At 64.2% G+C, this 57,671-nt stretch carries 57 protein-coding genes (1 of these 57 running past the window's edge); 19 read left to right on the top strand and 38 right to left on the bottom strand.

Translation table 11 applies throughout. From position 1 onward, the window contains the following. The 6 genes from ACLMAL_RS33240 to ACLMAL_RS33215 all read right to left on the bottom strand — a co-directional run. A protein-coding gene (locus ACLMAL_RS33240; RefSeq protein ID WP_412002682.1) for a terpene synthase family protein crosses the window boundary here: on the bottom strand, positions 1–925 show its 5' portion. Its footprint begins 32 nt before the window's first position; 925 of the gene's 957 nt are visible here — the first part of the coding sequence; its start codon is at positions 923–925; its stop codon lies beyond the left edge, outside the window. Positions 926–983: 58 nt separating this feature from the next. Continuing rightward, the gene (locus ACLMAL_RS33235) at positions 984–2,309 is read right to left on the bottom strand and encodes a cytochrome P450 (protein WP_412002681.1); all 1,326 of its coding nucleotides are present in this window, start codon (positions 2,307–2,309) and stop codon (positions 984–986) included. A 24-nt stretch (positions 2,310–2,333) separates the two neighbouring features. Next, positions 2,334–3,278, bottom strand: coding sequence for a polyprenyl synthetase family protein (locus tag ACLMAL_RS33230; protein ID WP_412002680.1), 945 nt, complete (start codon positions 3,276–3,278; stop codon positions 2,334–2,336). Positions 3,279–3,590: 312 nt separating this feature from the next. After that, on the bottom strand, positions 3,591–3,866 hold the full coding sequence (locus ACLMAL_RS33225; RefSeq protein ID WP_412002691.1) for a transposase: 276 nt from the start codon (positions 3,864–3,866) through the stop codon (positions 3,591–3,593). 221 nt (positions 3,867–4,087) lie between these two features. Further along, positions 4,088–4,822 (bottom strand): 3-keto-5-aminohexanoate cleavage protein, encoded by a 735-nt coding sequence (locus ACLMAL_RS33220; RefSeq protein WP_412002690.1) that lies wholly within the window; start codon positions 4,820–4,822, stop codon positions 4,088–4,090. A gap of 163 nt (positions 4,823–4,985) precedes the next feature. Continuing rightward, positions 4,986–6,296 (bottom strand): MFS transporter, encoded by a 1,311-nt coding sequence (locus tag ACLMAL_RS33215; RefSeq protein ID WP_412002679.1) that lies wholly within the window; start codon positions 6,294–6,296, stop codon positions 4,986–4,988. 492 nt (positions 6,297–6,788) lie between these two features. Here ACLMAL_RS33215 and ACLMAL_RS33210 point away from each other — a divergent pair, with 492 nt between their 5' ends. The 6 genes from ACLMAL_RS33210 to ACLMAL_RS33185 all read left to right on the top strand — a co-directional run bounded on the left by ACLMAL_RS33210 (position 6,789) and on the right by ACLMAL_RS33185 (position 13,582). Then, positions 6,789–7,436: a GntR family transcriptional regulator gene (locus ACLMAL_RS33210; protein WP_412002678.1), complete on the top strand. Its 648-nt coding sequence runs from the start codon at positions 6,789–6,791 to the stop codon at positions 7,434–7,436. Positions 7,437–7,509: 73 nt separating this feature from the next. Then, positions 7,510–8,901, top strand: coding sequence for an aminotransferase class III-fold pyridoxal phosphate-dependent enzyme (locus ACLMAL_RS33205; RefSeq protein ID WP_412002677.1), 1,392 nt, complete (start codon positions 7,510–7,512; stop codon positions 8,899–8,901). Between the two features lie 27 nt (positions 8,902–8,928). Further along, positions 8,929–9,828 (top strand): NAD(P)-dependent oxidoreductase, encoded by a 900-nt coding sequence (locus ACLMAL_RS33200; protein ID WP_412002676.1) that lies wholly within the window; start codon positions 8,929–8,931, stop codon positions 9,826–9,828. 167 nt (positions 9,829–9,995) lie between these two features. Further along, the gene (locus ACLMAL_RS33195) at positions 9,996–11,363 is read left to right on the top strand and encodes an NAD(P)H-dependent oxidoreductase (RefSeq protein ID WP_412002675.1); all 1,368 of its coding nucleotides are present in this window, start codon (positions 9,996–9,998) and stop codon (positions 11,361–11,363) included. A 60-nt stretch (positions 11,364–11,423) separates the two neighbouring features. Beyond that, entirely contained in the window at positions 11,424–12,305 is an 882-nt protein-coding gene (locus tag ACLMAL_RS33190) for a class II fructose-bisphosphate aldolase (protein WP_412002674.1), read from the top strand. After that, positions 12,302–13,582, top strand: a complete 1,281-nt coding sequence (locus ACLMAL_RS33185) for a four-carbon acid sugar kinase family protein (protein WP_412002673.1) — start codon at positions 12,302–12,304, stop codon at positions 13,580–13,582. Before ACLMAL_RS33190 ends, ACLMAL_RS33185 begins: the two co-directional genes overlap by 4 nt. Positions 13,583–14,489: 907 nt before the next feature. Here the strand turns inward: ACLMAL_RS33185 and ACLMAL_RS33180 are convergent. The 8 genes from ACLMAL_RS33180 to ACLMAL_RS33145 all read right to left on the bottom strand — a co-directional run bounded on the left by ACLMAL_RS33180 (position 14,490) and on the right by ACLMAL_RS33145 (position 21,490). Further along, positions 14,490–15,164 carry a GntR family transcriptional regulator gene (locus ACLMAL_RS33180; protein ID WP_412002672.1) on the bottom strand — a complete coding sequence of 225 codons (675 nt, stop codon included), beginning with the start codon at positions 15,162–15,164 and terminating at the stop codon, positions 14,490–14,492. Between the two features lie 184 nt (positions 15,165–15,348). Next, positions 15,349–15,474, bottom strand: coding sequence for an amino acid permease C-terminal domain-containing protein (locus ACLMAL_RS33175; RefSeq protein ID WP_412002689.1), 126 nt, complete (start codon positions 15,472–15,474; stop codon positions 15,349–15,351). Between the two features lie 57 nt (positions 15,475–15,531). Next, entirely contained in the window at positions 15,532–16,584 is a 1,053-nt protein-coding gene (locus tag ACLMAL_RS33170) for a proline racemase family protein (protein ID WP_412002671.1), read from the bottom strand. A 1-nt stretch (position 16,585) separates the two neighbouring features. Beyond that, a complete protein-coding gene (locus tag ACLMAL_RS33165; RefSeq protein ID WP_328412083.1) occupies positions 16,586–17,308 on the bottom strand; it encodes an ABC transporter ATP-binding protein in 723 nt (240 codons plus the stop codon). Positions 17,309–17,310: 2 nt separating this feature from the next. After that, positions 17,311–18,138, bottom strand: a complete 828-nt coding sequence (locus ACLMAL_RS33160) for an ABC transporter ATP-binding protein (RefSeq protein WP_412002688.1) — start codon at positions 18,136–18,138, stop codon at positions 17,311–17,313. Between the two features lie 65 nt (positions 18,139–18,203). Then, positions 18,204–19,328 carry a branched-chain amino acid ABC transporter permease gene (locus ACLMAL_RS33155; RefSeq protein WP_412002670.1) on the bottom strand — a complete coding sequence of 375 codons (1,125 nt, stop codon included), beginning with the start codon at positions 19,326–19,328 and terminating at the stop codon, positions 18,204–18,206. Beyond that, entirely contained in the window at positions 19,328–20,239 is a 912-nt protein-coding gene (locus ACLMAL_RS33150) for a branched-chain amino acid ABC transporter permease (protein WP_412002669.1), read from the bottom strand. Before ACLMAL_RS33150 ends, ACLMAL_RS33155 begins: the two co-directional genes overlap by 1 nt. A gap of 96 nt (positions 20,240–20,335) precedes the next feature. Then, positions 20,336–21,490, bottom strand: coding sequence for a branched-chain amino acid ABC transporter substrate-binding protein (locus tag ACLMAL_RS33145; protein WP_412002668.1), 1,155 nt, complete (start codon positions 21,488–21,490; stop codon positions 20,336–20,338). Positions 21,491–21,739: 249 nt separating this feature from the next. On the opposite strand from ACLMAL_RS33145, the gene ACLMAL_RS33140 reads away from it, so the two are divergent. The 10 genes from ACLMAL_RS33140 (at position 21,740) to ACLMAL_RS33095 (ending at position 30,929) form a co-directional block, all read left to right on the top strand. Further along, positions 21,740–22,648 (top strand): dihydrodipicolinate synthase family protein, encoded by a 909-nt coding sequence (locus ACLMAL_RS33140; protein ID WP_328412073.1) that lies wholly within the window; start codon positions 21,740–21,742, stop codon positions 22,646–22,648. A gap of 144 nt (positions 22,649–22,792) precedes the next feature. Further along, positions 22,793–23,779 carry an ornithine cyclodeaminase family protein gene (locus ACLMAL_RS33135; protein WP_412002667.1) on the top strand — a complete coding sequence of 329 codons (987 nt, stop codon included), beginning with the start codon at positions 22,793–22,795 and terminating at the stop codon, positions 23,777–23,779. Positions 23,780–23,809: 30 nt separating this feature from the next. After that, on the top strand, positions 23,810–25,255 hold the full coding sequence (locus ACLMAL_RS33130) for an aldehyde dehydrogenase (NADP(+)) (protein ID WP_412002666.1): 1,446 nt from the start codon (positions 23,810–23,812) through the stop codon (positions 25,253–25,255). 60 nt (positions 25,256–25,315) lie between these two features. Further along, positions 25,316–26,308 carry a proline racemase family protein gene (locus ACLMAL_RS33125; protein WP_412002665.1) on the top strand — a complete coding sequence of 331 codons (993 nt, stop codon included), beginning with the start codon at positions 25,316–25,318 and terminating at the stop codon, positions 26,306–26,308. 32 nt (positions 26,309–26,340) lie between these two features. Then, positions 26,341–27,519 carry an NAD(P)/FAD-dependent oxidoreductase gene (locus ACLMAL_RS33120; RefSeq protein WP_412002664.1) on the top strand — a complete coding sequence of 393 codons (1,179 nt, stop codon included), beginning with the start codon at positions 26,341–26,343 and terminating at the stop codon, positions 27,517–27,519. Further along, positions 27,516–27,869 carry a (2Fe-2S)-binding protein gene (locus ACLMAL_RS33115; protein ID WP_412002663.1) on the top strand — a complete coding sequence of 118 codons (354 nt, stop codon included), beginning with the start codon at positions 27,516–27,518 and terminating at the stop codon, positions 27,867–27,869. Before ACLMAL_RS33120 ends, ACLMAL_RS33115 begins: the two co-directional genes overlap by 4 nt. Continuing rightward, complete coding sequence (locus ACLMAL_RS33110) at positions 27,866–29,377, top strand: FAD-dependent oxidoreductase (RefSeq protein ID WP_412002662.1); 1,512 nt, start codon at positions 27,866–27,868, stop codon at positions 29,375–29,377. The genes ACLMAL_RS33115 and ACLMAL_RS33110 overlap by 4 nt, the downstream gene beginning before the upstream one ends. A gap of 139 nt (positions 29,378–29,516) precedes the next feature. Then, positions 29,517–30,179 (top strand): GntR family transcriptional regulator, encoded by a 663-nt coding sequence (locus ACLMAL_RS33105; RefSeq protein WP_412002661.1) that lies wholly within the window; start codon positions 29,517–29,519, stop codon positions 30,177–30,179. Positions 30,180–30,285: 106 nt separating this feature from the next. After that, complete coding sequence (locus tag ACLMAL_RS33100; protein ID WP_412002660.1) at positions 30,286–30,483, top strand: hypothetical protein; 198 nt, start codon at positions 30,286–30,288, stop codon at positions 30,481–30,483. A gap of 95 nt (positions 30,484–30,578) precedes the next feature. Continuing rightward, positions 30,579–30,929 carry a hypothetical protein gene (locus tag ACLMAL_RS33095; RefSeq protein ID WP_412002659.1) on the top strand — a complete coding sequence of 117 codons (351 nt, stop codon included), beginning with the start codon at positions 30,579–30,581 and terminating at the stop codon, positions 30,927–30,929. 400 nt (positions 30,930–31,329) lie between these two features. On the opposite strand, the gene ACLMAL_RS33090 is transcribed toward ACLMAL_RS33095, so the two are convergent. From ACLMAL_RS33090 to ACLMAL_RS33000, 19 genes are all read right to left on the bottom strand, one after another. Further along, positions 31,330–32,250, bottom strand: coding sequence for a helix-turn-helix domain-containing protein (locus ACLMAL_RS33090; RefSeq protein ID WP_412002658.1), 921 nt, complete (start codon positions 32,248–32,250; stop codon positions 31,330–31,332). A 324-nt stretch (positions 32,251–32,574) separates the two neighbouring features. Next, entirely contained in the window at positions 32,575–33,489 is a 915-nt protein-coding gene (locus ACLMAL_RS33085; protein WP_412002657.1) for a hypothetical protein, read from the bottom strand. 560 nt (positions 33,490–34,049) lie between these two features. After that, positions 34,050–34,760 carry a hypothetical protein gene (locus tag ACLMAL_RS33080; protein ID WP_412002687.1) on the bottom strand — a complete coding sequence of 237 codons (711 nt, stop codon included), beginning with the start codon at positions 34,758–34,760 and terminating at the stop codon, positions 34,050–34,052. A 164-nt stretch (positions 34,761–34,924) separates the two neighbouring features. After that, positions 34,925–35,242: a DUF202 domain-containing protein gene (locus ACLMAL_RS33075; RefSeq protein ID WP_412002656.1), complete on the bottom strand. Its 318-nt coding sequence runs from the start codon at positions 35,240–35,242 to the stop codon at positions 34,925–34,927. Further along, positions 35,239–35,592, bottom strand: a complete 354-nt coding sequence (locus tag ACLMAL_RS33070; RefSeq protein WP_412002655.1) for a YidH family protein — start codon at positions 35,590–35,592, stop codon at positions 35,239–35,241. The genes ACLMAL_RS33075 and ACLMAL_RS33070 overlap by 4 nt, the downstream gene beginning before the upstream one ends. An 81-nt stretch (positions 35,593–35,673) precedes the next feature. Then, positions 35,674–37,245, bottom strand: coding sequence for an aldehyde dehydrogenase family protein (locus ACLMAL_RS33065; protein WP_412002654.1), 1,572 nt, complete (start codon positions 37,243–37,245; stop codon positions 35,674–35,676). 42 nt (positions 37,246–37,287) lie between these two features. Beyond that, positions 37,288–38,394 (bottom strand): NDMA-dependent alcohol dehydrogenase, encoded by a 1,107-nt coding sequence (locus ACLMAL_RS33060; RefSeq protein WP_412002653.1) that lies wholly within the window; start codon positions 38,392–38,394, stop codon positions 37,288–37,290. A 43-nt stretch (positions 38,395–38,437) separates the two neighbouring features. Beyond that, positions 38,438–38,797 (bottom strand): sterol carrier protein, encoded by a 360-nt coding sequence (locus tag ACLMAL_RS33055; protein ID WP_412002686.1) that lies wholly within the window; start codon positions 38,795–38,797, stop codon positions 38,438–38,440. A gap of 305 nt (positions 38,798–39,102) precedes the next feature. Beyond that, on the bottom strand, positions 39,103–40,347 hold the full coding sequence (locus tag ACLMAL_RS33050) for a PucR family transcriptional regulator (RefSeq protein WP_412002652.1): 1,245 nt from the start codon (positions 40,345–40,347) through the stop codon (positions 39,103–39,105). Positions 40,348–40,425: 78 nt separating this feature from the next. After that, entirely contained in the window at positions 40,426–41,748 is a 1,323-nt protein-coding gene (locus tag ACLMAL_RS33045; RefSeq protein WP_412002651.1) for an MFS transporter, read from the bottom strand. 192 nt (positions 41,749–41,940) lie between these two features. Beyond that, positions 41,941–42,891, bottom strand: coding sequence for a TauD/TfdA dioxygenase family protein (locus ACLMAL_RS33040; RefSeq protein WP_412002650.1), 951 nt, complete (start codon positions 42,889–42,891; stop codon positions 41,941–41,943). After that, positions 42,888–43,520, bottom strand: coding sequence for a TetR/AcrR family transcriptional regulator (locus ACLMAL_RS33035; protein ID WP_412002685.1), 633 nt, complete (start codon positions 43,518–43,520; stop codon positions 42,888–42,890). The genes ACLMAL_RS33040 and ACLMAL_RS33035 overlap by 4 nt, the downstream gene beginning before the upstream one ends. Positions 43,521–43,881: 361 nt before the next feature. After that, complete coding sequence (locus ACLMAL_RS33030; RefSeq protein WP_412002649.1) at positions 43,882–44,346, bottom strand: MaoC/PaaZ C-terminal domain-containing protein; 465 nt, start codon at positions 44,344–44,346, stop codon at positions 43,882–43,884. After that, positions 44,343–45,101, bottom strand: a complete 759-nt coding sequence (locus tag ACLMAL_RS33025) for an SDR family NAD(P)-dependent oxidoreductase (protein ID WP_412002648.1) — start codon at positions 45,099–45,101, stop codon at positions 44,343–44,345. Before ACLMAL_RS33025 ends, ACLMAL_RS33030 begins: the two co-directional genes overlap by 4 nt. Positions 45,102–45,151: 50 nt before the next feature. Further along, positions 45,152–46,297 (bottom strand): acyl-CoA dehydrogenase family protein, encoded by a 1,146-nt coding sequence (locus tag ACLMAL_RS33020; protein WP_412002647.1) that lies wholly within the window; start codon positions 46,295–46,297, stop codon positions 45,152–45,154. Between the two features lie 8 nt (positions 46,298–46,305). After that, positions 46,306–47,082: an enoyl-CoA hydratase-related protein gene (locus tag ACLMAL_RS33015; RefSeq protein WP_412002646.1), complete on the bottom strand. Its 777-nt coding sequence runs from the start codon at positions 47,080–47,082 to the stop codon at positions 46,306–46,308. Next, complete coding sequence (locus tag ACLMAL_RS33010; protein WP_412002645.1) at positions 47,079–48,749, bottom strand: long-chain-fatty-acid--CoA ligase; 1,671 nt, start codon at positions 48,747–48,749, stop codon at positions 47,079–47,081. The genes ACLMAL_RS33015 and ACLMAL_RS33010 overlap by 4 nt, the downstream gene beginning before the upstream one ends. Positions 48,750–48,758: 9 nt before the next feature. Then, positions 48,759–49,934 (bottom strand): thiolase family protein, encoded by a 1,176-nt coding sequence (locus tag ACLMAL_RS33005; RefSeq protein ID WP_412002644.1) that lies wholly within the window; start codon positions 49,932–49,934, stop codon positions 48,759–48,761. After that, on the bottom strand, positions 49,931–50,776 hold the full coding sequence (locus ACLMAL_RS33000) for a CoA transferase (RefSeq protein WP_412002643.1): 846 nt from the start codon (positions 50,774–50,776) through the stop codon (positions 49,931–49,933). Before ACLMAL_RS33000 ends, ACLMAL_RS33005 begins: the two co-directional genes overlap by 4 nt. A 104-nt stretch (positions 50,777–50,880) precedes the next feature. On the opposite strand from ACLMAL_RS33000, the gene ACLMAL_RS32995 reads away from it, so the two are divergent. After that, the gene (locus ACLMAL_RS32995) at positions 50,881–51,498 is read left to right on the top strand and encodes a TetR/AcrR family transcriptional regulator (RefSeq protein ID WP_412002642.1); all 618 of its coding nucleotides are present in this window, start codon (positions 50,881–50,883) and stop codon (positions 51,496–51,498) included. A gap of 192 nt (positions 51,499–51,690) precedes the next feature. Here the strand turns inward: ACLMAL_RS32995 and mftF are convergent, their stop codons facing one another. The 4 genes from mftF to mftA all read right to left on the bottom strand — a co-directional run bounded on the left by mftF (position 51,691) and on the right by mftA (position 54,737). Continuing rightward, positions 51,691–53,076, bottom strand: coding sequence for a mycofactocin biosynthesis glycosyltransferase MftF (gene mftF, locus ACLMAL_RS32990; protein ID WP_412002641.1), 1,386 nt, complete (start codon positions 53,074–53,076; stop codon positions 51,691–51,693). Between the two features lie 77 nt (positions 53,077–53,153). Beyond that, positions 53,154–54,329, bottom strand: coding sequence for a mycofactocin radical SAM maturase (gene mftC / locus ACLMAL_RS32985; protein ID WP_412002640.1), 1,176 nt, complete (start codon positions 54,327–54,329; stop codon positions 53,154–53,156). Continuing rightward, complete coding sequence (gene mftB, locus ACLMAL_RS32980) at positions 54,329–54,637, bottom strand: mycofactocin biosynthesis chaperone MftB (RefSeq protein ID WP_412002639.1); 309 nt, start codon at positions 54,635–54,637, stop codon at positions 54,329–54,331. The genes mftC and mftB overlap by 1 nt, the downstream gene beginning before the upstream one ends. Beyond that, positions 54,627–54,737, bottom strand: coding sequence for a mycofactocin precursor MftA (mftA, locus tag ACLMAL_RS32975; RefSeq protein WP_412002638.1), 111 nt, complete (start codon positions 54,735–54,737; stop codon positions 54,627–54,629). The genes mftB and mftA overlap by 11 nt, the downstream gene beginning before the upstream one ends. A gap of 78 nt (positions 54,738–54,815) precedes the next feature. On the opposite strand from mftA, the gene mftR reads away from it, so the two are divergent. After that, entirely contained in the window at positions 54,816–55,427 is a 612-nt protein-coding gene (gene mftR, locus ACLMAL_RS32970; RefSeq protein WP_412002637.1) for a mycofactocin system transcriptional regulator, read from the top strand. Positions 55,428–56,164: 737 nt separating this feature from the next. Here mftR and ACLMAL_RS32965 read toward each other — a convergent pair. After that, positions 56,165–56,473: a hypothetical protein gene (locus tag ACLMAL_RS32965; protein WP_412002636.1), complete on the bottom strand. Its 309-nt coding sequence runs from the start codon at positions 56,471–56,473 to the stop codon at positions 56,165–56,167. 324 nt (positions 56,474–56,797) lie between these two features. On the opposite strand from ACLMAL_RS32965, the gene ACLMAL_RS32960 reads away from it, so the two are divergent. Then, complete coding sequence (locus ACLMAL_RS32960) at positions 56,798–57,406, top strand: hypothetical protein (RefSeq protein ID WP_412002635.1); 609 nt, start codon at positions 56,798–56,800, stop codon at positions 57,404–57,406. The last annotated feature ends 265 nt before the right edge of the window (positions 57,407–57,671 follow it).

Raw genomic sequence — 57,671 nt, 5'->3', positions numbered from 1 at the left:
TATACCGTCCAGATCCGGTGGTCCAGTGCATATAGCCGGCGGTAAAGTCCGCGAGTCCCTGGATGAATGCCCTGACTTCGGGGAGACGGCCGAGCGGCGTTTCTGCGATGTCCGCGGTGAGGCTGTCGAAGCGAAGGTTCTCGGCCGCGAACATGTCCATGCAGATCGACATGGCTGCACGCAGTGAGCAGTTTCGTGTTCTGGCCACCAGGACAATGAGGTTTTCCAGTTGGTCGCCGCCGATTCCCAGATCTTTGTACAGGGACAAGAAATCCTGCGAAATGATCGTGCGGCGAACCTCGGAGTCGATAATCGCGACCAAGGCCGGCTCCTCGATGACCTGGGTCAAGTCTATGCCGCGGGAAACCTCGACGAACATGTGGTCGATCCGCTGCCCCAAGGAATAGAACCGCAGATCGGTGTAGGTCTGAATATCGGTGAATTCCCCGTGCTCCGCGAGGTAGTCGTCGACGTCGCGGCATCCCTGAACATAACGGACACATTCTTCAGCGAGTCGTTTCAGTACACCGGGACCGGTGTAGGTCAGCATGTTGCGCCAGGAACCGGCTAGCAGCGGCGTCCACCGCTGGTCGGTACTCCCGGCGAAGCCGGACCCGAAGTCGTCAGCAAGATCGGCTATGCGCCGTCGCCGGAGCCGCACATCGCCGTAACCTGTTCGGTTGTCATCGAATTCATCGTCGAACTCGATGATGGTCGCGGCGAGGGTCGTGATATCCCACAATCGCTGCCAATCCTCCACCGGCCAGGCCGCCGCGCCGAGGAACGCGTAATCAGCCGAAACGACCTTTCGTTTCGCGGCATCGGTCTCAAACGGACCAGCAGCCAGGTACCAGTCGGTCCAGCGGGCACGAAGCTCAGGATAATGCGATGAAATCCGTAAAGGATAGGGACTGGGCAATGCCATGTCTCGTGGCACATCGTGTGGCCGATACATTGTGTGCAGGGACCGCATAATTCTCCTGTTACCCTTCGCTTCGCACGGAAGTACGGCCGCGACGCCGAACCGTCACGAATAGTTCATCGGGCTGCGGGATTGCCGCGAATTTTTCCCGGACCGGGTGGCCGGGTGCAGGCAGCACCTCCCATGAGGAGAAAATGGCCGCAAGGGTGAGAGTCATTTCCACCCAGGAGAATCCCTCACCCAGGCAGCGATGTCTGCCCAGGCCGAACGGCAAGAAGGCTTTGCGACGGTTGCCGTCGTCGGACAGCCAGCGATCAGGATCGAATCGATCCGGATCAGAAAAATAGCGGTCGTCGCGATGCAGGGCATACAGACTGTAGGCGAGCTCGACACCGGCAGGAATCTCGACCGTGCCCAGCGTGACCGGGACAATCGGTCGTCTGGTCAGGAGCATGACTGGGTACAGGCGAGTGATCTCATTGATTATGGAATCGAGATAGGGCATTTTCGGAGCGCCCTCCCCGTCCACCCTGTCAATTCCGTCCAGCTCCACGCACAGCCGTTGCTGGACTTCGGTGTTGCTCGCGAGGTGGTGAACGGCCCAACTCAGCATGGTGGCGGTCGTTTCGGTGCCAGCCACCATGATATTGAGGGCCTCGTCCAGCACCTGGCGGTCGCTCATCGCGGCTCCGGTGTCGGCGTCACGCGCCGCCATCAGCAATGACAACAGATCCCCATTGTCGACCTCGTGCACCCGGTATTCCCGAACGACATGTTCGATGACATTTCGCAGGCCGGCGCAGGCGGAATCGAATCGTCGATTGATTGGTAATGGCCAACGATCCAGGGCTTGGGGTAACAGCGCGCGGGGCACGGTGTTGGCCATGATGACCGGAAGGCACCGGTGCGCCGCCTCGATCGCCGGACGCCCCAGCGGCGAGGAAAACATCGTCTCCGCGATGATCGTCAATGTCAGGGCCCGCATCGCCCGATCCGCGGCAATGATCTGACCCGGTCGCCACGACTCGGTCAGTTCCTTCACACACCGCTGCATCGTGTCCGTATACATCGCGATACGAGCACGATGAAAAGCAGGCTGAATCATTCTGCGCTGCTGACGATGCAGTTCACCGTCGGAGACGGACAGACCGTCACCGAAGAGCCTCCTGCTTCGCTCAAAGAAACGTCCCCTTTCGAAGCTGGACGCCTGGCCGGCCAAGACCTCCTGCACCAACTCCGCCTCGGTCAGAAAGAACACTGGCCAGTTGGCGAGATCGACCCGCACGATATCGCCTACCGAGCTCAGCGACCTGAAAAACTGCGTCGGCCGACGCGCCAATACCGGCAGATGCCCGACCACCGGGAGTCGACCGGGTGCGACGGGCACGTCGGGAAGTAGGTATCGCACAGCTCATCTCCACGATGTGACGAGATCGACCAGCGTCACCAGGTCCTCGGCGCGCGCTGGATCCGGCTGCGCCGCAGCGAGCGACGCACGGGCCGCGTCGCAGCACTGCGCAAGCTGTTCCTCGGCCCACCGGCGCCCACCCGCCAGCTCGATCAGTGCTGCGAGTTCATCGAATTCGTATGGCTCCAGCTCGGTGCCCGACGAATACCTGTGCGCGAATTCGCGCCCTGCAGGGCTATCCGATTGCAGCGCGGCGGCGGCCGGCAACGATTTCTTTCGTCGCACCAAATCCGAGTACACCGGCTTCCCGGTCACCTCGGGATCTCCCCAGATGCCGAGCAGATCGTCGGCGAGCTGATACGCCAGCCCCAGCTGTCTGCCGAACTGGTTCAGCCGCCGCATCCGATCAGCCGTGGCCCCGACCATCAGCGCCCCCAGTTCGCAAGCCGCGCCCAGCAGAGTTCCAGTCTTGTTCGAGGCCATGCGAAGGCACGCGGACACGTCCACGTCGGCCATGCTCTCGAACACGAGGTCCGCGCACTGCCCCTCACACAGCACGCGGAGGGCGCGGGTCAGTACCGCTGTCGCAGCCAGGTCACGCTGGGCAAGCAGGTCGATCGCCACGGCGAGCAGCGCATCTCCCGCCACGACCGCCGGCGCAGTCCCGAACTCAACCCATGCTGTCGGCCGGTGTCGACGCAGTCGATCTCCATCCATGACGTCGTCGTGCAGCAGTGTGAAGTCGTGTATCAACTCCATTGCGACCGCCGCCTTTACCACGTCGTGGTTGGCGTCGACATCCGCAGCCCGTGCCACCGCCCTGGCGCTGGCCAGCACCAAGGCCGGGCGGACTGCTTTGCCTGTGTCGAGGTCCGGTCTGCCTTCGGCGTCCCACCAACCGACGTGGTAGCCGACCACGTGTTTCAGCTCGGCAGGAAGAGTCTCCACGGCCGCTCGATACGCGGGCTCGACCCAGGAACGCACCTCAGCCAGGAATCGCGAATCAGGTTCGCGGGTCGGCCGTATCGTGCCCGGCCCGGCTCGACCCGACGACCGGACGTCGCAGGGCATTTGAGCCGAAACGCACAGGGGTCTGATGTCCATCAAAGCGCCTTCGAACAAGTAACCCAACTCTCAAACCGGACGATATTTCCGTTTTCGAGAGCTCGCGCACCATGCACTCCCAATGTTGGGAATGGCCACGCTCTGACCCGCAGGATCAAGGTCGGTCCGCTGAAAGGGCTGCGGAACACCCGCATGTCAACCATGGGCCGATCCCGGTGCCGTCGAGGATCTTGCTACCAGTCGCGTCGTACCTAGCTCCTCTTCGAGTTGTCGATCCGGCGCAGCGCGTCGTAGCCGCACGGACTCGACCGTCGGGACCACCCGCACCTCACCGCGGTCGACCAGGGCCTGCCGCCTCCACCGGCGCAGGGTGGCTTCGGTGACCCCAAGATCGCCGGCGACGACCGCCACACGGCGACCCTCGTCGACACTCAGAGCGACAGCACGCTCTCGGAAGCGCGGTGAGTACATCTGGTACGCGGAGGCAGACGTAGCTCTGGCAGCGCGGCGTCGTCGACGCGCAGATTGTGAAATGTTCATGAGAGTCAATGTGCTCGGCCTCGGGCATGGCCCGGACAGTATGCCCGGACGAGAACAAATTGGGCAGGCGACAAAATCGCGAACGCTATTGCCTTACAACTGATCCGGTTGCGCTAGCTAGGCCGGTACTCGGATGCGATTTACATTTGGATCTACGACTTCGTTTCGTGATCCAGCTCAGCCATTGCCACCCGGATCAGCTGTTCGTTATCCTGTGCTGGCGATCCATCCGGTAGACAGAGCGTGTCTTCAAGGCCGATGCGAGTGTCCAGCCCCCACTGCGCCGCCAGGTGCAACGCTGGCCAAGCGGATCGGTCTTCTCCATGCAGTAGTACTGGCATGTGGGGTAGTACTGCACGCACCGCTTGTATGAGTTCCACTGCAGCGGCTTCGATCTGATCTACCTCAGCGATATCGGGAATTTCCACGAGTACGCGGAGGCAGCGAGACCGATGCGGCGAGACCAGCCACTTGGCAAGGCCGTCTGTGTGCCAGATGCCGGCTTCCACGTCGACTCCGCGTTCCAGCAACCGCTCTGCGACCTCATCTGCACCCGCTTCATGCCAATTGACCGAGGCGAAATCAGGCATGGTTGTCCAGGAATCAATGGCCGCCAATCGATCAGCGAGTACAGGAGCACTCCAGGCACCCGTCGTGATTCCGACCGGAACCAACGGGCACGCCGCACGGGTCGCGGCCACGTACCTATCAACATCGGCGCCAGCGAGACTATCGTGACCGTCGTCGGATTTCGGATGCAGATGTATGGCACGAGCTCCGGCTTCAACCGCGCTCCGCGCCTCGGCGGCAACGCTTTCCGGTGCCGCCACCAGTCGCGGATGATCTACCGGCAGTCGGGGCCCGTTGATACAGGCTTTGAGCAATATGTCGTCAACACCAACCTGCTCTCGTTCGTTATGCTGGTCGCCGAGAGTGGTTCTCGCAATGTCCATGTCGGCCTTTCTCGTGCCATCACTCGAGGTACAGCACTGCTATATTCGTCGTCGATTACCGCGCTGAGGTGTGGAAGCCCGTCGCAACTGACCTCAGCTAGCGGACAGTGCCTGTTCGGACGTCGATGGAGTGCACCTCCTCGGTGGGTGTCGATGCGCGCAATGCGCGATCCGGAGTGCTCAGCGCCACGGCGCCGCTGATGACACCGAACGCGGAGAACAGCGCGGCTACACCAGCCCATCCGACGGATTGATCGAGGGCGGTCGCAGTCAGTGGGACCAGACCCGCGATGAGTGCCGTGAGCTGATAGCCCAGCGATGCCCCCGACGTCCGTGTGCGGGTCGGGAACAGCTCGGCGAACCATGCTCCTTGCACACCGGCCAGCGCGGCGTGACTGAAGACGAGGCCCATCGCTACGGCTGCGACTACGGCAACGCTCGAGCCGCTCGTGGCCAGCAGCATTGCGGGGAAGCCGAACGCGGCGGTGAAAGCGCACGCCCAGAGGTACACGGTGCGTCGACCGTAGATGTCGGACATATGGCCGAACAACGGGTGCGCGAACAGGGAGATGGCTGCGCCGATGCAGATTGCCAGAAGGCCAACGCCACTGGTGTCGGACGCACCGCTGAGGAAGGCGAGAAGGAAGGTGGTGGTGATATAGAAGCCCCCGGTTTCCGCGATACGCAGTCCGATAACACGAAGTATCAACGACCAGTTGTTCTTGATGACCTCGAGGACGGGGCTGTGGGAGATGTCATCGTGCTCGCGGATGTTTTCGAACTCCGGTGTCTCAGTGATTTTCATGCGCAGCACTAATCCGATGATGAGAAGTATCGCGACACTGAGGAATGGCAACCGCCAGGACCATTCGGTGTGGACGGGCTTGACAATCAGGAACGCGGCGTTGGCGAGTAGCAGACCGAGGGGAACACCGGCCTGGGGAATCGCGGACCAGAAGCCGCGGGAACCGGGGCGGGCGTGTTCGAAGGTCACCATCACCGAGGTGCCCCACTCGGCCCCATCACCGAGGCCTTGTAGCAACCGGCAGCCGACGAGTAATGCTGGAGCAAGGAAGCCGACCTGACTGTAGGTCGGTAGGCATCCGACAGCGATGGTGGCCAGGGCCATCAGAATGAAGGCGCCGACCAGTACCGGCTTGCGGCCGTACCGGTCGCCGAGGTGCCCCGCAATGATCCCACCTATAGGCCGCATCGCGAATCCAGCCGCCAAGGCGCCGAAGCTGGCCAACAGCGCGGTCGCCCTGTTCTCGTTGGGGAAAAAGATGTCGCTGAATACAGTGGCGGCACCGATGCCGTAGACGAGGACCGAGTAGTTCTCGATCGTTGCCCCCGCCGCACACCCGGCGGCGATAGTAGCCAGCGCTGGCCGTTTTGGATCGGTGTTCATGTCATCTCTCGTTCTGCTGCGGTTCGTGCGGTGTCGGTGCCGCTCGAGTGTGACGACGGTCTCATACACACACCACGCTGTCAATAATCATTAATAATTTTCTATATTCGGTTGCGAGTCCGCAGGCTCATCCGTGCTTGCGCCGGTCGCGATCGCCCACACGTCAGCTAGTGGCGACGTCGACGAACTCTGCAACGCGCGACCGCCCGCTACCGGCGATGGATATGAATCCGCTGTTAGAGGCAGGGATCTAACCCCCCAGACCCGAGGTTCGGTTGGCGAAGCATCCTCGTGGCGGATGACGCAAGCAGGCAGACCGGACGGCTCGACCGTCCAGTGGACGTAACTACATCTCACGCATTGGTAGATCTAAAATAAATAATGATTGACGAAAATTCGTGTGGCCGTTACGGTCGGGTCATCAACAGTATGGGAGGAGCACGCATGACCACTGAGTACGACAAGTCGCGGCTGGCAGCCTTTCCTCGGGCATTGGACGCCTTGGCCGCTGACCACATCCGCGCGCGGATTCTCGACGGCCGACTCGAACCGGGCGCACACCTCGTTGAGGCCGACATCGCCGAAGAACTCGGTGTCAGTGCGGGCACGGTACGGGCAGCTCTGCGGCTCCTGCGCAACGAGGGTCTCGTCGAGCACCGCCGCAACCGCGGTATCTACGTCGAAACGATGACGGTCGAGGATGCATGGGAGATTTACAGTCTGCGTAACACACTGGAGGGGATGGCGGCGCGACTGGCCGCGCAACGGATCGACATCAAAGGTCGCTCGAAGCTGGAGCGTGCGCTGCACACCATGCAGGAGGCGGCGCAGCATGCGGACACTAGGACGCTGGCCAACGCCGATGTGCAACTGCACGAGCTAATCGTCGAACTGGCGGGGCACAGTCGCCTGCAGGCAGCTCATCGTGTGATTCACGCCCAGACTGTCCTGTTCATGGCGATGACGAAAGACTTCCACGGCGACACCGGCTCGTTGCTCAACGCCCACGAGCAGCTCGTCGATGCGATCTCCCGCGGCGACGCTGACCGGGCGGAGGAACTGGCCCGTAGCCACAGCACCGAAGACGGCGAGCGCCTGCGAAATAAATTGTCGCTCAACCACAGTTTGAAGGCGATCTAATACGCCTTCGCATGGCGGGTTGCCCACCCGGCTGGGTAACCCGAACCGCTCACCACACCTCTCGGAGGATGCTTTGACAACCACATCGACAGAGCCAGCGTCGGGATCGCAATGGCGCCACTTCACTTCAGCTGGCGCTCATCGGGACACCGTCACGATCACCAGTGCCGCTGGTTGCTACTTCTGGGACACGACCGGCAAACGCTATCTTGATGCGCTGGCGGGCCTTCACTCCGTGAACATTGGATACGGACCCTGGCCCGAAATCGAAGCTGCTGCTAGCAAGCAACTCGCGACACTTCCCTTCTTCCCCAATTGGTTTGGGTTTGCCAATGATGTCGCCGAGCAGCTGGCTGAACGGCTCATCGGTCTCAGTCCGTTCGATGACGGTGCAGCGTTCTTCGTGCAGAGCGGTTCGGAAGCTGTCGAGTCGGCTATGAAGCTTGCCTTGCAATACCACAAGATCCGCGGCGATGTTCAGCGCAACCTGTTCGTGTCTCGAACAGGTGCGTATCACGGTGTGACCATGGGCGCCCTGACGTTGAACGGAAGTGACGTCTTCCGGGCGCCGTTCGAACCGCTGCCGAACCGGATTCGCAAGGCCGCACCGACGTATCCCTACCGCTGTCAGTGGTGCGCACCAGTGGGGCATTGCAATCTGTCCTGCGGTGACGACGTCGAAACTGCGATCCTCGATGCGGGTCCAGAGAACGTCGCCGCGGTGGTGATCGAGCCATTGCAGAACTCCGGCGGTGCTCTCGTCCCGCCGGACGGTTACCCGCAGCGCGTTCGGGAAATCTGTGACCGCTACGGCGTGCTGCTGGTGCTCGACGAGACAATCTGCGGGTTCGGGCGCGTGGGAGAGTGGTTCGGGTCGATTCGATTTGGCTTTCAGCCCGACATCATCACGATGGCGAAAGGCTTGACATCGTCTTACGCTCCGATGGGTGCGATGATCGCTTCATCCGGTGTTGCCGAGCCATTTTTTTCCAAGGATTCAAGGACTTTCATGCACGGGTCCACCTTCGGTGGCCACCCGGTCTCCTCAGCTATCGCGATGGCCAATCTCGACATCATCGAGCATCAGGGCATGTTGGCCGGAGTGCGGCAGAAGTCAGTGAAACTGCGTGCGATGTGCGAAGACTTGGCATCTCATCATCCGATGGTCGCCGAAGTCCGTGGCGATGGTTTCTTCATCGCTCTCGAACTGGTCAAAGACCGTGAACGACGGCTGGCCTTCACCCCCGAAGAGCGGTCCCAGCTGATCTCGAAAGTCCTTATGCCAGGGGCTCGTAGACGCGGTCTGCAGATGAAGTTCGACGATCGCCTGGAATTGGCCGCGCTGTTCACTCCTCCGCTGATCGCTGCCGAGGACGAGTTCGACATCATGGTCAGCACCTTGAAGTCCGTACTCGACGAGGCCTGGACCGAGGTACACGCCGGTCGAGTGTCGGGCTCCTGCTAACCGCCGACAACAGGAAGCGAGTAATCGATGACGAATAGAGCTCGAGTCGCATTCATCGGCCTCGGCGTAATGGGGGCGCCCATGGCTGCTCGCCTGTTGGCCGCCGGCCATCCGCTAACGGTCAACACCCGCACTCGGGAACGCGCGGCAATGCTGCTCGACAGCGGTGCGGTATGGGCGGATTCGGCATCCGACGCCGTGGCGGGTGCCGACGTGGTGATCACCATGCTGCCCGACACTCCAGACGTCGAGACAGTGGGCAAGAGCGTGATCGAATCTGCCAAGCCCGACGCTTACTGGATCGACATGAGCACGATCTCGCCGACGGCGTGGACCAGACTCGTCGTCGACGGTGCCGCGCGTGGGTTGCACCTGATCGACGCTCCCGTGAGCGGTGGCGAGAAAGGTGCCATTTTCGGCGAACTGTCCATCATGGTCGGGGCCACCCGGGACGACTTCGACGCCGTCCGCGCGATACTGTCGAATCTCGGTCGGCCTCTGCTGATTGGTGAGCCGGGCGCGGGGCAGGTCACCAAGATGTGCAATCAGATCATCACCGCCGGAACGATCGGACTGGTGGCAGAGGCTTTGACCGTCGCACAGGTCAACGGTGTCGATCCCCGTCGGGTACGTGAGGCGCTGCTGGGCGGCTTCGCCGCCAGCAAGATCCTCGACGTACACGGAGCGCGGATGCTCGACGCCGACTTCGAACCCGGGTTCCAGTCAACATTACATCGCAAGGATGTCGGCATCGCGCTCGATCAGGCCGCCCAGGTCGATATCGATGTGCCGTACACGACCGTATCCGCCAGGCTGCTCGACGGTGTCGTCGCACGGGGCGACGGCGTGCGCGATTCCATCGTCCTATTTCGCCATTACGGCAAAGTACCCGAGTCCGCGTCGTCCCCTGAGGACGTCAGGCCGTGAACCGACAATCGGCTGCGGGTGCGCTTGCCGTCGTGGCACCCATCGCCCACCGCAGACAACGCGAGGGCGCCAGCACAAATCTCGTCATCTGTACGAATCGCGCTGCGCCTGAACTTGTTCCGTCAACTCAGTAATCCCGCACTCACGACAATCCCTTGGAGCCGAACGTGAATCTGTACAGTCTCCTCGAGGCCCGCACTGCTAAGTCCGGTCCGATCCGCATCGGTGTGATCGGTGCAGGCAAGTTCGCCTCGATGTTCTTGACCCAGGCGCCACAGGTGCCCGGGCTCCACGTCGTCGGCGTTGCCGATCTCGACGTGGAGCGAGCACGAACCGCGCTGCATCGATGCGGATGGCCCGCTGAACGCTACGCGGCCCGCTCGTTCGACGAAGCCCTTCGATCGGGCGGCACCCATCTGACCGACGACGCCGAGGCACTGATCGCGGTGCCGGGCCTCGAAGTCATCGTCGAGGTCACCGGTAACCCCATCGCTGGCTCGTATCACGCAGAGAAGGCGATCGATGCCGGACGCCACGTCGTCATGGTCAATGTCGAAGCCGACTGCATGGTCGGGCCCGTGCTCGCTGAGAAGGCGCGCCGCAATGGGGTCGTGTACAGCATGGCTTACGGCGACCAACCTGCCCTCATCAACGAACTCGTCGATTGGTGTCGCACGGTCGGATTCGACATCGTCGCCGCGGGCAAGGGCACCAAGTATCTGCCCGAATACAACCAATCCACCCCCGACACCGTATGGAATTTCTACGGCTTCACAGAAGAGCAGCTCGCCACCGGTGACTTCAATCCGAAGATGTTCAATTCGTTCCTCGACGGCACCAAATCAGCGATCGAGATGGCTGCTGTCGCCAATGCCACCGGGCTACGTCCGCAAGACGAGGGACTGTTATTCCCGCCGGTCGACGTCGACGACCTCGCAACGACGCTGCGCCCGAAAGCCTTGGGCGGCACGCTTACTCGTAGTGGCACCGTTGAGGTGATCTCCAGCCTCAACCGCGACGGCGGCCCTTTGAACCGCGATCTGCGTTGGGGTGTTTACGTCACGTTTGAGGCACGCACCGACTACGCAGTGCAGTGCTTTGCCGAGTATGGCATGCGCACCGATCCCACGGGCCGCTTCGGCTCGCTCTACCGCCCCTATCACATGATCGGCCTGGAACTCGGAGTCAGTGTTGCCTCGGCAGTGCTGCGCAACGAGGCAACGGGTGTCGCGAAGGACTTCCATGGCGATGTGACGACAGTTACCAAGCGTGCACTGAAGGCCGGTGAGATCCTCGACGGCGAAGGCGGTTACATGGCATTCGGCAAGCTTGCGCCCGCGGCGACCGCCTTGGCGGCGCGCGCGCTTCCGATGGGGCTTGCGCACGGGGTCAAGGTCGTGCGCGACGTTCCTGCCGGCGCGACCCTGACCTATGACGATGTCGCCGTCGATGAATCGCTGGTCGCTGTGCGGCTGCGGCGTGAGCTGGAATCAGCCACCGCAGCTGAGCAGACGGCGATGTCGTCGGCCCGTTGACCTCACGCCACGGCGCGGTGGCCGCAACGTCGGCCAAAACACGACTTGCACAGTCTACGAATGGAAATCGAAATGCGAGCCCGACTGCCTGACCTCGCCCGCGAGCAGCGCAGACGCCGTGCAGCCCTACCGGCGTTCACTTGCTACGACCTGACCACTGCGATCGGTGTCGTTACTGCGGCCGAGGCGGCACGATGCCCGGTTGTGTTACTGGTGTCGTCGACCAGCGCGGCCGGAGGCGGCGGTTTGTCGTTGATTCGCGCCTTACGCTCGCTGGCCGACCACGCAGCCTCGCCGGTTTGCGTACAACTCGACCACGCAACCGATCCGGACTTGATCACCGCCGCAGTCGAGGCAGGTGCAGATTCCGTTCTTGCCGACGGTTCCCGTATGACCGATGACGCCAACGCCGACTTCGTCGCGCAGACCAAGGCACGGCTTCTTATCGACCATCCGCACACCGCGGTCGAGGCCGAACTAGGCCGCATCGACGGCAACGAAGACGTCGCCGACGCCGCACGAGCGACAGCAGGTGCAAGTTTGACGGCTCCGGACCGAGTTGCGCCATTCCTGAATCGGTCAGGCGCTGATCTGCTTGCCGTCTCGGTCGGGAACGTGCACGGTTCCTACAGCGGCCCGCCGCAGCTAGATCTGCACCTAATGGCCGCTATCCGCGCAACGACCGACACTCCCCTCGTTCTGCACGGCGCATCGGGACTTCCGACCGCCGACCTTCATCGCGCGGTGATATCCGGGGCATGCAAGGTCAATATCAACACCGAGTTGCGCCGCACCGTGTTCGACACTCTCGATGGAGCCCTTGTGGATAACCGCGATGGGGGGCTGGACCTTTACTCGTTGCTCGACCGATGGCAGACATCGATACGCCAACACGCCCTGAGCCTGATCGGGGGACTGATTCGGAGCGAGATCCATCCATGAAGCACATCATCCTGGACGACGACCCAACTGGAACCCAGTGCGCGACAGACGTTTCCGTCCTTCTCGGACTCGGCGTCCAAGCAGATACCGTCGTGGGCCGACTCATCACGGCCCTGCGTTCCGAAGATGCCGTCTTCATCCTCACCAACAGCCGGGCCCTGAGCCCCGGCGACGCCGTTGATCTGGTTACTCGGATCCGTGATGCCGCCGTCGAGGCGGCGTCGATTCTAGGCATTGAGCAGCCCCGCTTCATCCTGCGCGGGGACTCGACGTTGCGTGGGCACGTCTTCGCCGAAAGCGACATATTCGCGACCGAAAATTCTGTTTTGCTTTTTGTGCCAGCCTTTCCGTCGGGCGGGCGCGTGACGCGGCACGGAATTCACTACGTGCAACTTGGCGAACACCTCACGCCCGCAGCAGAAACTGAGTACGCCCGGGATCCCGTTTTCGGGTTCACCGCCAGCGACATGGCAGGCTACGTCCATGAGCGAGGCGGTCTTCGTCCGGTAGTCAGCGTGCCCCTCGACTCGTTGAGAACCTCTGCAGGCCACGCCCTAACGCACGCCTTGATCACAGCCGAGTCCGGAGCGGTGGTGGCACCCGACGCAGTCACGAACGCTGATATTGGTCTCGTCCATCGCGGCTTGGTCCGCGCCTGGGCCGAAGGGCGGAATGTCGTCGTGCGATGTGCCGCGCCATTGGCGGCGTACTGCGCGCAGGTGTACTCCTCTGATGAGTTGCTGGCCCAACCACTCGAGCGGCCCGCTGGTGGTGTTCTTGTAGTCTGCGGGTCGCACACATCCGGTGCCACTACGCAACTGGATGCTTTGGCCAGCACACTGAACCTCCATGCCGCGGTCCTCGACACCGACACCGCGCTGGCAGATCCCGAGTCCGCGGGCCGTGACCTCGCGGCACGCGCGCGCGCCGATCTCGCCTCCCGGGGCGTTGCGGTGATCGCCAGTGAGAGGCAGAGACGTAATGACGACAACACATTGGTCCATGGCGCTCGCGTGATGAGAGCTTTGACGACAGCTGTGCACGTACTACGGGATGACGTCGCTGCTGTTGTCGCTAAGGGCGGAATCACCTCTGCCGAAGTCGCATTTACCGGGCTCGGAGCGACAACCGCCCGTGTCCGCGGTCAATTGTCCGCGGGGGTCAGCGTCTGGGACCTGGCGGCAGCTGGCGGCGCGATCCCGTATGTTGTCGTTCCGGGAAACGTCGGTAGTCCCGACGTCCTGGTCGCCGCTTTACGCGCACTGGACGGCGCTTGATCCAAGCGGACGGGAACCCCTCAAGCGGCTGTCTAGTAGGAAATCGATCCCGCGATTGCCGATGACGAGATCGGTGGCGACGACGACTGTGCGCCAATCCTGCACGCTGTCCATAATTACAACTAGGCTCTTGCTGCGCCGGACAAGTACTCTGCGACCCATCGGTGCTCGCCGCATCCAGGCGTGGAAGGTTCTCGGGGCGATCCCGCATCCGTGCGCGGTGAGCGCACGACAGATCGAAGCGACCCAGAACCGAGCGTGTTACTCAGCGATGAACGCACACACACAATCGGTATCGCGGGTCGCTCTCCTCCGCGAGGAAAGTTGTTGCTGCCTGGAGGGTTTCGATCGTCTGTTCCGAATCGGCGATCTTGCGTTTCTGCTCCCGGATCACCTTCGCCGACTCCGTCGATACACCCTCGGCGGCGCCGGTGTCGATCGCGGCTTGCCGTTTCGGGCCGGTACCTGTGTTCGAGTGAGCGTGAGGGCATCGTGTTATGGAGCACGCCGGGTGCATGCGTGCGCGAGATCGCGCTCCGCTTTCAGGACGTGTCACTACATTTCACGACCGAAATACCGTCCTGCTGATGGCGCCGTCATCACGCGGTCGGCGCATGGATCGAGAATCCTGACGATGACGGCGTCATCATGGCGGGCACTCCGCAGGCGCCTCATCGGCCGAAAGCTGCGGGACACCACGGTAATCCGGGCTCCGCGCAACGCTTCGGCCGGCTGCGGCCATCCGGCGGCGTACTTCACGCACCCACTTGTGCGGCAGGTTCATGCGCATCCAGCTCGCGGGCAACCTCGCGCGCCGGGCGGCCGGAGTCGATTACCCGATGTGCCACCTCCACCCGATATTCGGGCGAATGCGATCGACGCAGGCACACCGTCCGTCGAGTCCGATCTATTCAGCCCAGATGCCTCGGACGTGGCCGATGTGGCAGCGGATCAGCTGTTCGGCGGATTCCGCGGCTCCCTGTTCGATGAGATTCAGGATTTCCACGTGTTCGTGGGCGGAATGAATGAGCTCACCGCGTTCGGCGAGTGGGCGGACGCCATAGAGGCGGGAGCGAGAGCGCAGCGACCGCACCGTTTCGACCAACTCGTTGTTGCCCGCGAGGCTGAGGAGGCGGCAGTGGAATTCGGTGTCGATGGAGATGTAGGTGATGAAATCGTGTTCGGTCGCGGCCTTTTCGATGCCGAGGGCCAGGGTGCGCAGTTCGGCGAGCTGCTGGGGGTCGATGCCGGCGTCGGCGACCTTGCGCACGGTCGGGACCTCGATGAGCAGGCGGACCTCGACGAGGTTGTCCAGCTCCTGTTCGGATGGCTCGCGAATGCGAAAGCCCTTGTTGCGCACGGTTTCGACCAAGCCCTCCTTGGCCAGGTCGATCATTGCTTCGCGGACCGGAGTCGCGGACACGCCGAACTGTTCGGCCAGTCCGGGGGCCGAGTACACGACGTCGGGGCGCAACTCGCCGGTGATGATCGCCCCGCGCAACTTCTCGATGATCTCGTCGCGCATGCTCTTTCGGGGAAGGAACGACGTCAGTGTCGAGACCGGCGTATCGGTGGCGGACATCATTGCCTTCTTGTTGCGGGTGGGCGGAAGCGGCGACCACGGGATCGGCCCGTGTGATCTGGGTCAGTTGCTATCGTACAAGCGAGACGGTCGGTGACATATCACATATTACGTGCGCCGTCGGGGACGGACCAAATCGCCGGGCGGGCGGCGTAGCGATATGGTCCGCCGCAGGTCACGGATGTCAGGATTCCAGGTCGTTCAGTTCCGAATGCCGGTAACTGAAGCCCACATACACCACGAGGCCCAGCCACAGCCATAGCAGGAACCGCACCCAGGTGCCCCAGGTGAGAGGTGGCTGATCAACCAGACGGAACGCAGTCTCTCCAACATTCCCACCTGAAACCTCTCATCGGTCCGTGGATCCTCATCTGAGGATGAAGCCGGGAACCAGCGAGTCGCGCGGGTCCACGACAAAGCGGCTGTCCCCCAACTTGTGCGCCGTGCCGACGACCTCAGGCACGAGCGCGTCGTGACCGTCGGCCTGGACCCGCGCCACGGCCCGAGCACGGAATCTGCTGCCGACGATAGAGTCGTGCACCAGGACCTCACCATCGGCGAGACGTCCCTGGCTGGTCAGATGCGCGACCCTGGCCGCGGTGCCGGACCCGCACGGGGACCGATCGACCTCGCCGTCGGAGAACACCACGACGTTGCGCTGGTGCAGCGCGCCCTCGGCACTGAGTCCCTCGAACGCCTGGGAGGCGGTCGCGTCGTCGGGGTCGACGTCCTCGGTGAACATCGTTGCGTAGACGCCGGACAGGCGCGGGTCGCTCGGGTGCTCCGCTGCGCGGGCGGCGTTGAGGCCATCCCGGATCCGGCGACCGGTCCGAATCAGGTCGGGCAGGTCTGCGGGGCGAACAGCCAGGCCGAGGTCCGCGGCGGACACCACGGCGTACATCGCACCGCCGAAGACGATGTCGCACGTGACGCGGCCACGGTCGGTCTCGACATCGACACCGGTGGCGTGCACCCAGCTCGGGACGTTGACGAACGAGACGTGGGTGATCTCGCCCGCCTCGAAGGCAACGCGGGCGGTGACCCGCCCGGACGGTACGTCGATCCGTACGTCGCGAGTGCCCTGCTCGAGTCGCGGCACGAGGCCGGACTCGACGGCCCACACACCCAGCGCGATGGTGCCGTGGCCGCACGCGGTGGAGAAGCCGTCCTTGTGCCAGAAGAGCACCCCGAGATCGGCGCCGTCGTCGTCGGGCTCGGTGACGAAGCCGCCGTACATGTCTGCGTGGCCGCGTGGCTCGCTGCACAGGAGCGCGCGGGCATACTGCACCTCCGGGCTCGCGATCCCCCGGACCCGCTTGTCCGCCACGGTGGCGCCCTCGAGCCGGACCGCTCCGTGGGCGACGATCCGGAACGGCTCACCGCCGGTGTGGTAGTCCACCGTCTCGAAGCTGAACGACATCTCAGGCGCCAAGGTAGGCCTCCACTACTCGGGGATTGGTCCGCAACTCCTCCGAGGACCCCTCGAGGCTGGTCACGCCCGCCTCGAGTACGTAGCCGCGGGTGGCCACGGTGAGCGCGGACCGGGCGTTCTGCTCGATGAGGAGTACGGCGGTGCCGCGCTCGTTGATGGTTCGCACGACCTGCATGATCTGGGCGACCATGAGGGGGGCGAGTCCCATGGACGGCTCGTCGAGCATGAGCAGGCGCGGCGCAGCGATCATCGCGCGCCCCATCGCCAGCATCTGCTGCTCGCCCCCGGACAGGGTGCCGCCGTGCTGGTTGCGGCGGTCGCGCAGCCGCGGTAGAAGCTCGTACACCTCCTGGATCCGCTCCTCGATCGCCTTGCTGTCACGGACGGTGTATCCACCGATGAGCAGGTTCTCGTGGACGCTGAGCCGAGGGAAGATCCGTCGGCCTTCGGGCACGTGGACGATGCCCATCTCGACGAGCTCCCAGGGCTTGGCTGCTGTGATCTCCTTGCCGAACGCCCTGATCCGTCCCGACGTCGCGCGCACCAGACCGGAGATCGTGGAGACGGTGGTCGACTTGCCAGCGCCGTTATTGCCGAGCAGCGACACCGTCTCGCCTTCACCGACCGTTAGCGACAGACCGCGCAGCGCCTCGACCCGTCCATAGTTGACCACGAGGTCCTCGACCTCGAGGACAGGGGTAACTGTGCTCACGACTAGCTCTTCTCGCTCGGTGCCGCGGTGTGATCGCTGAAAATCTCCTCGTCGGTGGCGGCGGCCACCGCTTCGGCCTCGGTGTGGGCTTCGGCGTCGTCGGTGCCCAAATAGGCCTCGACGACCCTGGGGTCGGTGCGGATCTGGTGGGGTGTGCCGTCCGCGATCTCCTTGCCGTAGTTGAGGACGACGATGCGTTCGGAGACCTCCATGACCAGGCCCATGTCGTGCTCGATGAGCACGACCGCGGTCCCGAGGTCGCTGATGCGGCGCAGTAGGGCGAGGAGCTCCTCCTTCTCGTTGTGGTTCAGGCCGGCCGCGGGCTCGTCGAGCAGGAGCATCTTCGGTTCACGGGCCAGGGCCCGGGCGATCTCGACGCGGCGCTGCTCGCCGTACGGCAGGTTGCGCACTTCGTGGACCCGGCTCCCACGCGCTCCGACGAAGTCGAGCCAGCGATGCGCCTCGTCGGTCGCGGTTTGCTCGCTGCGGTGGTACCGGGGGGTGTGCAGGACGGCGTCGAAGGCGTTTTGCCGGATCCGCACATGCATCCCCGCGCGCACGTTGTCCAGGACGCTGAGGTCGCCGAACAGGCGCAGGTTCTGGAACGTGCGGGCGACCCCGCGCGCGGCGATGACCGCGGGACGTTTGCCGGTGATGTCGCTGCCGTCGAAGGTGACGTGCCCGGCCGACGGCTTGTAGAAGCCGGTAATGCAGTTGAAGGCGCTGGTCTTGCCGGCACCGTTCGGGCCGATTACAGAGAGAACCTCCCCTTCGTGCACGTCGAAGGTCAGGCCGTTGACGGCAGTGACTCCGCCGAAGGCCACTGTCATGTCACGGACTTGGAGCAGCCCCGTGGCCGATGAGCCGTTCCTTGCCACCTCGCCGTGTGTCGCGGTCACGGTACGACCTCCTTTGCCGCCGTGCGGGCTCGTCGCTTCTCGATCCGCGACGGCTTCTCGTCGCCCCGGTGCGGCCAGATGCCCTGGGGGCGGAACAGCATCACGATGATGAGGAGGACGCCGAAGACGAGATAGCGCCAGTTCTCCGCTCCACGTAGCAGCTCGGGGAGCAGGGAGATGACGAGCGCGCCGATGACGACGCCGGGTGTTGAGCCCATCCCGCCGAGGACCACCGCCATGAGAATGAGCGCCGACCAGAGGAAGTTGAAGCTAGTTGGCGAGATCGCCGTCTGGTGCACCGCGAAGAGCACACCGGCGATCCCGCCGAAGATCGCTCCGGTGATGTACGCCGCGAACTTCACCCGGTAGGTGTGGATGCCCATCGCCTCCGCGGCGTCCTCGTCCTCGCGCACGAACCGCCAGGCCCGGCCCAGCCGCCCCTTGCCGAGCCGCGCGGAAGCCAACACCGCTGCTGCAACGACAGCGACGATGATCCAGTACGTCGTGATGTCAGAACGCAGGCCGAAGTCGCCGAAGTCCGGGATACCGAAGATCCCGTTCGGGCCACCCGTGACATCGAGGTTGTTCGCGGTGATCCGGATGATCTCGCCGAATCCGAGGGTGACGATGGCGAGGTAGTCACTGCGCAGTCGCAAGGTCGGGCCGCCGATCACCACCCCGCCGATGACGGCTGCGATCACGACGACTGGGATCGTGAGCGGAATGGGCCACCCCAGCGACGTAGTGAGGATGCCGGAGGTGTAGGCGCCGATCGCGAAGAAGGCGGCGAAGCCCAGGTCGAGCAGACCGCAGTAGCCCACGACGATATTCAGGCCGACCGCGAGCATCACGAAGATGAGCGCATCCGTTGCGATCCGGATGCTGTAGGACGAGGAGTTGACGAACGGCAGCGCAACGGCAAGGGCCATCACGACCCAGCCGAACAGCGGGTGGCTGATCGCGCGGCTTACCGGCGTAGCACGGCCAGCTGCATCTGCGGGCGCGAGGCCGGAGCCGATGTGACCGATCGTGGAGTTGCCGGCCCCGTCGACGGCTTGCACGAAGCCGGAGGGGGCGTCGAAGGCCCTATCTCGGGCCGGGATCGAGTTATCGTTGCTCATCAGACCCGCTCCGTCACTCTCTCGCCGAGTAGACCGGTGGGTCGGACGGTCAGGAACAGGATCAGGAAGCCGAAGGCGAAGACGTCTCGCCACTCACTGCCGAGCGCGGCGGTTCCGAAGGACTCGAGCAGCCCGAGAACGACAGCGCCGAGAACGGCGCCCCGCAGGTTGCCGATGCCGCCGATCACAGCCGCGGTGAACGCCTTGAGGCCGATGGTGAAGCCCATGAGGAAGTCCACCTTTCCGTAATACGCGCCGGCCATAACTCCGGCCGCACCGGCCAGCGCCGAGCCGATGAAAAAGGTGCGCGAGATGACGCGGTCGACGTTGATGCCCATCAGCAGGCAGGCTTTCGGATCCTGCGAGATCGCGCGCATCGCGCGACCCGCCCGGGTCCTGTTGACGAGCTGGTCGAGGGCGATCATGAGGCCGACGGCGATCACCATCATGGCGAGCTGGGCGTAGGTGACCCGGGCGCCCAGCACGGAGATGGCACCGTTGCCGAAGCCGACTGGATAGACACGCGGGTTCGGGCCGAACCCGACGGCGATGCCGTACTCCAGCGCGAAGCTGGCGCCGACCGCAGTGATCAGCACCGACAATCGCGGTGCTCCGCGCAGCGGCCGGTAGGCGACCCGCTCGAGGACGAGCCCCACGGTGCCGGTGACCAACATTGCCACCACCATGATCAGGACGAGTACGACGATCGAGGCGCCCGCGCCGAGCGAGCCGGCTGCCACGGTCAGCAGCGCATAGCCTGCGAAGGCACCGAGCATGTAGATGTCACCGTGGGCAAAGTTCAGCAGTTTGATGATGCCGTAGACCATCGAGTAGCCGAGGGCGACGAGAGCGTAGAACGAGCCGATGAACAGGCCGTTCAGGATCAGTTGGATGAGATATTGCAGGTCCATGGCACACTCCTAAACGCCGGGAGCCGGCGGAGCCAGCAGGAGAGGGTGATGCGGCTGGCTCGCCGGCGCGGGCCATTGGCGCCAGCGAGCCGAGGGTCACTTGTTGAGCGCGAAGGTGTTGCCCTGGACCACGAGGATGCCGAAGCCGCCCTCGCTGAGGGTGTGCTCCGGGGTGAACTTGAGCTTGCCACTGAAGATCGGGAACCCGTCGATCTTCTCCAGCGCGGCGATGATGTCGCTGCTCTTGGTCGAGTTGGCGTTCTTGATCGCCTCGGCTGCCACGCGCACGGCGTCGTACGACTGTGTCGAGTAGGGCCCGGGGTCGGTCTTGAAGGCGGCCTTGTAGTCGGCGATCCACTTCTCGCCACCAGCAATTGTTTGTGGCGTCTGCGTCATGGTCGCCAACACGCCCTGGGCGTTGGCGGCACCGGCGATGGAGATCATCTGCTCGTCGACGGATCCGTCCGCGACCATGATCTTGCCGCTGTAACCCGCCGCGCGAAGCTGCTTGATGAGCAGCCCGCCCTCTTGGTAGTAGCCGGTCCAGTACACGAAGTCTGGCTTCGCGTTGAGGATCGAGGTCACCGCAGCGGAGTAGTCCGACTCGCCCGCGGTCACCGACTCGTGGTCCACGATCTTGACCGATCCTACTGCCCCGAGTTTCTCCCCAGTACGGGTGCTGATGTCCTTGGAGTACGACGTGTTGTCGTCTGCCAGCGCGACGGCCTTGGAGCCGGAGGACTTGATGAAATCGACCGCCGCTTGGGCCTGCTGGGCACCGGTGCCGTTGAGCAGGAAGACATTCGACAGCTTGCTCTTGACCAGGTCGTTGGAGTTCGCGGCCGGGATGATCATCGGGACGTCGGCCTTGTTGAAGATCGAGAGCGTCGGTAGGGTCGCCGACGAGCAGTAGCCGCCGACTGACACGGTCACGCCCTCGGTGACGAGCTTGGCGGCCGCCGACGCTGCTGTCCTCGGGTCACACGCATCGTCCTCGGCGACGAGCTCGAGCTTGCGGCCGAGCACACCGCCGGAGGCGTTGATCTCGTCGATCGCGAGCTGCGCGCCGTTCTTCATGTACGGCCCGATCGCGGCGCTGCTGCCACTCAGCGGCGCCGCCATGCCCAGCCGGATGTCGCCCTTTCCGCCGTCACCTCCGCCGCCCGCCGCCAGACCGCCCCCGCCACAGGCAGACAGGGTCAAGGTCAGAGCGACTGCCGCCGTGGCGCCGATCCATGTCTTACGAATCATGTGTATCTCCACTCCTGGTCAACGCCTCAGGCGTCAGGTCCGCGCTAAGCCACTGCGGTGTGACTCTGCTGGAACCGAGGCCTAGCGTAGAGACCGAATTCGGCTAGTGCAATAGCACATTGCATAATGTTCTCGCGGGAGGCAGACTCGAGCCGGCGACCCGGAGGCTAACCGACCAAGCCTCTTGCGAATCGCAGTGCAATATCACATTCTATTCGTGCGCAACCTTGATCCAGGAGACTTCACAACATGACCATCTCGAAAGAGAACCCCTGGCGCGGCCTCTACACCGCGACCGCACTGCCGTTCAACGACGACCTCAGCGTCGACTACGACGGCTACGCCAGGCACGTCGCATGGCTGGCCGCCAACAGCACCGACGGCGTGTGCCCGTCCGGCTCGCTGGGCGAGTACCAGACGCTGACCCCCGAAGAGCGCGCCCGCGTGGTCGAGGTGGCGGTGCAGGCCTCGCCCGAAGGGTTCGGCGTGATGCCCGGCGTGGCGGCGTACGGCTCGAGGGAGACCGTCCGCTGGATCGAACAGGCGGCCGAGGTCGGCGCCCAGTCGGTGCTGATGCTTCCGCCGAACATCTACCGTGCGGACCGTCAGTCGGTGCTCAACCACTATCGCGAGGCCGCCAAGGTCGGGCTTCCGATCGTGGCGTACAACAACCCTTACGACACCAAGGTCGACCTGACCCCGGACCTGCTGGCCGAACTCCACTCGGAGGGTCTGATCAAGGCGGTCAAGGAGTTCTCCGGCGACGTTCGCCGCGTCTACGAGATCCAGGAGCTGGCGCCGGATCTGGACATCCTCATCGGCTCCGACGACGTCGTGGTCGAGTTCGGCCTGGCCGGCGCGGTCGGCTGGATCGCGGGCTACCCCAACGCGATTCCCGAGGCCACCGCCAAGCTGTACCAGCTGGCAACCTCCGGCAACGTCGAGGACCTGAAGGCGGCCATGCCGCTCTACCGCGACCTGCACTCCCTGCTGCGGTGGGACTCGAAGACCGAGTTCGTCCAGGCGATCAAGCTGTCGATGGACATCGCCGGCCGCAAGGGCGGTCAGTGCCGCCCGCCGCGCAGCCCATTGACCGCCGAGCAGGCCGAGGCGATACGCCGTGACACCGAGGCCGCCCTGGCCAAGGGCTACCGCTGATCGCAGCTGGGCGTGTCTGTCGATCTCATGCCATGGAGTAGCCGACCGGCATTGAGAGACACGCCCTCGGCGAGCAGCCCGGGATCACAGTCGAACAATCCCGTGTTGCTGATGAGGGGCGAGAGCCTCGGAGAGGAAGAGATCATGGTGGCACCCACCCACCTCAGTGCAGTCGCCATCGCGGACCTCGTCGACGGACCCAGTGCGGTCCGTGTCCTCACCGAGGCTCTCGTGTCAGGGCGCGTCGATCCCGAACAGGACAGCCCGAGGCTCTTTGCTCCCGCGGGGCCGGGCGCCGAGTTCCTGATGATGCCCAGCGCTACGGGCGGCGCGTCGGGGGTCAAGGTCCTCACCCTCGCGCCGGGCAACCCCAAGGACGGACACCCGAACGTCCAAGGCGTCTACGTCTTGTTCGAAACCGAGCACCACGCGCCACTGGCGGTTCTCGACGCTGCGGAGCTGACACTGGTGCGCACCCCGGCCACTACGGTTATGGCCGCCCAACACCTCATCGCCGCCCAACGCGGCGTAGACCCTGAATCCGCGGTTCGCGCACAGCGGGTGGTGGTCTTCGGCACCGGCCCGCAGGCTGAGCGCCACATCGCGTACCTCAACGCCGTCCTGCACCCTGACGACATCGCCGTGGTGGGACGCCGCCCTGAAGGGGTAGACCTGCTCGTCGCACGGTCGGCCGCTCTCGGCGCTCCGGTCCGACCCGCCGACGCCGCGCGGGACCTGTCGCGGGCGGACCTCATCGTCTGTGCCACGTCCTCCCGCACTCCCCTCTTCGACGCCGGCGACGTACCCGCCCATGCCGTGGTCTGCGCGATCGGCGTACACGGCCCCGACAAGCGCGAACTCCCCGCGGAGCTGGTGCTCAATGCCAACGTCGTGGTGGAGAGCCGTGCCGCGGCGATGCGTGAGTCGGGCAACCTGCTCCTTGCCCGGCCGGCGACCGAGTGGGTCGCGGACGCCGAGCGAGGACGCCCGCTGGCCAACCTGGCCGAACTGGTGACCGGCCGCTTCACCCCGTCGCCCGGTCGCCCGGCGGTCTTCTCCGGAGTGGGCATGGCCTGGGAGGACCTGGTCGTGGCGCAGCACGCCTACGACTGCTACCGGCAACGCGCGTGACGCACCAAAATCTATGTCCACGTTGGAGGAATGATGTATGACACCCGCACTGACCGCATCGACCATATCGTCCTCGGTGCGCAACGGGCCGCGACGCAGTGGTCCAGCCGAACCCGCACCGAGCGCGCCGCAGTGCTGCTGGCCGTTGCGGACCGGCTCGATGGTGCCGCCGACATCCTGGTCCCGCTCGCCATCCGGGAGACGCGCCTCACCGAGCAACGGCTGCGCGGCGAGCTGGCGCGTACAACGTTCCAGCTGAGGCTGTTCGCCGAGACGGTGAACGAAGGCGGCTACCTGGACGCGCGCGTGGACCACGCGGATCCGGACTGGTCGATGGGGCCGCGTCCGGACCTGCGGCGTACCCGCGTCCCCTACGGCCCGGTGGTAGTGTTCGCCGCCTCCAACTTCCCCTTCGCGTTCTCCGTGGCCGGCGGCGACACCGCCTCTGCCCTCGCTGCCGGATGCTCCGTGATCGTGAAGGCACATCCGGGCCATGTCGGGCTCTCCGCGGCGACGGCGCAGGTGGTGACCGAGGCGTTCAACGAGCTCGGCGCACCGAGCGGGCTCCTGCAGATCGTCTATGGCCAAGAGGCCGGGGTGGTCGTGCTGACGCACCCGCAGGTGAAGGCTGCGGCGTTCACCGGCTCCATCCCTGGCGGGCGAGCGCTGTTCGACCTGGCGTCGTCGCGGCCGGAGCCGATCCCGTTCTACGGCGAGCTCGGGTCGGTGAACCCGGTGTTCGTCACTGCCTCCGCGGACGCCGACCGCGGCGTGGACATCGCCGCCGGGCTGGTCAGGTCCTTCACACTGGGCGCGGGCCAGTTCTGCACCAAGCCGGGCGTGGTCCTCGCACCCGGCGACTCCCACTTGTTGGCATCGTTGCGCGCCGGCGCGCTGCCGTCGGCCGCGCCGCTGCTCAACGACAAGATCACGGCCGGCTACCTGAGTGGCCAGCAGCAGCTGCGCCGGCATCCCGCTGTCACCGTGATCGCCGAGGGGGAGGATCCGCTCAACGACCCGCCCGCACCGACCGTCCTGTCCACCTCGGTGCAGGACCTGTTGGCCGACCCGGAGGCGCTGCTGGCCGAGTGTTTCGGCCCGACCGTCCTGATCGTCGAGTACGCCGACGAGCAGCAGCTGGTCGAGGTCGCGGAGCAGCTGGAGGGACAGCTCACCGCGACCCTGGTGGCGAACGAGGACGACCGGATCGTCGGGCAGTTGACGACCATCCTGGCCTCGAAGGCTGGCCGACTGCTGTGGAACCAGTGGCCCACGGGCGTCTCGGTGACCTACGCCCAGCAGCACGGAGGCCCTTACCCGGCAACCACCGCTGCCGCGACCACCTCGGTCGGCACCGCCGCCATCGATCGGTTCACCAGGCCGGTGGCTTATCAAGGATTCCCTGACTTCCTGCTTCCGAGCGAGCTGCGCGACGACGCCGACGTACCGCGCAGAGTTGACGGGAAGCTGACCTGATCCGCACCGCTGGAGCATCCGAGAAAGGGCAACATGAGGACAACACGCATCATTCACGCTGTGGACTCACACACCGAGGGCATGCCCACGCGCGTCATCACCGGCGGCGTCGGAGTCTTCCCCGGTGCCACGATGGCGGAGCGCCGCCAATGGTTCATCGACAACAACGACGAGCTGCGCACACTGTTGATGTTCGAGCCGCGCGGCCACGCCTCCATGTCCGGATCGATCCTCCAGCCCCCTACCCGGCCTGATGCCGACTACGGCGTGCTCTTCATCGAGGTCTCGGGGCTCCTTCCGATGTGTGGCCATGGCACCATCGGTACGGCGACTGTGCTGGTCGAGACTGGGATGGTCCCCGTCGTCGAGCCGGTGACCACGATCCGCCTCGACACCCCGGCCGGTCTCGTCGTCGCCGAGGTCGCCGTGCGAGACGGGCACGCGGAGTCGGTCACCATCACGAACGTGCCGTCGTTCAGCCTCGCTCTGGACCAGGTCGTCAAGGTCGAGGGGTACGGCGACGTCCGCTACGACATCGCGTTCGGGGGCAACTTCTACGCGATCGTCGACCTCGACGACCTCGAGCTGCCGTTCGACAGGGCCGCGAAGCAGCGGCTGATCGACGCAGGGCTGGCCATCATGGACGCGATCAACGAGCAGGCCAGGCCCGTGCACCCTGAGCGCTCGGACATCAACGGGTGCCACCACGTGTACCTCAAGGCGCCGGGTGCCACCGCCCAGCACACCCGGCATGCCATGGCGATCTACCCCGGTTGGTTCGACCGGTCGCCCTGCGGCACCGGCACCAGTGCCCGGATGGCACAGCTGCACGCGCGAGGCGAGCTCGACCTCCACACCGACTTCGTCAACGAGTCGTTCATCGGGTCCACGTTCGTCGGCCGGCTCGTCGAGGAGGTCGAGCTTCGGGGCACCGAGGACGGCGAGACGATCCGTGCCGTCGTACCCACCATCACCGGACGGGCATGGGTCACCGGCACCGCGCAGTACATGCTCGATCCCACCGACCCATTCCCTGCGGGGTTCCTGCTGTGACCGCACTTTCCGGGGCCTCCAGGGAGGGTGGCATGAGCGATCACCTGCCCAAGGGCGCAGAAGTCGTGGTGATCGGCGCGGGAGCGGTCGGCGCGGCCTGCGCGTACTTCCTGGCGCAGGAAGGCTTCCGCGTGCAGGTGCTCGAGCAGGGCCAGGTTGCGTCGGGGACCAGTAGCGCGTGTGAGGGCAACCTGCTGGTGTCGGACAAGGAGGCCGGCCATGAGCTGGACTTGGCTCTGTACTCGCACTCGGTGTGGCACGACGACCTGGCCGAGTTCGGTCAGCTATGGGAGTTCGAGTCCAAGGGCGGCTTCGTCGTCGCGTCGAGCCCCGAGGGCGCTGACGCGCTACGGGAACTCGGCGCCCGTCAGCGCCGGGCAGGCATCGAAACCGTGGACGTCGACGCAGCCGACATCCACCAGTACGAGCCGAACATCCGCATCGGCCTGGCGGCAGCCGCGTACTACCCGCAAGACGCCCAAGTGCAACCCATGCTTCTCACCGCCCATCTGCTGCGGCTGGCACGAGGCATGGGGGCTGTCATCTCCACAGGTATCGAAGTCACCGGGATCGAGCACCGTGACCTGGGTGGCGAACGACGGGTCAAAGCCGTCCGCACCAGTCGAGGAACGATCGCCTGCGACCACGTGGTCAACGCGGCCGGCACCTGGGCGAGCGAGATCGCAGCGATGGCTGGGGTCGACGTACCCGTCTTTCCCCGGCGTGGCTTCGTGCTCGTGACCGAGCCGCTGCCGCCCACGATCAACCGCAAAGTGTATGCCGGCGAGTACGTCGCCTCGACGCACTCCTCCGACGAAGGCCTGCAGACCTCTACCGTGATCGAGGGAACGCAGGCCGGGACCATCCTGATCGGGTCCTCGCGGGAGCGGGTCGGGTTCGACCGCACCGTGTCGTTGCCGGCTCTGCGCGAGATCGCGGCCAAGGCACTGGCGTTGTTCCCCTCGCTGGCCCGGGTCCGCATCATGCGCACCTACATGGGGTTCCGACCGTACTGCCCCGACCATCTGCCCGTGATCGGCCACGACTCCCGCCTCACCGGGATGTGGCACGCGACCGGGCACGAGGGCGCCGGCATAGGGCTGTCGGTCGGCACCGCGAAGCTGTTGGCTCAGGCGATGGCCGGCAAGTCGCCCGACCTGGACCTCTCCCCCTTCGCCCCCGCTCGCTTCTCGGCTGGTGACCACGCATGACAAGACATCCGAAAACCCAGGCCGGTCCGCGGACAGTCGAGGACGGCGGCACGTCCGTCGTACACCTCACCCTCAACGGCCAGGAGCTCCTTGCCCACCCCGGCCAGACCGTGGGTGCGGCACTCATCGACGCCGGGATCCAGTCCTGGCGCACCACCCGGAAGAACGGCCGCCCCCGAGGCCTCTTCTGTGGCATCGGGATCTGCTACGACTGCCTGATCACCGTCAACGGCGCACCCAACCAGCGCGCTTGCATCGTCCCCGTCTGCGAAGGCATGCAGCTGAGCACGACCGCTGCGCCGGTCGATGCGGCAACTGACGCTCCCGACGACGGAGGGACCAAGCGATGAGCAGCAACCCGACCCCTTCTGGACAAACGGTCGGAGCGTTCGACGTAGCCGTCGTCGGTGCCGGCCCAGCCGGCCTGGCGGCCGCCGCAGCTGCGGCCGACCGGGGCAAGACCGTCGTGCTGGTTGACGCTGGTGCCCAGATCGGCGGCCAGTACTGGCGTCATCCGGACGAGCGCGCCCCACGTGGGCCGGAGGCGGAAGGCCACCACGACTGGAAGCTGTTCACCGAGCTTCGCGAGAAGCTGCGCCGACATCGGCAGATGGGCGCGGTGGTTCACCTTCCCAATGCCCAGGTGTGGTTCGTGGAGCCCACGGCACCTGCCGACGCCGATGACCGGGAAGGGGGCTGGACCCTCCACCTGACTCCGACGATCGTGGGCGTCGACACCGCTGAGGCGACGCCCGGGCTCGTCGTCGCCGCCAGGCTGATTCTCTGTCCAGGTGGGTACGACCGCCAGCTGCCCGTCCCCGGTTGGGACCTCCCCGGAGTCATGGCTGCCGGCGGCGTACAAGCCCTGCTGAAGGGACACCGCACACTCGCCGGCCAGCGCGCTGTCGTCGCGGGAACGGGCCCCTTCCTCCTTCCGGTCGCCAAGCAGCTCGCCGATGCCGGAGCGACAGTCGTGGCCGTGTGCGAGGCCAATGCCCTGACCGGATGGGCGCGCCACGCCCGCGCCGTGGCAGCCGTTCCTGCCAAAGTCGCCGAGGGTGCGGAGTACGCCCTGGCGCTGGCCCGCCACCGGATCCCGTACCGGACTCGCACCGCGGTGACTCGCATCGACGCCGATCCCACCGGCACCAAGGCGGTCCAACTGGCCCAGCTTGATGCCGCGGGGCGGGTTGTCGGCCCCACGACGACCGTTGACGTTGACCTGGTCGCCCTGGGCTGGGGCTTCACCCCTTCGATGGAGCTCATCACCGCGGTGGGCGCCCAAACCAGGATCGACGTCGACCAGTCTCTCGTCGCCGTCGTCGACAACTCGCAGCGCAGCACCACGCCAGGGGTGTACGTCGCCGGTGAGGCAACCGGAGTCGGCGGGGCGCTGCTTGCGGTAGCCGAGGGTGAACTGGCCGGGATCGCTGCGGCCGACACGCTCGAGGTCCACGCTATGCGTATTCGTCGACTGCGTGCGCGTATTCAGCGCCTCCGTGTCTTCGCCGCCGCCATGCACCAGGCGCACCCGGTCCCGGCGCGCTGGCACGAGTGGCTCACCCCGGACACTACGATCTGCCGGTGCGAGGAGGTCAGCTTCGACAGCGTCTGTCGGGCCCGCGACGAGCTCGGCGCCACCGACGTACGGACTGTCAAACTGATGGCGCGGCCAGGAATGGGCTGGTGCCAGGGGCACGTGTGCGGGTTCGCCACAGCCAAGCTGGCCGCTGCCGCCGAGGACCGACCCCTCACCGTGGAGGATCTGCGACCGCTGGCCAAGCAGACCCTCTGCGCGCCCATAGCCTTGGAAATTCTGGCCCAGGTCACCTCGAAATCCACCGACGAGGCCCTCTGATGAAGCGAGGAATTGCTGTCGTTGGTTGCTCTCGGCGTAGCCGGACATGTGCCCGGCCGCGCCGTTCGGGGGACCCAGAACTTGGTGCCACGTGACGACATACCTCGAGGAACCAGCATCCCGCAGAGAGGCAGGGCACATGGCACTGAACGGCATTGGGCTCGTGGAGAAGGTCAGCATTCGTGAAAGGATCGGCCGTGCGCTGCGCGCAGCCATCGTCTCCGGCGAGATGGAGCCCGGGGTCGTCTACTCCGCGCCGGGTCTGGGGGCTCGATTCGGTGTGTCGGCAACTCCCGTGCGCGAAGCCATGCTCGACCTCGTCAAGGAGGGCCTCGTCGACGTCGTACCCAACAAGGGCTTCCGGGTCACCGAGATCGGGGAGTCGGACCTCGACGAGATCACCGAGTTGCGACTGCTGATCGAGCCGCCTGTGGTGCGACAGGTCACGCGCCATATCCCAGCCGAGGATCTGCCCGTGCTCCGCGAGCTCGCGCAGGTCATCGTGGACTGCGCGAACGAGGGCAACCTCGTCGAATACACCGAAGCCGACCGCGTCTTCCATCTGCGCCTCCTCTCGTACGCGGACAACACGCGGATGACCAACGTGGTGTCTGATCTGCGCGCCCACACCCGGCTGTTCGGGCTCTCGAGCTTGCTCGAACGAGGCGAGCTCGTGGATTCCGCACGCGAACACCTGGACATCGTCGACACCATCGAGCGACGCGACTCGCGTGCTGTCGAGCGGTTGATGCGCAACCACATCCGCCAGACTCGCGGGCGATGGGCCAAGCCCCGGACCTGAGCGGCAAGCCGTAACCATGAGTTCCATCCAAATCTCCATCGCCGCGAACAACTGATCGATAGTCCAGGTCGCTACGTCACGCTCTTTTGGCAACGTAATCGCGCTCGTGGAACGCCCCACCGATGACATCAACGAAGATGACGACGACGAACAAGCAAAGTCGTGGACGGTAGAGGAAGTCGAGACGTTCCGCGAAGCGGTACGCAACGAACGGCTCTACGCCTGCTGGCTGCTGAGCTGCTACGGGGCGCGGCGGTCCGAAGCCTCGGCGTGCGATGGACGCGGTTCGATGCAACCGCACTGAAGGTACGCCGGGGGCGTGTCGCCATCGGTAAGGAGACCGAGGAGAACCTGCCGAAGTCCAGGCGCAGTCGTCGCGATCTTCCGCCGCCTGCCGATATGGCGGAAGCGCTCGACAAGTTGAAGGTGCTCCAGCAGGCCGAGTGCACGGCACTGGACATCCCCTGGACCGACGATCGGCTGATCGCGGTCGACGAGACGGGAGAGCCGATCCGACCGGAGTATTACTCGGATATGTTCCAGCGACTCAGGAAGCGGGCCGGGCTGCGCCGCATCCCGCTGAAGGGGCTGCGGAACACGAGCGTGTCGCTCATGTTGAAGTTGGGGATCCCGGTGCACATCGTCGCGGCCTGGCATGGCCACGACCCTGCGTTATCGCTGGGCGTCTACAGCGACACAACCCGAGGACTTGCGCGCGGCGGGCGCTGCCCTGTTCGGATGATTTGTTGAAATGCCCGCTCCCGCGTGTTGGCACGTTCTTGGCACGCTCACATGCCTGAGAACGCCTCACGGAGAGCGGAAACCGCCTCTGACCTTGTCGGGATGACAGGATTTGAACCTGCGACCACTTGACCCCCAGCTCTCCCCGCAGCCATTTCCGCACGTCAGACACGATGTGCACATCGCAGAATTCGCGCTTCCGGAGACCAGCGTGCAGGGCCGTTCATATCGTGTGGCCCCAGATTGGCCCCAAGCTCGTCGAAGTGGTGATGATGAACCTATCCAGGCGTTTGCTGCCGCTGACTAGGCACGAGCGATAGACAAAGCCCCAGGTCGGTGCGCTGTTCGCCTTGGCACTACCCGGTGCAATTCAGTCATGCCGCGTACGCAGCATGACTGAATTCCTCGCCTAGCCGACCCAAGTCGAGGTGGGGGTATCGTCACGTGGGAAGAGACCGTCGTCGTCGCTCTCTGGCAGTAGCCAAAGACGTTGCCCGACGTGAGCGGCCTTGTCCGTGCTGTTGACATGGAAAGACAGGTCGACGTCCACCCAGTCGCTCTTTACGATCTCGGTGGCTTCCTCCAGCGAGCAGACGACGTCAGCCCTCGCGATAACTCTGAACACATCTGGCCCGGTGACAATGAGACCAGCTCCCCGCGAGACGATTCCGTAGCGGTTGTTCGCCTGGTCGTCCTCGCCGATGCAACGTATCGAGTGCATGCGGACCAACACACCGTTTGCGGTCTGAAAGGTGCCTGACCAGCGATGTCGCGGCAGGACGATATTAGTTCCCGGGTAGTCGACGAATATCGTCGTGTCCAGCTGGAAGACAAAGTCACGAGGATCGTCTCCTACGTGATGGAACTCCGCCTGACCCTCGACAGGCTCCATTGCCGGGACTTTGATCTGAGGCAGCAACATAGAAAGGACTTCTGGACGCGACGCAGACTTCGTTCGGGTGCCCGTTCGCCACGGAATCTCGCGTGTGACTGCGCCTTCCTTCTCCGGCTTAACCATGTACGGGGCGCGGTCCGTTTCGAAATGCAGGCACGTCACCGGACCGGTATCAGTTGGCACAACGAGCACCTGCAGATCAGGGGTCGTGCCGTCCGCGAACTTCGACTCGGCCTGCGCCCACCAGTTCGCCGCGTCGGTGTCATCCAAGGGGACGACCGCATGCTTACCCTCATCTAGTCCGATGATCCAGATGATCTGCTCCCCTGCCGATGCGTTAGCCATAGCGGCAATGAGGCGTGCAGCTTTGTACGGATCGGGCCATGTGGCTTTCAGATCAACGTAGTCGTCTTCGAACTTGGCACCGCCGACCACCAAGTTGACGATGCTGAGGACTCTCATCTCTAGACGAGTGCGATTCACAGGTACGAACCTACTGCTGACTCGGCGCGCATCTTGGCGAGTAGCCACAATCGGGAGCAGCGCCGCGGCCTCGGCGGTAGCCACAGCTCGTCGAAGTGTTGGTGATGAAAAGCGTTCTCGGCGTTTGCGGTTGACGGCGGTTGATGACCAAGCGGTCTACCAGCATGTTTGAGTGATGGGCACGATGGCGGCGTTGGTATCCGCCAGCACTGCTGCGTACTTTCTGCATACCCGCCACTCGCTCGTTGATCAGATCCTCAACCGACGCGGCGCTGATCAGTCTCCGATCCAGAGGTCTTTGAATTGGTAGACGCCCTTGTTCACCTTCTCCCCCGGGTGGGCGTCGTACGGTTCGAGGGTCAGGTATCCGGCCTGGCGGTCGGTGTCCTGACTCGCTCCCAGCTGAACAAGGTTGTAAAGGTCGATGAATCCCTTGAGTTCCTGAATCGCTCGCCGATTTGAAAACCCACGCGGCACGTTGTAAACGGTGAAAAATGGTGCCGCAATCGGGCTAATGGCATACCCGATGACGGTTTCGACCGGGAGGTGTTTAAAGCCTGACCTCCAGGGGTCATCGTCCGGCATATCAAACATGGCGTAGACATTTCGCCCAGTTCCTGTGAACACTTCTCGCCATTCTCGCCAACTCGGGGCCTGCTCCGCTGGACGCTCGCGGCATCTGCTGATGTCTCGTATATAGCCGGGCTTCGCGCGACGGATGTAGACGTCAATCGCTTGCTCGGCGCACAGTCTGCTCAGTTCCAGGTGATGGCGGGTTTCCTTCCTGTGCTCCAACGCTAAGAAGGCCACGGCGATGTTGAATTCGACGAGCGTTTCCTCTGCCGGGCCCCGTACGAGAGTGCGTGCTGTGCTCAGCCTTTCTTCCGCTCTCGTGATGTACGTTCTCCAGTGGCCGTCATCTGGTCCAACTCGCCTCGCGTCCTCAAGAAGTTTCAGACCTTCCCGCATCGGCGAGTTCCGCAATATGGCGGTGTCGGCCTTGATCGATCTCAACGCAGCAGCTTGGCCTACCTGAATGTTGATTAGCGCGGCGATCAGGTCCACCACGGCCGGTAGGCCGGATAGACCGGTCGCCGGACCGACGATTTTGGCAAGCGGAATGGCAACATCGACCAACGGGCCGAAGATCCGTCCGGCCTGGCCGCCCGATGGGGGTGCATCCGATGCCACGACCACTCCTATCAGCAGTGACGTAACCCGGCTGTAGTTAGTAGCCTCAGATTGCCACCGTACTCCGGTCGCCTCGTTGTTTCGCGATGCTCTGCGCTAACTTTCCCTCTTGAGAGGTAACTGTCCGCCGGTAGGTGCAACCCCCCTTGTGGTCGACCACCTACCCACAGCCCACCTCGACCCGCCTTACTCGAACTGGCCCCCTGCTACTCGCGTGCCCGATTTGAACCTGCGACCACTTGGCACAGGTTCCAATCTCATCGACATGCCTCATTAGATCCCATCACACCTGGTCACAGCCGATATCTATACGCCAGCACCCGCCCATCATGTCCCATCAGATCTGGGCAGATCCCATCAAAAGTGTGAGATTTTGGTGGGATGGATCGGATGACAGATCCACACCCCTCCCTGCCCGGCTCGCCGGAGCTGTTGACCGACTGGTTGAACGCGCCCGCGCCGAGAACTGGGGTCAGGAGGAATCCCCGGCTGCCTGCCTGCAACGTGAAGTTGCTGCGCGCGAAGGGAAGCCCGCGTGGTCAGGATTCAACGGTGTTGGGTTAGCTGGGTTTTGCTGGTGCCAGTGGCGGGTTGTTGATGGTGGCGAAGTATTGGATGGCTGCGCCGACGGCGATAGGGGCGGTGACCAGCAGTTGTCCGGCGACGGTGCCGAGCGCGCCGACGGCCGCGATGCCGCCGATGCAACCGATCGCGGCGGCGGGGATAAACGGGCCGAACAGGCCAATGATGGTAGCCGAGGCGATCGTGGCTCCGACGATGCCGCCGAGGACGCAGCCGACCGCGGCACCGCCGAGACCGCCGACCAGGGTTCCGATGGTGGCGCCCATCGTGATGGTGGTGGCCATGCGATTCCAGGCGGCTTGTTCACGGTCGTACTCGTTCTTCCATGGCGCCTTGTCCTCGAACGGCAGTGCCACCGGCCGGTACTGGGCGCGAGCGATATCGAACTGCGGCGTCAAGATCGCGGTGTGATCGGAGATTTCCGCGGCGATCGGGAATACGAACTCGTCCACCCGGAAGGCCAGTGGGGTCCCCGCGAGCACGGATCCATCCGCAGCCTTGATCTTGAACACGTTGTCTTCCACCGCCATCGAACCGGCGCTGGTAGTTACTACGGTGGCCGTATCGGTAGCCTCGGCCATGAAATCGACCGGCCCCACTGCCGGGTCGGGGCCTGCGGCAGCGGGTGCGGCGGCAGCCGCGCCGAGGGCCGTGACCATCAGCGCCGACACAGCTATTTTTCTCATCATTTTTGGTGCATTCCTTCTATCGGTATATTTGCGGGTCGTTTGATCCAGATACATGATCCGCAAATAGTCAACCTTTGAATATTTCATGCATTCGGCATCAGCTTCGGATACCGAGTTCGGCAGTTTTGCGCGATTGAGGTGAGCGAATTCGACCCACCATTCCTTCACGCATACCTAACGTACGCAATGCCAGCGCATAGTCCGCTACAGACCACAATCACCGAACTCACCGCAGCAACTCGTACGTTCATGCTCATATGCCCCTGCCGCAGCCGATGCGAACGCACGTAGCACAGGCGTAAGAGCACAAGCATCGTGCTGACCGCACACAATGCAGGAATAGCAGCGACACCCCATCCGCGCACGGCGGCCTGATGCAGAAACAGCGCCGCGACCGTAGCGGCGACCAGCGCTGTTCGCCGCCATGCCAGGGATGTGCGCTCTGCCTGCAGGCCGACATCTCGGGTTGGTGGCGTGTTCACGAGAGAACAACCGCCGCACTCGCGAGTGCGGCAATGACACCCGTTCCGATCGAGAGAATCGGTATCAGGAGGGATCGAGGAAGGGGCTCGTCGCGACGTATCGCGTCTTGCACGGAACGCCAGCGGAAGTATGCGCCTCCCCCGAGGATGACCGCGAGGAAAACGCAGCCGAGCGCTATTGCCGTACGCGCGCCGGCGACCTCGAACGGAGCGACCAATTGGTGTACCGCGACTCCTCCCGCGAGCAACCCGAGGGCTGTGCGGATCCATGCGAGAAATGTTCGCTCATTCGCCAGCGTGAATCGATAGTCAGGCTCGCTCTCCTCAATGTCCCGCGGTCCTGGCGACACTGCATCCCCACCTTTCAGTCTGGTGCCCGCAAATCTCCGCGTGGCCGTCTGCCATAATCGAATTGCATTGTCTTCTGCCACTCATGTCTGACCAGATTCCGATATAGATAATGTGTGTGGCTCGGTCCGGCGCAAGCGTCGCTGCAGACCGCGGGCCGCCAGCAGACGCAGTATTCTGGCGACAGTCCTGCCGCGTCGGGGTGAGTACGGGTACCACAGCACCTCGTTCTTCGGCGTCGGCACGCGCGGAGCGGTAATCGCCTGCTGGCGACAGTATTTCCGCAAGCCCTGCGCGCCGCCGAGCCTGGCGCCGAGACCGGAGTTCTTCCAACCCCCGTGTGGCAGCGCGAAACAGAACAGATTGGCATAGGCATCGTTGATGTTGACGGACCCGACCTCGAGCCTCCGCGCGATGGCCTGCCCACGGTCACGGTCTTTCGTCCACACGGTCGCGGACAGCCCGTACTCGCAATCGTTGGCCAGCCGGATCGCCTCTTCCGCGTCGGCCACCTTCATCACCGGGATCGTCGGCCCGAACGTCTCCTCGCGCATGCACGCCATCGAGTGGTCGACGTCGACAAGAATCGTGGGTTCGAAGAACGCACCGGGACCGACGGCGTTGCCGCCGGTGACAATTCTGGCACCGCGCGCGACGGCATCGTCGACGTGCCTGCGCACGATCTCGACCTGCTGCTCGGTGGCCATGGCACCAACATCTGCCGAGTACGAGCCGTCGTCGAGTCCCTGCCGGACAGCCACGACCCGTTCGGTCAGCAGCGCGATGAACTGGTCATAGACCGGGGCCTCGACGTACACCCGCTCGACCGAGATGCAAGCCTGTCCGGAGTTGACCAGACCGCCCCACGCGATGCCGTTCGCAGCACGGGCGAGATCGGCGTCGGCGAGGACGATCGCGGCGTCCTTACCGCCTAGTTCGACACTGCAGGGGATCAACCGTTCGCCTGCTCGCGCCGCTATGGCCCGCCCTGTCCGGGTCGAGCCGGTGAACTGCACCAGGTCCACCGTGTCCACCAATGCCACACCGGTCGCACCGAGTCCAGTGACACAGGCCAGCACCGGCGGAGCGCCGATCTCCTGCCAGCCGCGGGCAAGGCCCAGCCCGGACAGTGGCGTGGCTTCCGAGGGCTTGATGACCACGGCTGCTCCGGCGAGCAGCGCCGGCACCGCATCCACGCCGGGAATCATCAGGGGGAAGTTCCACGGGGTGATGACCCCTACCACCGGGTACGGGCGGTACACCTTGGTGAGCTTCTTGGAGGCGGTCAGCAGCCCGTGGGGTCTGGCCTTCTCCTCGGCGAGGAACTGCCGTGCCCGGTCGGCGTAATAGTTGATCGCGTCGCAGATGACCATGACCTCGAGCACGGCCTCGGCTCGTGGCTTGCCAGTTTCGGCGTGCAGTTGTTCGACCAGCTGAGATTCGTTGTCGAGCAGCCAGTTCCGGAGTTTCCGCAGCCACGTGGCGCGCCCGCGGACCCCTAGCGCCTCCCACGCTGGTTGATGCGCTCGCAATTCCCGCACGACGGTGGCGACCGAATCGGCCGTCTGGACAGGAACGCTTCCGACCACGGCGCCGGTGGCCGGGTTGTGGACATCGACGGTTTCGGTAGCCGGCGACAGTTGCTCGAAACTCACCAGGTACTCCTCAGATTGATCGGTTCGATGCGGTGGTCAGCTTCAGAAACGGATCAGTCCGCGCAGGTTCTTGCCGGCATACATGTCCGCGTAGCCCTGGTTGATGTCCTCGAGCGTGTACTCCGTGGTGATGAGCTCGTCGAGCTTCACCAGGCCGAGGGTGTACATCTGCAGCAGCCGCGGGATGTCCATCTGCGGGCTGGACGAGCCGAACAGTGATCCACGGATGGACTTCTCGAAGAGCGTGAGCTCCTGCAGTGACGCCGAAATGGTCTGTTCCTCGGGGCGGCCCACCGCGGTGACCACGACGCGGCCACGTTTGCCCACGAGCGACAACGCTTCGAGAACCTGATCGGGCTCGGCAACGCCGGTGGTGATGACGCAGGCATCGGCAAGCTGTCCACGGGTCATCTCCGAGATCACCGGCCAGGCCTCGTCCACGCTGGCGAAGGCGTGCGTCGCCCCGAGCTCGAGCGCCTTCTCCCTCTTGAACGCGACGGGATCGATGGCGAAGACGAAGCGGCAGCCGGCAACCTTGGCACCCTGGACGGCGTTGATTCCGATGCCGCCGATACCCATGACGACCGCGCTGTCACCGGGCCGCAGTTCTGCCGTGCGGGCCGATGAGCCGAAGCCTGTTGTCACTCCGCAGCCGACGAGAGCAGCCTTGTCCAACGGGATACCCTCGTCGATCTTCACGACGCTGGCGACGGGGACAACCGTGTACTCACTGAAGGTCCCGAGCACGGACACCTGCCCGATGTCTTCGCCCCGGCCGTGGAAGCGGTATGTGCCGTCCAACTGTGGGCCCAACATGATCGCCCCACCCAAGTCACACAGGTTCGTCATGCCCCTGGCACAGTAAGTGCACCGACCACATGCCGGCACGAAGGACAACACCACTGGGTCACCTACTTCGACCTCGGTGACGCCGATGCCGATCTTGTGGACGACACCGGCGCCCTCGTGCCCGCCGACCACCGGGAACGGTATGGGCAGGTCCCCTGTGACGAAATGCTCGTCCGAGTGGCAGAGACCGGCCGCGGTCATCTTGACCATCACCTCGCCGGGCTTGGGGTCGTCGAGCTCGAACTCCTCGACCTCCCACTTCTCGCCGATCCCCCACAACACCGCGGCTTTGGTCTTCATCGTGTTCTCCTTCGTGGTTAGAATTGTTGCGGCATAACAAGATTCAGCTGCTCAGCAAGTCGGTGCGGCCGTCGGACTCGAGCATCTCGCGGTAGGGTCCGAAAAGCGCCTTTGCGGCCGGCACCAACTTGAGGACCTTCGTGACGGGCCCCCTGGCGCGCACGTCGCCCTTGGCCATCGCCATCGTCAGATTGAGGTTGCCTAGCCAGAACCTGTTGCCGCCGTCGGCGGACATGAAGAGCTGGACATTGGGCACAGGTCCGACGTCCACCCCGGTGTAGACCTTTCCGCCCGGAAAGTCCACGGTGATGACGGCATCAGGATCGGTGTACGTCGCTCTCAGGATCACTCCTGACGCAGCGAATTTCGGGCCCAGCACCGGATCAGATGTGCCCTTGCGCATCAACTCGCCGACGTACTTGTATACGTCTGCCTCGTTCTTGAAGACGCCCATGCGCCGCTCCTCGAGTCGGGTTCAGATGATTCAGCGGGTACTGACGGACGAGCACCGTGACGACCACCGTCGCTGTGACTCTGCTGGAACCCATTGCGGAGCAATCGATTCCACGGCTTCCGCGAGGGCTCACCTACGGCCCGCTGGTGGACTGACGCCTCTGAGTGTGTCCCAGGACACACACCGCTCACTAGGTTCGAACGGCCAAAAATCGGCGGGCGATTGTGCGCCGGACACAACGCTGCAGACGCCAGCTATGGCGTAGTGAAGGTGTGCGCGCCGAACTCGGCCACACAACGCAGCGCCAACTCGACCTGTGCGCGCCGCTGATCGATCGGATGCTCGAGGAGAGCCTCGATCTGATTGAGCCGATAACGCACCGTGTTCTTGTGCACCGGGATGACCTTCGCCGCCCCCGCAATACCCCAAACCAAAACCGCAAGCGCCGTCTCCCTAAGACGCTCGGTGCTCGGGTTGTCGTCGATAAGTGATCGCAACTCCCGGCAGACGAAGTCCTTCATCGCCTCCACATCTGCAGACAGCATCGTCACGAGTTCGACCTCGCAGTAGCGGGTCACCTGCTGCCCGCGACGGGACGCGACGGCCAGCTGCTGCGCCGCCATCGCCTGTCGATGACTTCGGCGAAAACCGGCCAACCCCACGGCGGACATACCCACGGCAACGTGAACGGCATCGGCCGCGCGCAGCGCGGTCGAAGTCGACAGCAACTCCAGATCGGGCTCTCGGTCCGTGGCGCACCAGACCCACAGTCCGTGCTCGCCCGATGGCACAGTCAACGGCTCGCCCGCACCGAGGATCGCGGCCAGCGCCTCGGCAATCTCCGGCAGCCGCCCGGCGTGTTCGGATTCGGCCTCCACCCACAGCGTCATCGCCGTCTGAACCCGGAACAACGGGTAGCCGAGCACCCGGCTCGTGTTGGCGAGGTCCTTCGGCTCGCTGCGAAGAATCGCCGCGACTACCTCCGCTCGGCGCGCCGACGCGCCACCGAGCCATCTGCGGCGCTCCTCCAGGATGGCGGGTCCAAGCAGGTCAACCGCGCTGTCGAGCCACTCACTGGCGACAGACCACATGCGAACGAGAACATCGGACTTCAGTTTCGGATCGTCCGCACTCTGCTCGACGGCGTGGGTGAAATAGCGGTGGATCGCCCGAAGACCCACTCGATACAACCGCAGCAGCATCTCCACACCGAAGCCGCGGCGCGCGAGCGTGCGTGCCAACCCGTATGCCTCGGGCGGCAGCTCCGCGCGCTCTGATCGCAGGACGGCGAGCAACGCCCCCAGGTGCCCGCGTGTACTCGCCTCGAGATCTCGACGAAGCTCGGGATCGGCTACCAGTTCTGGTAGTTCGGCCGCAATCTCGTCGTCGAGGTAGTTGACCGCGTCATCGAATACCGTTGGCTCGGACGTGCGCTCTACCCATCGCGCCAACCAACCCGCCACCGCGTCATCCGCAGCGCTCGCCGACTCGCCCTTCATCTCGATACCCCTACATCTCTGTGTCGGTCCCGACGCTGATCCTGAACACATCGTGGGTCGAGTCCACGCCTCGGGGGTTCACAGCGGCCGCCGAAGACGCGACGCATCGCAACCGGGTCTGATCAGGGCCGCGCCGACTGCTGCGGCAACTATGCAGATGACCGCGAGTATCAGGAACCCGGTGGTGTAGCCGGCGAGTGCATTCGGTGCCGAGTCGACGAGGTTTCCCATCATGGTCGGGGCAATCAGGCCGGCCAGGGTTGCGAGAGCAACTGTTGTGCCCAGGATTGCCCCGCGTTGCCGAACCGGTGATATCTCTTCGTTCAGTGTCACGATAATCGCCACGACGCCGCCCGGCGCCGCGATGCCCGCCATCAGCAACGCTACGCTCAACGTCGGTGACGAGGCGAGGGCACCGAGCAGTGTGAGGATGCCGCCGAGCAGCACCATTGCCACGCTGAGCATTCCTCTGGACCACGTGGTGCTCACGCCCCGCAACGTCAGCCGTTGCGACAGCAACCCGGTCCCGAGAATCAGCCCACCCGCGACGGCCCAGAACGCGGCGACCACATTTCCCGCGGCTGTCGGCGACAGCCCGTGCCCGTCCTGCAGGAACTGCGGCACCCATGCGACGGCGATCGCGACCCCGAAGTACGCGGCAAATCCCAGCAAGATGCTGCCGATGAAGGTTCCCGAGAAGAAGATCCGGCGGTAGGCGACGTGGTGTTCCGCCACAGTCAATGATGGTTCGTCCGATACGGTGACTTCGCCACTCGCCCCGTACGGACCCTCTTCGCGAACGAGCACGACCCACAAGACACACCAAAACACGCCCAGCAGAGCCATAAGCGCAAACGCCGCACGCCAATCAACATTCTGGATGACCCAAGTGAGGCCCGGTGCGGCGAACAGGGTGCCGACGCTGCTTCCCATCAGCAGAACACTGCTCGGCAGTTGACGCTTGCTCTCGGAAAACCATTTGAACATCGAGTGATTCGCCAAACCATAAGCAGGCCCCTCCGCCGCACCCAATGTGATGCGCGATGCGACCAGGACAGCAACCGAGCTTGTCCATACCATCGGCGACAGCGACAGCGACCAGACAAGGACGAGAACGAGCAGCAACCAACGCGTCGGTAGTCGATTGGCGAGGAAGCCGACCAGCACCCCGGACACACTGAACAACAGGAAGAAGCTGCTTGCTACCAGACCGTAGCCAGCGGCATCCAAACCGAACGCTGCGCTCAATGGTTTGGAGGCCAGACCCAACAGAGCCTTATCGCCAAAGTTGATCACGATGAACACGAACAACAGACCCGTCACCAGCCATGCACGTCGGGTCGAAGGCATCAGCTTCACGGCATCAGGAAGGATTGGCTCCTTCGTTTCATTGGTGGTCAAGGGAACTCCTGGTGACCTGATTCGCGCCTGTAACAGGCCGCATACATCATCGGATGCCATGCAGCACACAGCTATGGCATGGTTCGAGCGGCACGATGCAACGCTCAGGAATAGGCGTCGGAGCCGAGGCGAAAATTGCAGCAGCCTGCTGGGAGACGCGATGCCGGCCGCCTCGGCCCGCGGCCGGGAAAGTCAGGAAGAAATTCCGACGGGTCGCTCGCCCACGATCGAGATTCGATCCATTATTCGTCGCGCAGGAAAGTAATCGCTGGCGGCATAGTGTTGACAAGTCCGGTTGTCCCACATCGCAACAGTGTTCGGCTGCCAACGCAGCCGCACCTGAAACTCCGGGCGCTGAACATGCCGGAAAAGCATGGTCAGCAGTTCGTTGGACTCCGCCTCGGAGATTCCGACGATTCGCTGAGTGAAGCCGCTGTTGGCAAAGAGGACTCGTCTACCCGTCTCAGGAATCACCCGAACCACGGGGTGTTCCACTGCCGGGAATTGGGGGCGAAGCATGTCCACGGTCTCCGCCGGCATGAACCTGCCGAAGGAGTTGATCCAGTCATGTTCGGCAACAAGGGGATCGATTCGCGCCCGGATATTTTCGGGAAGAAGATCATAAGCCGCTGCCATATCCGCCCACAGGGTGTCACCTCCGACCGCCGGGACTTCCACCGCACGCAACACGGCCGCGAACGACGGCAGCTCGTGCCAAGTTACGTCGTTGTGCCAGGTGTTCTCCACGCCACTGGCCATCGCATCCTTGGCAAGGGTCGCGACATCCGCGTCCGTCTGGCCGGGCTGGGTGTACTTGAAGAAGGGATGCCGCTCGAGTGCTCCCCACCGTTGGGCAAATGCGCGGTGCTCGCTGCGGTCGATGTTCTGATCACGGAAGAACAGCACCTTCCATTCGAGGAGGGCTCGTCGCAGCTCGGCCATCGTCTCGTCGGGAAGGTCGCCGGTCAGGCGGATTCCCGAGATCTCGGCGCCGATGGTCGGCGTGCTCGGCGATACCGTGAGTCTCTCGTACGGCGCACCGTCGAACGCCTCATTGGTTCGTCGCGCTACCAGCGGGCCCATGACAGCCAACGGATCTGTGGGTGTGGGGCTGATTTCGGCAGTGGAAAAGAAGGTCGTCATGTCAAAAGTCCTTGATCGCTAGTGGTGGCCGACACCTGCGCTGCCAGGATGGCCACGCAGGAATCGATGAGTTCGGAAATGATCCGAGCCGTCAGCTCCAGGCTGCGGTCCTTGTCCTCCCATCTTGCGAGAGTGATGATGGCGAGATTGACGATGTTCACGGCACGCCATTCAGCGACCTCTCGCGGAGCGTTGGCAACCGTGATGACCATTTCCTCTGCGCGCCGAAAGCTTTCCGCACTCATATGTTTCTGAATTTTCTCGGCGAGCACGGGGTCGAACATTGCCTGACTGAGGAAGCGGGCGTAACGACTTCCTTTGCGTCCCAAAGTCTCGGCCGCGATCGGCCGGACCAAGATCTCGACGGCTTGGCGAATGCTAGGAGGCGAACCGTGAGCGTCCAATTCAGCGAGTAGGCGTTCACGACACTCGTTGACCGGCGACATCCGTGCGCCGATGACCGCGTCGAGAAGTCCGTCGCGTGAACCGAAGTGATACTTCGCCGCCGACCGGTTCGACTGACCGGCGGCGATCTGAACCTCCTTCAGAGTCAGCGCTGATAATCCGCGCTCCGCGATGAGCTGCTCCGCAGAGTCGATCATCGCCTGTCGCGTAGTGGCCTGCGTCATATCGGCCACATTAAGACTGTGGCATTAAAGTGTCAATGGTATTGGCGCACAAAATGTTTACGGTCTTCTGACAGAAGAATGGCGAGATTCGTTGTCCTGACCGGCTCACGCGACCCGCAGAACAGACAGGGGCGCGCACCACCAGTGCTGCCACAAGTAGGACCGAAAAAACCGGACGAACTGGCACGCCGCCGTCGAATTTCAGTGACTCCGTTGCGAATTCAGCAGTCAAGAGATCTCGCCCTGCTGTGATGGCGGAAGTCCGCCGCTTCGTGCAATGCCGGCGCCGTTGACCCGCTGCTCCCAACCTGCGCCCGTGGCATCAGCTCAGCGGATCGGCAGCGCGGCGTGGTAGGCATGCTCAGTGTGGGCGACTGTGCACAAAGACATCCGAGACGACCGACAGCACCGCCACGCCCACACCATTGACGAGCTCCGCGGACGTGGTAACCAGGCCACGCGCCCGGTCGTCCAACGAGACCTCTTCGATCACCATCGATCCGGTCAGCACGTCGTTCGGCCGCACTGGGCGAAGGAACTTGGCCTCACGGATCTTTCGCCCCGCGATGACATTCCATCGTCCGCTCACCCTGGTGACGGCGAGCCGCTGGTAAATCGAGAGGGTGTGCAGGCCACTGGCGATGAGTCCGCCGAACTGACCCTTGTCGGCGACCTCCCGGTCGGTGTGGAACAGCTGCGGATCCCACACGGAGGCGAAGTCGATCATCTCCTGTTCGGTCACGGTGTGGTGAGCGAACTCGTACCGTTCACCCACCGTCAGGTCATCCGCGTGGATGAGACCAGCTTGTTCGCTCGCCGACATCATCGTGGAGGCATCCGGACGGCACCGTCGAGACGGATGGTTTCGCCGTTGAGCATCGGGTTGGTCACGATGGCCTCCACCAGATGCGCGTACTCCCTGGGATCCCCGAGCCGGTGCGGGTGCAGCGTCAACGCCTCCAGTGCCGTCATCACCGTATCCGGAAGCGCCGCGAGCAGTGGCGTCTTGAACAGGCCCGGGGCAATGGTATTGACCCGGATCAGTACCGACGCCAGGTCCCGGGCGATCGGCAGGGTCGCCGCCAGCACGCCGCCCTTGGAAGCCGCGTATGCCGCCTGACCGATCTGACCGTCGAAGGCGGCGCCGGAGGAGGTGTTGATGATGACGCCACGCTCCCCGTCTATCGGCTCGTTCTTCGACATGGCGTAGGCCGCGAGGCGCAGCACGTTGAAGGTGCCGACCAGATTGATCTGAATGACCTTGTCGAACGCGGCGAGCGGGAAAGGCCCACTCCCGCTGACCGTCCTGATGCCGCTTCCGACCCCAGCGCAGTTCACCACTATGCGCAGCGAGCCGTCGGCGTTGGCGATCTCGACCGCTTTGGCCACCGCGTCCTCATCGGTGACATCAGCGGCTACGAACTGGACGGACTCGCCGAGGGCGGTGAGGGTGTCGGTGTCGGCGGACGGGAGGTCGATCGCGACCACCCGAGCGCCGGACTTCACCAGTGCCTCCACTGTGGCGAGGCCGAGCCCGGATGCTGCGCCCGTGACCAGCGCGCGACTGCCTGCAATTTCCATGTGATTGCTCCTTCGATCCGAGAATGTTGTGCGATAGCGAATTTCGGTAGCTACAGGCTCCGCGCGATGAGGACCTTCATGATCTCGTTGGTGCCGCCGTAGATCTTCTGCACCCTGGCTGCCGCGTACATCTGGGCGATCGGGTACTCCATCATGTAGCCGTACCCGCCGAAGATCTGCAGGCAGCGGTCGATGATCTCGACCTGCTTGTCGGATCCCCACATCTTCGCCATCGATGCCGTTGCCGCATCGAGCTTTCCGTCGAGGTAGCGCCCAATGCAGTAGTCGATGAATGCCTTGCCGGCGAGTACCTCCGCCTTGCACTCGGCCAGTACGAACTTCGTGTTCTGGAAATCGAGGATCGGCTTGCCGAAGGCGGTGCGCTCCTTGGCGTACTTGATCGTCTCGAGCAGTGCTGCCTCGGCCATCGCGACCGCCTCGATGCCGATGGTGAGCCGCTCCCGCGGGAGTTGCTCCATCAGCTGGGCGAAGCCCTTGCCCTCCACACCGCCGAGCAGGTTCGCCACCGGCACACGCATGTCGGTGAAGGACAGTTCGCGCGTGTCTTGGCCGTGCTGGCCGATCTTCTCGAGCACCCGCCCACGCTCGAACCCGGAAAGTCCGTTCGTCTCGGCCACGATGAGCGAGATCCCGGCGCCCGTCCTCGCGACGATCACCAGCAGATCGCAATGGGAACCGTTGGAGATGAACGTCTTCGAGCCGTTGATGACGTAGTCGTCACCGTCGCGGACTGCGGTGGTGCGAATCGACTGCAGGTCCGATCCGGTGCCGGGCTCGGTCATCGCGACCGCGATCACCATTTCCCCGCTGACCAGCTTCGGGATCCACCGCTTTTTCTGCTCCTCGGAGGCGTAGCAGGCGATGTACTGCGAGCCCAGCACGGAGTGCACTCCGAAGCCGAACGCCGTGTCGTGTGCGTAGGCGCGCTCCTGCATGATCACCACTTCGTGGCCGAAACCACCACCGCCACCGCCGTATTGCTCGGGCAGGTTCAGGCACAGCAGTCCCGCAGCGCCCGCCTTGTCCCAGAACTCGCGGTCCACCTGCTGCTGCTTTGCCCACTTGGACTGGTTGGGCGTTGCTTCCTTCCTGAAGAACTCGGCAGCGTGCTTGCGCAGCAGCTGCTGGTCCTCGTTCTCCCAGGGAGAGACGTAGTCGGGGAATAGCTCAGACATGACGGTTTCTACTTTCCGGTGAACTGGGGGGCGCGTTTGTCGAGGAACGCAGCCTGGCCCTCGTGGCTGTCTGCGGAATGCACCGCGACAAAGAAGTTGCGCTTCTCGTGTTCGAGTCCCTGCGTCAGGGAGGTCTCGAACGAGTGCAAGGCCGCATCCTTGGCGAGCGCCACAGCGAGCGGCGAATTCTTGGCGATGCGCTGCGCCATGCCGACTGCCCGGGACAGGGCCTCCCCGTCAGCCACCACCTCGGCGATCATCCCTGCGTTGTATGCCTGGTCGGCATTCATGAAATCGCCGGTCAGGAGCATGACCATGGCCTTGGACTTGCCGATTGCCCGAATGAGCCGCTGGGTTCCGCCCGCGCCGGGGATCGCCCCGATCTTCGCCTCGGGAACCCCGAACCTGGCGGACTCGCCGGCGATCACGATGTCGCAGGCGAGCGCCAGTTCGCAGCCACCGCCGAGTGCGAAGGTCTCCACTGCGGCGATGACCGGTTTCGGGAAGGTCGCCAGAACCGACCAGAAGGTGCCACCGGATTCGCCGCTCAGCAACGGCTGAGCGCGGATCTCGTCGAATGCCGTGATGTCGGCGCCGGCGCAGAACACGCCGTCGGCACCGGATATGACGACTGCCAGCACACTCGCGTCGGATCGCAGCGCCGCGAGTTCCGCAGCCATCGCGGCGAGCAGTTCGTCATTGAGGCTGTTCTTCGCCTTCGGGCGATTGATCTCGAGCAGAGCCACCGCCCCGTCGCGAGCCGAACGCAGGATCTGCTCGCTCACTGGTCCGCATCCTTGTACACGTCGGCGTGCTCGACCCGCAGAACCTTCTTATCCAGCTTGCCAACACTGGTCCGCGGCAATTGGTCAACAAAGAGGACGGTGTCGGGCCACTGCCACTTGGCAAACCGTCCTTCGAGGACACTGACGATGTCGTCTCGATTCAGTTCCGCCCCCTCGACGGGAACGACGAGGGCCAGCGGGCGTTCCTGCCACTTCGGGTGCCTGATACCCACAACCGCCGCGTCCTGTACCAGTGGGTGTCCGACGATGGCGTTCTCCATGTCGATCGACGAGATCCATTCGCCGCCACTCTTGACCACGTCCTTGATGCGGTCGGTCAGCTTGAAGTACCCGTTCGGGTAGATCATGCCGACATCCCCGCTACGCCAGTAGCCGTCGAGGAAGCGATCCGCGTCGTCGTCGAGCTTGTGGTAACGCTCGATGACCCACGGGCCGCGCATCAGCACCTCCCCCACACTCTTGCCGTCGGGCGGAAGGTCGTTGCCGTCCGCGTCGACGATCCGGATATCGATACCGGAGGTCGGCAGTCCCTGGAAGCGTTTGAGGTCCCACTTCTCGTCGTCGGTGATCTTGCCCTGCAAGGAGGGCTTGATGCCCATGTTCATGGCGATCAGCGGCGTCGTCTCGGTTGCACCGTAGCCCTGGACGAAGTCCGCGCCGGTCAGTTCGTAGAACTCCCGCATCAGCGACAACGCGGGCTCGGTTGCGCCGGAGAGCAGTCGAGTCTTGCTGAAGTCCGGCTTCACCTCGAGGGTCTTGATGTAGTCCAGCATCGGCTGGAAAATGGCCGGCGCGCCATTGGCGATGGTCACATTCTCTGCGATCATCATGTCGACCAGCAGTGCCGTGTTCTCCGCCATATAGCGGCCGGGCAAGATGACCTTCGCCGCCGCCCACATCGTGGTGTGCGGCAGCGCCCACGACTGTCCGTGGAACATCGGGGTGATGAGCATCGCGGTGTCGTCGCGGCGCATGTTGATGGCTGCGGCCATAGCCATCGCGTGGAGGTAGCTACCACGGTGTGAGTAGTAGACGCCCTTCGGCCGACCCGTCGTTCCCGATGTGTAACACGCACTGTAGGTGGATGTTTCATCGATGACAGGCCAGTCGATCTCGGTGTCGGCCTCGGTCATGAGGTCCTCGAAATGCCGGACGTTCTGGAGGGAGGTGCTGATCTCGGCGAGCGGCTTGTCCGACATCACGATCCAGCCCTTGACCTTTGGCACGTGCGGAGCAAGTGCCTCTGCGATCGGGATGAGGGTTTCGTCGACCAGGATCCACGACGCGTCGGCATGGTCGGTGACGTAGCTCAGGTCTTCCGTGGACAGCCGCAGGTTCATCTGCAGCATCACCGCGGCGATGCCGGGAATGGCCCAACTGAGCTCGAAGTGCCGCTTGCTGTTCCAGTCGAGGAGTCCGACCGTGTCGGCTGGGCCGACGCCGAGGCCCTTGAGCACGTTCGCGGCCCGCTTGACCCGAACGTAGGCGTCGGCGTAGGTGTACCTCTCCCATTCGCCATCGGTCTTGCGGTACACGATTTCCTGTTCCGGGTAGGTGCGCACCGCATGCCGGATCAGATTGGTGGTGTTGAGCTGGTAGTGGTCGCCGTGCGTCGACGGCAGGCCCTTGACGATGTTCGTGACCATGGCTGTTCCTCAGATTCGTTCAATGATGGTCGCGTTGGCGGTGCCGGTCGCCTCGCAGATGATCTGCAGGCCGTAGCTCTTGCCGGTGCGCTCGAGTTCGCACAATAGGTCGGTGAGCATCCGCGCCCCCGTGGAGCCGAGCGGATGCCCGATCGCGATCGAGCCGCCGTTGACGTTGAGCTTGTCGTCGGGAATTCCGAACTCGCGCGCAACAATCAGGGGCACACCGGCGAAAGCCTCGTTGACCTCGAACAGATCGATGTCGTCAATGCTCAGGCCGGAGTGCTTCAGCGCCTTTCGGGTGGCGTCGAGGACTGCGGTGAATTGGATGACCGGATCCGCCGCGGCAACCGACATAGCCCGGAACCGGGCGCGCGGGATGAGCCCGTTTCGCTGCGCGAACTCGCGGTCGGCGATCAGCAGGGCCGCGGCGCCGTCGCTGATTTGAGAAGAGTTGGCTGCCGTGGTGTGACCGTCCGCGGCGAATACCGGCTTCAGGGACGCGATCTTGACTGGGTCGATGTGCTCTCGGATCCCCTCGTCAGCATCGACTGTCGGGCCCGACGGGTTGTGCGGGTCTGCGGTGATCGGGACCATCTGGTCCCGGAACTTTCCCGCTCGGGACGCCGCGAACGCACGTTCGTGACTGCGGACGCTGAAGGCGTCCAGAACCTGACGTTCCAGTTCGTATCTGTGGTTCAACAACTCTGACGCAGCCCCCTGCGCGACCATGCCACCGTCGTATCGGGCCAATTCGAGCGGTCCGTACTGTGGCCCCAGCGGTGCGCCCGGCAGAAACGCCGACGGCATCGGCACCTGGGACATCGACTCCACGCCACATGCGATCGCGAGACCGTAGGTTCCGGCGATGACGCCATGCGCGGCGAAGTTGACGGCCTGCTGGCCCGATCCACATTGGCGGTCGATGGTGACGGCGGGCACCGACTCCGGCAAGCCCGCCGAGAGCACCGCGTGCCGGCCGATGTTTCCCGACTGGTGTTCGTGCTGTAATGCGCATCCGGCTATCACGTCGTCGATGTGCGTCGCGTCGATCCCGCTGCGCTCGACCAGGTTTCGCAGGGTGTGCCCGAGCAGGTCCACCGGGTGCCACCGGCTCAGGGCACCTCCCCGTTTGCCGACCGGTGTACGTACCGCGCCGACGATCACTGCTTCCCGATCACTCACTTCGCATCTCCTGATGTTGGATTTCGGATACCGATGAGCGGGATGTCCACCTTCTCGGCGAGTTCTTCCCACTGTGTGGTGCTGCCAGCAGCAAAGGCGCGCTCGAACTCTTCGCGCGTGTCGTCCACGCCTAATGCATCGAGCACCCTCGTACGGAAGTGCGGTTCGAGAGCACCCAACGCGATATGGCCGTCTGTGGTGGCATAGATTCCATACGTCGGGGTTGCGCCACCCAGCGGCGCGCCGCTCCCGGCAAGTCCGTGCCGCACCGCCGCCGCAGCGTCGGCGGCCGCGTCCTCGAGCACCACCCGATAGCGTTGTCCGACACCACGCCCCGCCTCAGCTCGCAGGGCGAGGAGCGCGGCGGACACTGCGCGTTCGGCGCCGAGAAGGTCGACGACCGGAACGGTCGGCATCAATGGGGGTTGCAGGGTGCCCTGCGCCGCCTGGTACGTCAGGTCATGTCCGGGAACCTCCGCCAATGCCCCGTCGTACCCGACGATCTCCACATGCGACAGCCCGGGATACCTCTCGTGCGCGTCTTCGAGCCCGAGCCTGCGCAGCGCCGACGGGCGCATCGCGGTAATCAGCAGATCGGCACCCGTCAGCAGTGCGTCCAGCTCGGCGCGATCACCGGCGTCCTTCAGATCCAAGACCGTGACCTGCTGGTTGCTGGTCAGTTCGGCGTACCAGCCCGGCGCGACCGCAGCCAGGGGATCACCACCCGGAGGTTCGATCTTGGTAACCGACGCGCCGAACCCCGCCAAATGCGCCGCCGCGAGTGGGCCCGGAAGATTCACCGCGAGGGATACGACGCGAACACCGTCGAGACAGTCCAGCATTGCACTCCTTCCATCCATCAGCGCTATACAAATGTATAGCATACTGTCTGAATGTACGGTGATTTACATGATCTGTATACTTCTGCCGTGACCAAGGGGGCCAGATGACGACGAATGCCGATCCACGCGCGGGCGTGGATGATCTGACCGGGAAGGCACGAATCCGCAACGCGGCGATGGACCTGTATGCGGAATTCGGGGAAGATCGCACCTCGATGCGGGCGATCGCCGCGGCTGCCGGTGTCACGGTCGGGCTACTCGTGCACCACTTCAAGACCAAGGACCGCATCCGCGACGCCGTTGAGCAACTGGTTGTGGATTACTTCGCTCAGGCCATCGCGCAGGCCCCCGGGAACGGCACACCCAGGGAAGTCGCCGCAGCACGCGACGCCGCGGTCGAACATATGCTCTCGTCGAATCCGGCCGTGGTGAACTACCTACGCCGCGCTCTACTCGACCCCGCAGGACCGAAAGGGCAACTGCTCGAGCGACTGACGGAGCTGACCCGCAACGAGCTCACCAAAGCTCGTGATGCCGGAATCGCATCCACACGCCGACGGGACTCAACGCAGATCATCGACATCATCATCCGTCAACTGGGACGACTCTTTCTGCAACCCATGGTCGACTCCATGTGGGATCAAGTCGCCGAACCCGACGAGACGGACGACGACAAACCGGCGCTGATCGTGACCGTGCGGCTCCCCGGTGCCCGAAATTAGCCTCTTCCGTCGGATTTGCCGATCTCGCCTCGGCCATAGGTCCGGATGGCGGGGCGGTCGGCTGCCGGATCACCTCAGCCTCAGCGCCACCGGGATGTGGCTATCGGGCCATGATCGAGCTACGGGCGAAGGCGTTGCGAAGGCGAATTCCGTGGCATAAACACTGCCTTCGCCGGGGAGCGTGCCCGAGGTTCATCGGGGCGATCCCTGTGATCGGGCGAGCCGCGGCAATAGCGGCGCGATGGTGCGCTGGCGCAGGCATCCGGCCCAGACGCCGGCCCCGTACGCGAGGTCGTCGGCCAAGCGCAGTGCCGCCCACCGGATGCCACGTCCGCCCAGCATGTCGCTCAACGCGCAGGCCGATACGATCGCTGCGAACAAGACTCGTCCACGGTGGCTGAAGAGGGCAAACGGCCACCAGGTCCGCCGCATCGCGTGGACCAATTGCGCGATGGTCGCGAAATATGCTCGCGCAGAGAAAGATGCGGCATTCGGTAGAGGGACACCGCCGCGATGTAGCCGCCGTGCCCAAGCGATGACGGTCGCGCTCGACATCGCTGCCGCCTGTACCGGATGTCCGGTAGCTGCCAGTACGCAGGCAGTGGCGTTCAGCTTGGTGAGCTGAGCACAGCTCAGATTTCCTGGGTGTCGGATGGCGAGCGGCGCCGCGGATGTGCCGTAGTCGAATCGTTGCCGTAGCCAGTCCCGAACGGTGCCGCGTGGTTCGTGCCACACGATCGAATTCGGTTGGTAACGAACTGTTCTCCCTGTCGCGAGGATCCGCCACACCAGGTCGACATCCTCGCCGAAACGTAGTGAGTCGTCGAATCCGCCGATGACGCGCATCACATCTCGCCGGACGACGAGCGCTGCCGACGGCACATAGCGGACCCGTCCGTTCGGCCGCACGCCCGCTGCGTCCGGGCCCATGTCCAGGCTCGATCGGTCCGCTTCGTACCGCCCCACCGGCCCATGAACAAGCGAACGAATACGTGGAGCCACGACCGCGACGCTGGGGTCGTGGAACAGGGGCAGCACGGTATCCAGCCACTCGGGCTCAGGGATGGTGTCCGAGTCGAGGAAGGCAACGAGATCGGTTGTGGCGGTGCGCCATCCGGTGTTGCGGGCGGCCGCCGGGCCCCGCGCGGTGGGATGGCGAGTGGTTGCGTACGGGATAGGCTCGCTTGAGCCGTCGTCTACCACGATCCGGTCGGCAAGATCCGCGGTCGCCCGTAGCGTTCGGGCAACTCCGTCGGGATTGTCCTTCACCGGGACAACCAGAGTCACATCCCGGACCGAGAAGCCCTGGGAGACAATGGGTACCGGGTGCGCGAATCCGGCATCCACCAGTCGGCGTGCCAGCGCACCCTCGGCCGCGTCCGTCCCTACCGGTGCGCCCGCAGCCCACCGCTCCACCAGCCGCGCACCGGCGTCCGATAGCCGCAGCAGCCGCAGCGGTGCGCCCCCGAGCATCACGCGACCGCGGTTATAGCGGCGCGTCGAATTGTCGATCCGCAGCGTTGTTCCGGCCGGGGCAGGAAGCGCGTCGGCGGCTGTGGTTCGCTCGATCGCGCCCATCTCACAGGCCTCGGGTGAGCCCGTGGGCGCGCTCGAGGTGGGTGACCATGTCCTTCATGGAGCGTCCTTGTGCTCGGTCAGGACCGGTCGAGTCCGGTCAGAGGGCTGGCGTCACAGGCCCGTTCCGGGATCGGCCGACGGGTGCCGGGCAGGCCGAGTACGACCTGACGGGTGCGGCGGGAGTGGTCCTTGTCGGGGCGCGGTGCCGCGCCCACGGTGGCGAGCGCGAGTTCGGCGTTGCCCCGGACGCACTCGGGGTCCGGGCCATCCAGCGGCAGGCCGGTGAAGAATTTCGCGGCCATGCATCCGCCCTTGCAGGCGTCGTAGGCCGAACACGAGGTGCAAGCGCCGCCGCTTTGCGGGTGCCGCAGTTGGGTGAACAGTTCCGAAGTGCGCCAGACGGATTCGAAACCGCCCGGTGAGCGGACGTTACCGGCGAGGAACTGGTCGTGGATGGCGAACGGGCACGCATAGACATCACCGATCGGATCGATCAGGCATACCACTCGCCCCGCCCCGCACAGGTTCAAGCCGGGCAGCGGGGTGGAGCCGAGCGCATTGAGATGGAAGAACGAGTCACCGGTCAGCACGTTCTCGCCGTTGGCGACCAGCCAGTCGTAGATCCGCAACTGCTGGTCGGCGGTCGGGTGCAGCTGGGACCAGACATCTGCACCGCGCCCGGACGGCCGTAGCCGGGTGATGCGCAACTGGGCTCCGAATGTGTCGGCGATGGCTTTGAATTCGTCCAGCTGTGCCACGTTGTGGCGAGTCATGACAACCGAAATCTTGAAGTTCTCGAAGCCGGCATCGGAAAGGTTCTGCATCGCCCGGTAGGCCATCGCGAACGAACCCGGTCCGCGTACAGCGTCGTTGACCTCTGCGGTAGCGCCATCGATGGAGATCTGCACATCCACGTAGTCGGTGGCGGCGAGTTGCCGGGCGCGTTCGGAGGTGATCCGAACTCCGTTGGTGGAGAACTTGACTCCCACCCCGTGATCGACCGAGTAGTCGAGAAGCTCCCAGAAGTCCGGTCGGACAGTTGGTTCGCCGCCGCCGATGTTGACGTAGAAGACCTGCATCCGCTGCAGTTCCTCGATCACCGCCTTGCATTCGGCGGTGCTGAGCTCCCGCGGGTCCCGGCGGCCCGACGATGACAGGCAGTGCTCGCAGGCCAGATTGCAGGCGTAGGTCAGCTCCCAGGTCAGGCAGATCGGTGCGTCCAACCCGTGTTCGAAGTGCTCCACCAATCTCATCATGGCTCCTGTCCGACGTGGGCCGGGTCGCGGAGCCGGATCGTTCCGGCCGCGTAAAGTCCGGCGAGCGCCTGCAGATATCGGTCGCGTTCGAGGGCGGGGACTGCGGCCGCCGTCAGGGCGTCGCCCGCAGTGGGCTGGTGCTCCAATTCCCGCACGACGGTCACCAACGCCGGGGTCTTCAGGAACGAGAGCCTGCGGGTCACGTAGTCGTAGACCAGCGCGCCGAACGGCTCTGGTCGCAGCGTGACCGACGCTGCCAGCGAATACGGTTGTGCCGGATCGAAATCCGGGCGCTCAGTAGACACCGCACATACCGTCGATCGAGACCTCCTCGACGAGCAGGTCCGATTCGACCAGCGTGTCGTCGGTGCGGGATAGGGTCTGGTTGGTCTCGAGTTCGTTCATTGATCGCTTCTCCCTGGGTCGATAGACGGAGTGTGACGGCCAGCATAATGTCACCGGGTGCCATAATGGAAGGGATAGATGTCCGGCAATTCATCGGCAACCCGTTCGGAGGGTGTGCGCCGAGCGGGTCGGCGGCCATCGACCAGTGCGCACGAACTGGAGTGCGCCGCCTTCGAGCTGTTCGAACGCAAGGGATTCGAGGCGACCACCGTCGACGACATCGCCGACGTCGTCGGCATCAGCAAGCGCACGTTCTTCCGCTACTTCGAATCCAAGAACGATGTCGTATGGGGCAACTTCAGCGAGCAACTGCACACGATGCGCCAGAAGTTCGTCGACTGCCCCGCCGATCTGCCGATGATGGAGGCGATCCGGCGGGTAGTCGTGGACTTCAATCGCTTCGACGTCGCCGAAGTGCCCTGGCATCGCAGACGGATGGAACTGATCCTGCGAGTGCCCACACTGCAGGCGCACTCCACGCTGCAATACGTCGAATGGCGGGCGGTCGTAGCGGAATTCGCGGCGACCCGGCTCGGCGTGGCCCGAGGCGACCTTATTCCGCAGGCCATCGGCCATTCCGCACTGGGGGTCGCCATTGCCGCATACGAGCATTGGCTTGCGCATCCCGACAAAGAGCTCACCGGCGTGCTCGACCAGGGGCTGCGGAGTCTGGCCACAGGATTCGCGTAAGATCGACGGCCGCCGGGTTGTTCCTCGAGGTAAGCGATCTTCATTGGGCACGGGTGTAGATGGACGTTGCGCCATCAGAATGGGTGTCGTTGCGACCGGCGTACTTCGCAGCGATCGACGTCGTCCACCAATCGGCCTGCCACATACGGGGTCTCGCCAGCTTGGACATTGTCGACGAGATGTCACTGCACCACGCCCCGCGGATCCTCGGGCAACTCACGCGAGCAAGGGCGGCCACGCGAGACACGCTTGCGGAGGTGACCGATGAAGCTCGCTGGCACGCAATGCAGCTGCTGGAGCTGACCAGGGCGGCGATGGTCGGGTCGTGCGAACTGGCCAAGCAGCTGCGACCGACACATAACGAACGGTTCTGCATCATCACAATGCTGTCCCAGACCTGCCTGCCCGGCACCCGGAATCGGCGGCTGCTCATGCGGCCCTCTGGGAGCAAGAGCAATTCGACAAGAGGTGACAGTCAGCATCACACCTTCCGGCCCCGACAGGTGAGGCGGTCGGCTCTACATCGCAGCGGCAGGCGACGCGGGGGGATTGGTGATCTCGGGATCCGGGCTTCTGTCTTGCTGCGGTATCGCGGCATCTGACCGTTTCATGCGCCGAGTGCTGTCCGTAGCGTGCGTGGCGATCGCGGTGATGTTATCGCCTGCGGCGGAAAGTAGTTGGCGCGCCTGCTTCGGCGTGATCTCCAACAGTTCGGCGATGTCATCGTAGTTGTGGCCTTAGCTATGGATCACCGATGCGGCGACCGCCTGCTCAGTCCGTCGCTCTACGATCGCCGCTTCCGCGCTTTCGCGGATTTCGGCGATCCGCTGCTGGAGTCCGGCGATCTCACTGTCGCGACAGCGCTCGAGCTCGTCGATCGTTCGCCATGCCCCGATATACCGCTTCACCGCTGCGGTCACGGTCTTCTCGCGCTCCCGCGCCGCAGTCCGACGCACACGAATGCGATTACGGGCACGTTCCAGCCGTTCTACCAGTTCTCGTGAACCGTTCACGCTGGACCGCGACGGCTTGCGGTTGTCGTCCACGACGATTTCCTGACCGCTGATCCAAGTTCTTCCCTGGCATCCACCATAACCGCGAAACGGCATCGACCCGCGACCGTACTACATTTCACGCTCGGCACCGCCCCTTCGGTGAGCCGAACCTCTACCGTCCGTCCCGACGTCGAAAGGCCGCCACATGAAGCCGCACACCACGACATCGCCGCACTCCCCCACCGCTGATCATCGACATTCACAGCACAGCAGAGTCCAATATTCTGGAGATCACCACCATGCCGGATATCAGCAGCGGTGTTGTCGCGCAACAGTCCTCATCGCAGCGCAATACCGCCGGGAGGGGACCTGCTCATGGACACCGACATCTCATGCCCCACCTGCGGACAGATCGACCGCGTCCAGACCGTACCGGCGATCCGCGCAACCGGGGTCCAGTCCGTCTCCGGCTCTAACTCCTACAACGGCATCGGGATCACATCGTCGGGGTTCGTTCCCGTTTTCGGCACAACGACAATCGAGCGGACCCACACCTCGATGCTCGCCCAAGCACTCGCACCGGAACCCGCCCAGCGATCCTCGGGGCGCCTGCTGGGCTTCGGCGCGCTCATGCTGATCCCATTTCTCGCCGGACTCCTGCTGACCTTCGCCGCTTTCCATAGGCCAGACCCCGGCGGCGACTTGCCTTCGGCGATGGTGGTCCTGACCTTCATGCTTCTCGCGTTGGCTACTCCAACAACCCTGGCGTGGACTGCCGCGGTCAAGCGAGAACGCCGCAGCAGCCGGATCGCGCGCGGACGTCCAGTGGCCTACTCGGTGTGGCGGGCTGGGCAGTATTGCCATCGCTGTGGTGTGTGTTTCTGGCCGTGCTCACCTACAGCCGACGTTCCCGCGCGACAGTCGCTGCCGCCGAACCAGTTCCGGTGGATTGTCTGGAACGCTGGGGGCTACGCGGACCGCTGATAGCGAGGGTCCTACGGGATAGGTCCCTGCCTGGTTCCACACTGTTGCAGCGGTTTCCGCGGCCGATTCCATGCGAATCTGTCGCTACTGACCATCAGTACTCACCGCGAAATCCGACGACGTCCGCCCGGATGGTTTTATCCGTGAATCACGACATCGTTGATCGGTGAATCTCGACACCGGTCCGGGTCGGAAGGTGTTGGTATCCGCGAATTTTGACACCACCCGGCGGGTTCCAGTGGCAGGATCACCCTGCTATCAGTCT

It is taken from the genome of Nocardia sp. CWNU-33 (assembly GCF_046764895.1).
In the GTDB taxonomy this organism is placed as follows: Bacteria; Actinomycetota; Actinomycetes; order Mycobacteriales; family Mycobacteriaceae; genus Nocardia.
Note: the sequence above shows the minus strand (reverse complement) of the source record. Positions and strands in the feature narration are given on the sequence as shown.

Bases quoted from the DNA above. Each gene is read 5' to 3' on its own strand.
- ACLMAL_RS33110 (WP_412002662.1), top strand. From the start codon at position 27,866: ATGAGCAGCAACCCGACCCCTTCTGGACAAACGGTCGGAGCGTTCGAC.
- ACLMAL_RS33050 (WP_412002652.1), bottom strand. From the start codon at position 40,347: ATGAAGGGCGAGTCGGCGAGCGCTGCGGATGACGCGGTGGCGGGTTGG.
- ACLMAL_RS33170 (WP_412002671.1), bottom strand. From the start codon at position 16,584: ATGTCGTTCAGCTTCGAGACGGTGGACTACCACACCGGCGGTGAGCCG.
- mftF (WP_412002641.1), bottom strand. From the start codon at position 53,076: ATGGGCGCGATCGAGCGAACCACAGCCGCCGACGCGCTTCCTGCCCCG.
- ACLMAL_RS33155 (WP_412002670.1), bottom strand. From the start codon at position 19,328: ATGAGCAACGATAACTCGATCCCGGCCCGAGATAGGGCCTTCGACGCC.
- ACLMAL_RS33020 (WP_412002647.1), bottom strand. From the start codon at position 46,297: ATGTCTGAGCTATTCCCCGACTACGTCTCTCCCTGGGAGAACGAGGAC.
- ACLMAL_RS33105 (WP_412002661.1), top strand. From the start codon at position 29,517: ATGGCACTGAACGGCATTGGGCTCGTGGAGAAGGTCAGCATTCGTGAA.
- ACLMAL_RS33060 (WP_412002653.1), bottom strand. From the start codon at position 38,394: ATGAAGACCAAAGCCGCGGTGTTGTGGGGGATCGGCGAGAAGTGGGAG.
- ACLMAL_RS33145 (WP_412002668.1), bottom strand. From the start codon at position 21,490: ATGATTCGTAAGACATGGATCGGCGCCACGGCGGCAGTCGCTCTGACC.
- ACLMAL_RS33225 (WP_412002691.1), bottom strand. From the start codon at position 3,866: ATGTACTCACCGCGCTTCCGAGAGCGTGCTGTCGCTCTGAGTGTCGAC.
- ACLMAL_RS33135 (WP_412002667.1), top strand. From the start codon at position 22,793: ATGGTGGCACCCACCCACCTCAGTGCAGTCGCCATCGCGGACCTCGTC.
- ACLMAL_RS33160 (WP_412002688.1), bottom strand. From the start codon at position 18,138: ATGACAGTGGCCTTCGGCGGAGTCACTGCCGTCAACGGCCTGACCTTC.
- mftR (WP_412002637.1), top strand. From the start codon at position 54,816: ATGTCCGGCAATTCATCGGCAACCCGTTCGGAGGGTGTGCGCCGAGCG.
- ACLMAL_RS32995 (WP_412002642.1), top strand. From the start codon at position 50,881: ATGACGACGAATGCCGATCCACGCGCGGGCGTGGATGATCTGACCGGG.
- ACLMAL_RS33040 (WP_412002650.1), bottom strand. From the start codon at position 42,891: ATGACGACCTTCTTTTCCACTGCCGAAATCAGCCCCACACCCACAGAT.
- mftC (WP_412002640.1), bottom strand. From the start codon at position 54,329: ATGAGATTGGTGGAGCACTTCGAACACGGGTTGGACGCACCGATCTGC.
- ACLMAL_RS33180 (WP_412002672.1), bottom strand. From the start codon at position 15,164: ATGTCCGCCACCGATACGCCGGTCTCGACACTGACGTCGTTCCTTCCC.
- ACLMAL_RS32960 (WP_412002635.1), top strand. From the start codon at position 56,798: ATGGACACCGACATCTCATGCCCCACCTGCGGACAGATCGACCGCGTC.
- ACLMAL_RS33140 (WP_328412073.1), top strand. From the start codon at position 21,740: ATGACCATCTCGAAAGAGAACCCCTGGCGCGGCCTCTACACCGCGACC.
- ACLMAL_RS33150 (WP_412002669.1), bottom strand. From the start codon at position 20,239: ATGGACCTGCAATATCTCATCCAACTGATCCTGAACGGCCTGTTCATC.
- ACLMAL_RS33000 (WP_412002643.1), bottom strand. From the start codon at position 50,776: ATGCTGGACTGTCTCGACGGTGTTCGCGTCGTATCCCTCGCGGTGAAT.
- ACLMAL_RS33120 (WP_412002664.1), top strand. From the start codon at position 26,341: ATGAGCGATCACCTGCCCAAGGGCGCAGAAGTCGTGGTGATCGGCGCG.
- ACLMAL_RS33025 (WP_412002648.1), bottom strand. From the start codon at position 45,101: ATGGAAATTGCAGGCAGTCGCGCGCTGGTCACGGGCGCAGCATCCGGG.
- mftA (WP_412002638.1), bottom strand. From the start codon at position 54,737: ATGAACGAACTCGAGACCAACCAGACCCTATCCCGCACCGACGACACG.
- ACLMAL_RS33080 (WP_412002687.1), bottom strand. From the start codon at position 34,760: ATGATGAGAAAAATAGCTGTGTCGGCGCTGATGGTCACGGCCCTCGGC.
- ACLMAL_RS33030 (WP_412002649.1), bottom strand. From the start codon at position 44,346: ATGATGTCGGCGAGCGAACAAGCTGGTCTCATCCACGCGGATGACCTG.
- ACLMAL_RS33130 (WP_412002666.1), top strand. From the start codon at position 23,810: ATGATGTATGACACCCGCACTGACCGCATCGACCATATCGTCCTCGGT.
- ACLMAL_RS33115 (WP_412002663.1), top strand. From the start codon at position 27,516: ATGACAAGACATCCGAAAACCCAGGCCGGTCCGCGGACAGTCGAGGAC.
- ACLMAL_RS33190 (WP_412002674.1), top strand. From the start codon at position 11,424: ATGGAAATCGAAATGCGAGCCCGACTGCCTGACCTCGCCCGCGAGCAG.
- ACLMAL_RS33010 (WP_412002645.1), bottom strand. From the start codon at position 48,749: ATGGTCACGAACATCGTCAAGGGCCTGCCGTCGACGCACGGCGACCAC.
- ACLMAL_RS33055 (WP_412002686.1), bottom strand. From the start codon at position 38,797: ATGCGCAAGGGCACATCTGATCCGGTGCTGGGCCCGAAATTCGCTGCG.
- ACLMAL_RS33200 (WP_412002676.1), top strand. From the start codon at position 8,929: ATGACGAATAGAGCTCGAGTCGCATTCATCGGCCTCGGCGTAATGGGG.
- ACLMAL_RS33095 (WP_412002659.1), top strand. From the start codon at position 30,579: ATGGCGGAAGCGCTCGACAAGTTGAAGGTGCTCCAGCAGGCCGAGTGC.
- ACLMAL_RS33215 (WP_412002679.1), bottom strand. From the start codon at position 6,296: ATGAACACCGATCCAAAACGGCCAGCGCTGGCTACTATCGCCGCCGGG.
- ACLMAL_RS33035 (WP_412002685.1), bottom strand. From the start codon at position 43,520: ATGACGCAGGCCACTACGCGACAGGCGATGATCGACTCTGCGGAGCAG.
- ACLMAL_RS33185 (WP_412002673.1), top strand. From the start codon at position 12,302: ATGAAGCACATCATCCTGGACGACGACCCAACTGGAACCCAGTGCGCG.